Source organism: Limnochordia bacterium, from assembly GCA_023230925.1.
In the GTDB taxonomy this organism is placed as follows: domain Bacteria; phylum Bacillota; class Limnochordia; order DUMW01; family DUMW01; genus JALNWK01.
In genome coordinates this window covers 1-51,573 of sequence record JALNWK010000020.1, presented here as the reverse complement: position 1 = coordinate 51,573, position 51,573 = coordinate 1, and the positions used below count along the sequence as shown (strand labels likewise).

Below are 51,573 nucleotides of genomic sequence, written 5' to 3'. Positions count from 1 at the left end.
ACCTGTTCCCATCCCGAACACAGAAGTTAAGCCCTCCAGCACCGATGGTACTGCTGTGGTGACGCAGTGGGAGAGTAGGTCATTGCCGGGAACTTATTTTAGAGGCAGCCAATTTGGCTGCCTTTTTGCTTTCCATTGCTTCAGTGAGCCATGGGTTGAAACCATATGGTCCAGAGTTGAAGTTTGAAGAATAGCAAGGATTTTCCCAAGTAGCTAAGGAGGGACTAGGTGATAACTCCGCATTAAATGGAATGTGGCCCTCTGACGTAGACGTATTCAATGTAATGGCGGGTTGGTCCACAGAGACCGTCAAGCTTACTGCATAAACTCCAAGTGCCTTTAAGAGCGCGGGGATCACCTGAAAGAAAGACTCTTGTGAAATGCAATTTATGTGACCAGCTTTTATACCTGCATCCTTATTGGAAAACTAGTGAATATCCTGGGGTCTATGGACGTTCCATCGTAAATATCTGTTAATCTCGGGAAGGTTTCTGCCAACATCGTTTGGGGTGAATTCAATGAAGGTAAGGGTTCCTTGTTTGGGGAAGGACTATATGATAATCTATTAATGTGGTACTCTCTTTTCATTTTGTTAAGGGCAAACTTGTCGCAAGGCAAGGACGCAAAACCGTGGGTCACATCAGTAGATGTGACAGCCAGGCTGCCAAAAGAAGGAGGTACGTGTAATGGATATAGTTAGAAGAGGGCCTTAGGGGAGTTTTTCGGATTTGGTATTCTGATAATAGAAAGTATAATCAGTACTTTGCAATGTCTATGAATGTATTTACCAATACTGGAGGTGCAATGAATGCGACAGAAATTGATTGGATTTGTGATGGTCTTAGCTGTGCTTGTTGCGTTACCTGCCGCGGTAAGTGGGATGGAAGCACAGGCGGAGCAATACGTAGAGATAGATGCTTTACTGGAACTGGTACCATCGGCTATTGAAGGTGTGGAGACCGCTGAAGAGGTTGACATAGCAAGACTATGCGAGTTGATCGAAGCCAAGTGTATTGCAGTGGAAGCTAAATTAGAAACAGAGACGGTATTGTTTCCCGTGAATGCGAGTATTGGCGTAGTGAGACTGGGAATTGAAGCCCAAGTTGAACTAGACATAATCGCCGATGCCGTTGTGACAATAGCTGTGGCGGCGAATGGAGCAGAAGATGGTGAGAAGGAGTTTGTTGATGAACTGGAGGATCTGGTAAATCTTGCCCGGGAAGTAAGTGCTGAATACGTGGATAGCCTTGTGGCATTTATCCATACCTTTGCTCTTGAGCCAGATGAGATTGCTGAAAAGACTAAGGATGCTTGGAGAATGATTAAGGAAGAAAACTTGACTCCTGTGGTCCAGAAACTAAGAAAGCATGTCAGGGAGCAAATTAAGGCGATTGAACATGAGGAAAAGATTGAAGATAACCGGGAGAAGCTAGAAGAAAGACTGGTTGAGATAGAACAGAAAAGAGAGCAAAAACGGCAGGAGATTTTGGAGGGAGCTGAGGAAAAACGCGCCAACCTGGAGAGAAAACGCTCCGAGCTGGAAGAAAGACTGACGGAGTCAGATCCTGGGCAGGAGCAAGAGCGTGAGCAGCACCGGCAACGGATCCAGGAAAAGATAGAGGCGATACGGCAGAGGATTGAGGCGCAAAAGAAGAGATTAGAGGAGTTACGTGGCAATGCCGAGCAGAGTCGAAAACGGGCCGGGCAACAGGGCGATGAAGTCCTTGATGAGCTGATGGGACTGGCCGAAGATACCCTAGAGAGACTAATAGAGGAACTAGAAGAACTGAAGGATGCCGCCGAAGAAGTCAAGGAGAGTATTGAAGACAGCGCATCGGCCGAGGTTATCGAGGACCTGCAGGAACTTGATGAAGAGTTGGTTGAGTTGGAGGAAGAAACCCAAGAGGAATTGTCTGAGTTAGAGGAAGAGTACGCAGAAGAACTTGCGGAGATTCAACGGGAGCTTGCGGAACTGAGGTAAAGCTAACAGCCAGGAAACATGAAGACACTAGTTCGGTTCGAACAGAATTAAGCGTGACTATGGGTGAAGGCAGATAACATTGCTTTCACCCATAGTTGCTTGCGTACCACCATGACGACTTCGCGGACTAAAGCTCGAAGCTTTTCTCAAAAAGTATGTGGCAGGTTTCCGCCCACTTCCTCAATGTCATCCCAAATTGGAGTAATGTCTGGCCTTTTCCTAGATAGCTTGGGTACAAAGAGCCCACACATGCACCCGCCTTTCAGAAGGAATAGAGCAAGGGACAGCGAACTAAAGTGTAAGTATTGGGAATTAAGGGGGGAGTGAAAATCCAAGCCCTAACCGGAGTTGAACGGATCACAAACATTCTTCACCGCAAACCTGTTGATCGTATTGGCCTTTATGAGCACTTCTGGGGAGATACCTATAGTAAGTGGAAACAGTTAGGGTACATTGCAGATAATGAGTCTTTCAGTGATCACTTTGAATTTGATCTGGATCTTTGCTGGCCATTTAACATGGTGGCGGACTTAGATTACGAAGCTGAAGTTGTGGAAGAAACCGAGGACACAATTCTGGTCCGGGATGGCAACGGTGCATTGCTCCGCCGGCATAAGGCCCATGATGCAACTCCGGAGCATGTCGATTTTCTTGTACAGGATCGGCGCACCTGGGAGGAGCATATCAAGCCTTTGCTGAAACCTGATCGAAGACGGATCAATTTCGAGGCTTACCGTAGCGCAAAAAAACACGCGCAAAGGAAGCAACGTTTCTTCGCTTGGTGCGGAACGAATGTGTTTGAGCTTATACACCCTGTATGTGGGCATGAGCATATGCTAATAGGGATGGCCCTTGAACCTGAATGGATCCTGGATATGGTTGAGACCTATGCAAAACTGACTATTGAGCTTCAGGAAATGCTCTTTTTTGAAGAAGGACCACCTGACGGTATATGGTATTATGAAGATATGGGCTTCAAAGGAAGACCATTTATGTCACCGGCATTCTATAAAGAACTTATATTTCCCGGTCATGTGAAGACAATTGACTATGCCAAAAGCCGTGGGTTGCCGGTAATTATGCATTCATGTGGAATGGTAGAACTGCTCCTGCCAGGGATGATCGAAGCTGGAATTGATTGCTTGCAGGCGATCGAGGTGAAGGCGGGGATGGACTTATTGCGCCTTTATCGATATTATGGAGATCGTCTCTCATTTATGGGTGGCATGGATGTACGGACCCTGTTCTCTGGTAATCGCGCTGAGATTGACCGGGAACTGGAAGCTAAGATTCCGATCGTCAAGGGGAATTTCGGGTACGTCTTGCATAGTGATCATTCGATTCCCTGTACGGTTGAGTATGAGGATTATCGGTATTTCATCCAGAAAGGTCTAGAGCTGGGAACTTATTTTGCTAGATCTTGTTGAATGGGTATTCCAGGAGTGCTGCGAATACCCATAGTATAGGGGGCGTTTTAATGACTTTGGCAAATGCCATTACAGTATTGAGGATTATGACGGTGCCCCTCCTTGTTGTCTTTCTTTTTGCCGAAACCGAGGTTGCAAAGTATTGGGCTGCGGCATTATTCCTAATCGCAGGTGTATCGGATTTTCTTGATGGACATCTGGCTCGTAGTAGAGATGAGGTGTCCGTATTTGGGAAATTGGCTGACCCTCTAGCCGACAAACTTATTGTTCTGACTACGGTATTTGCTTTGGTAAAACGAAGCCTCGTAAATTCGTGGCTAGCGATCGTGCTACTGGTGAAGGAGGTTGTGTTGATCCTCGGGGGGGCCTGGCTATTTTGCATCAAACGCCGGGTTATTTCAGCAAGTATGCCGGGTAAGGTCGCTGCGGTGGTCCTGTATGCCGGTATCTTCCTTACCATATTGGAGCTACCGTTAGGGCAGGTTCTGATCGCGATCGGTATTGGTATTTCACTGATGGCTGGTGCGTATTATTTATTCCAGGCTCTTACCGGGGGTACAGAGAAGATTGGTTAGCAGTGGTATGACAAGCAAGGTCTACCGTGCTAAAGAACTGGCGGACGGGGAAGGCTGATCCGGAGGTGATCAGTGATGAACCCCTTTTGGATATTCGTGTTGTCGTTAGTCCCGGGGTTAGCCTGGGTATACTATTTCTACCGACAAGATCCAGTCTTAGAACCAGTCCAGTTGATTTTCAAAGTTTTCCTTTTCGGTATGTTAGCCGTGTTTCCCGCAGGAATCATAGAGGCTCCCTTTCATATGATGCTTTCAAATCCAACTAGTACCTTCGCTCTTTTTTTGGTTTCCTTTCTAGTAGTGGGCGTGGTGGAGGAGAGCTTGAAATTCGCAGCAGCGGTCTTAGCGGTCCGTCATAGCGGAGAGTTTGACCAAGTGGTTGATGGGGTTATTTATCTGGTTACTGCGGCTTTGGGTTTTGCCGCAGTAGAGAACTACTACTACACTACAGCCTTTGGGATCTCCATCGCTCCGGCCCGTGCTATTGTTGCTTCCTTGGCCCATGCCTCCTTTTCCGGGGTGTTAGGGTACTATTGGGGTCTTGGTCGTCACTCCCGTCCTTTTCTTACTGTGAAAGGCTGGGTTCTGGCTGTACTATTGCACGGGCTTTATGACTTCTTGTTACTTAGCAGGATTATTGGGACGGGTGGAGCAATTGTCGGTATTATTCTGCTGTTTTTGTTTCTCCGCAGTAAACTTAGAAGAGCGATTGAGCTAACCGAACACGGTAGTTAGATTCAAGTTCTGGCTACAGACTACCGCCTATCCGGGTCTTTGCTTGCATTGACCTATGCCCAATAGTATAATTGAGTTAGCACCCAAAAACTTGTTAAGCCTACCTGTAAGCAGCACGGGAAGGAGCGATTTCATGGCTGGTCATTCGAAATGGGCAAATATTAAACATAAAAAGCAAAAGGAAGATAAGATTAGGGGACGGGTTTTCGGTAAACTTACCCGGGAAATTATCGTGGCGGCAAAACATGGTGGTGGGGATATAGACTCGAATTTCCGGCTCAGGGTGGCGGTAGATCGGGCCAGGCAAGCGAATATGCCAATGGATAACATCGAAAGGGCGATCAAAAGAGGTACCGGTGAACTGGAAGGGGCTAACTACGAGGAGTTTAGTTATGAGGGCTATGGACCTGCGGGAGTCGCAATTTTAATGAGTATTGCTACAGATAACCGGAATCGTACTGCATCGGATCTACGCCACATTCTAGATAAGCACGGTGGTAATCTAGGGGAAACAGGGTGTGTTTCATGGATGTTCACCCAGAAGGGGGAACTGGCTTTGGATGTAGCGGGAATCGATGAAGATGAATTGATGCTCCAGGCAATTGAGGCGGGTGCAGAGGATGTTGAGGTCGACGAAGAAGAGGTTTGTATCTATACAGAACCAGGTGAGCTTCAAAAAGTACAAGAGATCCTAGAAGGTTTGGGGTACACCTTTTCCCGCGCTGAGAACACCATGGTTCCCAGCACTTACGTGCAGTTAAGCCGACAGGATGCGGAAAGAGTCCTTAAATTGATGGATGTCTTAGAGGATCATGATGATGTCCAGGAAGTATTTGCGAACTTTGATATCCCTGAGGAGATCATGGAGGAAATATCCCTGTCCTAAGCATAGGAGGAGCCTTCCTGTCTCATACTAGTGGTAGCTTGTGTATGAGCGGGGGATGTCCATGCGGCGGATTCTTGTAGTAGCGGTTGTTTCAATCACTATTTTGTTATACGTGTTATGCCAGATCGTGGTGCCAAGGGCCAGTAAAGAAAAGGAATTCACAAATGTGTTCATTGGCCCAGATTGGCATATTCAAATCATTTACCAGTCCGGTGGGCAATCCCAGCGCACAGAATCCATGGTTCCCAGTGTATTGGTGGGGTTAGAGGCCAGGAAGCTTGCTGAGCTATGTCCCTACTGGCAGCTGAAGACCGTGGGGTCTAATCGGATCACAGTAGAGGTAAATTTAGATCACGTTTTAGGCGAATACGCTGGGTGTCGTTTTATTGGTATTTGGGGAGACAATGTGGCGGTATTCGCTGGTATTCCCAATGTTCGACAAGTACCTTTGGAGTTTGCTCCTGTGCGGATCCAGGACTTACCGGACTATGAACTGGCTAATTTGGCCAGGGGCATTGGTTTTGATTCTACTGAAGAGAAATTGCAGTTTCTAGAAAGCCTACGGGAGTACCGGAGTGCCCGTTAGGTTTATTGTTTCTTTTGGTCTATGGAGGGCAATTATGTGACTACTATCTTAGGTATTGATCCGGGTACTGCAACCACAGGATATGGAATTATTTGCGCAAAGGGTAACAAACTTCAAGTCATACATTATGGTGCTATTTTAACCTCCCCCAAGCATGACATGCCCCATCGTCTTCAGCAGATCTACGCAGAGATCTCGGCATTGATTGCGCAGTACCGACCCAAGGCCATGGCTATCGAACAGTTGTTTTTTAACAAGAACATCACTACTGCACTAAGCGTGGGGCAAGCCAGAGGGGTCGGGATTTTGGCCGGCGCCCATGGGGGCCTGGCGATTGCTGAATACACTCCCCTGCAGGTTAAACAAACGGTGACAGGCGAAGGACGGGCTGATAAAAACCAAGTTGCTTTTATGGTCAAGCTCCTATTAGGACTCCAGGAAATACCAAAGCCCGATGATGTAACCGATGCATTAGCTATAGCCATATGTCATGCTCACACTAATCCGGTGTTAGCTCGTCTGGCAGGGGGGGACTAGGATGATTGATCGAGTGCGGGGTGAACTGATTCTGGAAGGTCCTGACTATGTAGTAGTAGATGTGGGAGGTATTGGCTACCGCTTGGTGGTACCTCAATCCACTAGGGACAACCTGCAGGAGTCAAGAGGAACTGTCTGTTTACTGACCCATTTACATGTTCGGGAAGATGCCTTGTTGCTATATGGTTTTAGTACCGAAGGGGAGAGGGAACTGTTTAGAGCACTAATAGGTGTTAGTGGCATCGGACCAAGGATCGCCTTAGCTGTGCTATCCACCCTCAGTCCAGGGCAAACCTACGGGGCCATTCGCCAGGGGGATATTAGTGTGCTTACCACTGTTCCTGGAATCGGCATGAAGACTGCTGAAAGATTGGTCTTAGAGCTAAGAAGCCAAGCGGAAAAGGCAGTAGTTGAGTCTATCGAGGTCTGTGCTGAACGGGGTGTTGAATCCGATGCCTTAGATGCTTTAGCTTCCTTAGGCTATACCAGAAGGCAGGCCCACGACGCCATTAGGCGTGCTTATCAGGAATTAGGTGAGCAGGTGAAGCTTGATGATTTGATCCGCCGAGCTTTAAGATATGTATCCTAAGGAGTTGAGAGTCATGGAGCGGCGGGAGGATGATCGCATTATTTCCGGTACCAGTCAGATTGAGGACGAGACCGAGATCAGTCTACGGCCCAACAAGCTGGAAACCTTTGTTGGACAAGATCGGGTTAAAGAGAATTTGGCAGTTTTTATTGAAGCTGCCCGGCAAAGGAAGGAGGCCCTAGATCATGTCCTACTCTATGGACCCCCGGGGCTTGGGAAAACTTCCTTAGCCCATATTATTGCAAACGAGCTTGGCGTTAGCATTCGAACCACGTCGGGACCGGCCATAGAGCGTCAAGGTGATCTAGTGGCAATCCTTACTAACTTAGATCCCGGTGATGTATTTTTCATCGATGAAATACACCGGCTAAGTCGAACCGTGGAGGAAGTGCTCTATCCAGCCATGGAGGATCGATCTGTGGATATTGTTATTGGTAAGGGCCCAGCGGCCCGTTCAGTGAGGTTGGATCTGTCTCCTTTTACGCTTGTTGGGGCCACCACCCGGGCCGGGATGCTAACATCACCGTTAAGGGACCGGTTTGGTGTGATCTGTCGACTCGAATTCTATGAAGACCAGGAGTTATACAATATTGTTAATAGAGCAGCAAGTATTTTGGGTGTCCAGATCGTGCCCGAAGCCGCGATGGAGATAGCCAAGCGTTCTCGGGGAACACCCCGGGTGTCTAATCGGTTATTGCGACGGGTTCGAGACTTTGCCCAGGTGAAGGCAAACGGTAAGATTACTCATAGCGTGGCTGCCGAAGCGTTAGATATGCTTGAAGTAGACCCCTTAGGACTAGATCGGATCGATCGCATGCTACTACTCACTATTCTCGAGAAATTTGATGGTGGTCCGGTGGGGGTGGAGACCTTAGCCGCTGCTATCGGAGAAGAAACCGAGACTATTGAGGATGTTTACGAACCATTTTTAATGCAGCTTGGCCTACTAAAAAGAACTCCGCGGGGGCGGACGGTAACAGCCCAGACATACCGATATTTCGATCTACCAGAGCAAAAGGACCTGGAGCAAACTGAACTTCTAGGTTAGGGAATGGGTAACTGTGAATGTAGGGAAGATCTTAATTCTACTGGGTGTTCTGCTTATTATGATCGGTAGTCTCTTGCACTTGGGACGAAGGGTTCCGTGGCCCGGTAGGCTACCGGGTGATCTTATCTTCCGCAAAGGAAACGTCACGGTCTATTTGCCTTTCGGTACATCAGTACTGCTTAGCTTGATCCTATCTGTTATTCTTTACTTGTTGCGGAAGGTCAAATGAAAGGAAACGTATAATTGGCACTCTATCGAACCGATGGAATTGTGTTGCGCACTTGGGATCTTGGGGAAGCCGATCGCGTCGCGGTGATCTTGACAGAGGAAGAAGGAAAGATCCCCGCAGTGGCTAAGGGTGCCCGCCGACCCCGATGTCGTTTGCGCAGTGTTTCCCAGAATTTTGTGCTAGCCCACTACCTCATGTATTCCGGCCGGAGTCTGGATACGATTAGTCAAGGGGAACTGAAAAGCTCCTTTGCTCCCCTGCGGGATGAATTGGTGAAAATGGCCTATGCCAGCTATATGGCGGAATTAGTAGACAAGTTTACTGTGGAGCGGGCCAAGGCCCCGGAGATCTTTTACCTTTTGCTGCAGGTGTTCGATGTTGCCTCCAAGCACGATTACCTGGAGGTGATCGCCCGTTGGTTTGAAATTCGTCTGATGACACTTCTAGGATACTCTCCTCACTTGGATACTTGTGTTCGATGCGGGCATACTGTAAACGAAGGAGTATTCCTACCTGAAGACGGTGGTATTGCTCATTCTAGCTGTGCTCCTCGGGCGGAATATCCGTTATCTCAAGCAGCTTTAGCCTGCATGAGAAGTCTTGCCAGTATGTCGGTTTTAGGTGTTATGAATCTGAGAATCTCGAAGCAAGTGGAACTGCAAATGCGCTTGGCTCTACGGGCCCACATAGCGCAGAATTTGACAAGTGAGCTTAAATCACTGGATTTTTTGCTTTCGGTTATCGGTTAGGAGGTGACCCTATGGGTGCACAGATGAGCGAACTGGAGAAGATTGACATTCTCCGGCAGCGTGGCAACATTGGCTATGCCGAGGCAAAAAGCCTCTTGATCTCGGCCAATGGGGATATTGTTGAGGCATTAATCAACTTGGAAGCCATGGAAAAGAGCAAAGGGTTAAACCCGGAAATGCTCGAGGAAAGAGGTCGGCAGACCCTAGAGAAGATTAAGGAATTGTTGCGCCGGGGAAACGCAGAGAAAATTAGAGTGAAGAAGGATAACGAAGTGATTATGGAATTACCAGTCACTGTAGGCGCGATTGGGGCTGTGCTTGCACCTATCGCTACTTTTGTGACCGGAGCAGCCTGTCTATTAGCCCGGTGTACCATTGAAATAGAACAAACAGGCGGCAAAACGATCACGGTCAATTCCAGCGAGGCGGAATCCACAGAGGGTGAGGATCCCCAAGCTGTTCCCGGAAGTTGACATGTTAGCCTAAGTTTGCTATATTCGTTCTACGGATGCGTAGAATGGGGTAATTGGGCTTAGCAGCGAGCCCATAGACGACCTTTCGTTTCCAAGGAAAGAGACGAAAGGTTTTTCTATATGAAAGAAGGGGACATTGATGAATCTGCAGGAGATGATTTTCCGGCTGCAGCGATTCTGGGCCAAGCAAGGATGTGTCATTGCTCAACCCTACGATATGGAGGTAGGGGCCGGAACAATGGCACCGGCTACATTTTTGCGCGTCCTTGGTCCAGAACCGTGGAAAGTGGCCTATGTTCAGCCTTGCCGGCGGCCCAAGGATGGACGCTATGGGGATAATCCAAATCGGATGCAGCACTACTATCAGTATCAAGTAATTATGAAACCAGTACCAACGAATATACAGGATCTCTACCTCCAGAGTCTGCAAGCTCTAGACATTGATCTCTTGGAGCATGATATTCGATTTGTCGAAGATGATTGGGAGTCACCAACACTAGGAGCATGGGGACTTGGTTGGGAAGTATGGTTGGATGGGATGGAGATAACTCAGTTTACCTATTTTCAACAGGTGGGTGGCTTGGATCTAGATCCCATTTCGGTTGAGGTTACCTACGGAATAGAACGGCTTGCTATGTACATCCAAGGGGTGGACGACTTTTTTTCCTTGGAATGGGTAGATGGCATCACCTATGGTGATGTCTTTAAGGACAATGAGATCCAGTTTTCAAAGTACAATTTTGATACAGCCGATGTCCAGCTTCTTTTTCAGTTATTTACAAGCTATGAAGCAGAAGCAAAAAGACTGCTTGAAGCGGCCCTAGTCTTACCTGCTTATGATTATATCCTGAAGTGTTCTCATACCTTTAACTTACTGGATGCTAGGGGAGCTGTCAGTGTTACTGAACGGACTGGTTTTATTTCCCGGGTGAGGGACTTGGCTCGCTCTGCGGCAGAGAAGTACTTGGAATATCGCAAAGAGCAAGGATTTCCCTTGTTAAAAGATGATGTTAAGGAGGTCGAAGCCCGGTGAATGATCTGTTACTTGAAATTGGATGTGAGGAGCTTCCCGCGAGATTCATCCCTGGGGTCCTGGAACAGTTGACGCTTAAGGTACAGCACTATCTGGGTGAGGCGAGGATCTCCTATAACAAAGTAAATACCTTTGGTACCCCTCGCCGTTTAGCCTTAATTATTGAGGGTGTGGCAGGTAAACAACAGGATCTGGAGGAGGAGATCAAGGGTCCGCCGCTTAAGGTCGCCTTTGACTCAGCAGGTAATCCCACCCAGGCTGCCTTGGGGTTCGCGCGTAACCAGGGGGTGGCCCCGGCGGATCTTGTACAAAAGAGTATTGCGGCAGGGGACTACGTTTATGCGGTGATCAGGCAGGTAGGCGAGGATACCGAGAATTTGCTACCGGCGATTTTGGAAAGGGTCATCGGAGAACTTAGCTTTCCAAAGTCAATGCGGTGGACGACTAAACAACGGTTTGCCAGACCCATCCGGTGGCTTCTCGCCCTTTATGGGAACAAGGTGCTAAGTATTGAGTATGCCGGTGTGCGTAGTGGTAATAATAGCTATGGGCATCGTTTTTTGCATCCGGGACCAGTAAAGATCGAAAAACCTGCCGATTACTGCCAGGCAATGGAAAAGGCGTGGGTGATTGTGGACCAGGAGGCAAGGAAGGCCGTGATTTCCCAGCAGATTGATGCGATTGCAAAGCAGGTAGAAGGAGAAGTAATGGCCCAAGATGAGCTTCTTTGGGAGATCGTCTATCTAGTAGAGTATCCCACGGCCCTTTGCGGTAGTTTCGATCCAGCATATCTGACGCTACCTCCGGAAGTATTGATTACACCGATGAAGGAACACCAACGGTACTTTCCACTTTTGGATGATGCTGGTCAATTACTTCCAAAGTTTATCGCGGTTCACAATGGTACCGATGAACACTTAGATCTCATCCGAATGGGAAATGAGCGGGTGTTAAAGGCCCGACTAGATGATGCGAGATTCTTCTACAACGAGGATCTCAAAAGGACCCTAAGGTCCCGGGTTGATGATCTGAAGGCAGTGGTGTTTCAAGAACAGTTAGGTACCATCTATGAGAAGGTGGAGCGTACCGGCAAGCTCGCTGCTTATTTAGCAGACCAACTTGGGTTAGAGCAGGAAAGACGGGACCATACGATCCAGGGTGCCTATCTTGCTAAGGCAGATCTGGTGACCAATATGGTGGGAGAATTCCCCGAGCTTCAAGGAGTGATGGGTCGGGAATATGCCTTGTATGATGGTGAACCGAAGGGTGTGGCCATGGCGATCTATGAGCATTATTTACCTCGCTTTGCCAATGATCAAGTGCCCCAGACGTTGCCTGGTGCGTTGGTAGGGATTGCCGATCGGATCGATACCATTGTAGGCTGTTTCGCGGTTGGCCTTACGCCAACAGGCTCCCAGGATCCCTACGCCCTACGCCGGCAAGCAGCAGCGGTATTGACCATTATTCTCGAGCATGATTTACCCTTGAATCTTACGGAACTGATCACTAAGTCCTATGAACTATATCTGGAGGGGCACAGTCTCCAAATTCCAGTTCAGGATATGGTAAGTGAGTTTTTCAAAGCGAGATTCCAGCGCATATTAGAAGAAGTCTACGGGCTTCGTTATGATATCGTTGAAGCCGTTTTAGCTGCGGGCATTGGTCCTGTGACCGACGTGCTAGTGCGGGGTGTGGTGCTCCAGGAAGCGTTGGAGCAAGGACATCTGGAGTCCTTACTCAAGGCATACGAGCGGGTGAGTAATCTAGCCGCTAAGGCTACCCAGGAGGAAATAGATCCTCAACTTCTCACAGAGGAGGCAGAGGGTCATCTCTTCTCAGTTTACAAACGGGTGGAGGAGGAAGTGGAGAGCCTTGTGGCAAACCGGTCCTACCGTAAGGTGGTAGATAGCCTGCAGGCCCTTGTCGATCCTGTGGATAATTTCTTTGACAAAGTATTAGTGATGGCAGAAGACTCCGCCATCAGAGCCAACCGTTTGGCCCTCTTGGCGGCCATATCCCGGGTGATGTCCAGTCTGGGGAATCTGAAATCAATCAGGGTTAGCTAATCTTTGTCAAGAAATGCACTTGACAAAGAAGGAGATTGGTATCTTTTAACGAATATACCCTGAGGTGTTTACTCTTTTAGATGGGCTTGTCCCTTTTATAGATCTGTACTGTGTCTGTTAATAAGGAGGAAAGATTTGATGAAAAAGTATGTTTACTTTTTTGGTGGTAAAGAGTCGGAAGGCAATGCCACCATGCGCAATCTACTAGGGGGAAAAGGTGCTAATTTGGCTGAAATGGCGAGTTTGGGCATTCCTGTACCGCCTGGTTTTACCATAAGCACTGAGGCTTGTACCGAGTTTTATGATAACAATCAAGAGTGGCCAAAGGGATTGAAGGAACAGGTAGCCGAGAATCTAAAGAAGGTTGAAGCTGCCATGAATGCTACCTTCGGTTCTAATGAAAATCCCCTGCTGTTTTCCGTTCGGTCCGGTGCTAGGGTTTCCATGCCTGGGATGATGGATACTGTCTTGAATTTGGGCCTTAATGACGAGACGATCCAAGGCTTGATTAGGCAGTCGAATAACGAACGTTTTGCCTATGATAGCTATCGGCGCTTCATCCAGATGTATGGTGATGTGGTGTTAGGCATGGAACATGCCGATTTCGAGCGAGTCCTTGAGGCGAAAAAGGCTGCTAAGGGTGCGAAGCTAGATACAGATTTGACCACTGAGGATCTGAAGGAGATCGTGGCGGAGTATAAAGCCCTCGTTAAGAAGGAAACGGGCAAGGACTTCCCCGAAGAGCCTATGGAACAGTTGCACGGGGCGATCAATGCGGTATTTGATTCCTGGAACAATCCCCGGGCCATTAAGTACCGAGAGATTAATGGTATTCCAGGACATTGGGGTACGGCAGTCAATATTCAAACCATGGTCTTTGGTAACATGGGCGAGAACTCAGGTACTGGTGTGGCCTTTACGAGGAACCCCTCGACTGGTGAGAATGTGTTCTACGGCGAGTACCTCATGAACGCTCAAGGTGAAGACGTGGTCGCTGGGATTAGGACCCCGCACCCGATTAGTGATTTAAAAGAGGAAATGCCAGAGATCTACAACCAGCTGGTGAATATTTACCTGACCCTGGAAAAGCACTACAAGGATATGCAGGATATTGAGTTTACCATTCAAGAAGGTAAGCTATACATGTTGCAGACAAGAAGTGGAAAACGGACTGCAACGGCGGCAGTGAAGATTGCTGTGGACTTGGTAAATGAAGGTCTCATTGACATAAACACCGCGCTACTGCGGGTTGAACCGACACAACTGGATCAGCTATTACATCCCCAGATTAGTCCTAAGACCAAGTATGATGCGGTTGCTAAGGGACTTCCTGCTTCTCCAGGAGCAGCTGTGGGTCGTGTAGTATTTGATGCAGAAGAGGCCGAGCAGTTGGTGCACGATGGGGAAAAGGTTATTCTTGTACGAACTGAGACATCACCGGAGGATATCGGCGGGATGCATGTGGCCGAGGGAATCTTGACCTCACGGGGTGGTATGACCTCCCACGCAGCTGTAGTAGCAAGGGGTATGGGGAAATGTTGCGTAGCTGGTTGTGGTGACGTTGCTGTAAACGAGGCAGCACAACAGTGCACCATTAAAGGACATACAGTCAAGAAAGGCGATTGGATTACCTTAAACGGTACCACGGGCGAAGTTATTCTAGGTCAGGTGGAACTGGTACAGCCCGAATTGAGCGGAGATCTGGGCGTACTCTTGGGCTGGGCCGATGAGCTGCGCACCTTAAAGGTTAGAACAAATGCGGATACTCCTGTGGATGCTGAGGTCGCAAGGGACTTTGGGGCCGAGGGTATTGGGCTATGCCGGACGGAGCATATGTTCTTTGGCGAAGACCGGATTATGGCCGTACGAGAGATGATCTTAGCCGATAACATCGAGGCGAGGAAAAAGGCCTTGGCCAAGATCCTTCCCTACCAGAAGGAGGACTTTCTTGGTATCTTTAAGGCCATGAAGGACTTGCCGGTAACCATTCGGTTATTGGATCCTCCCTTGCATGAGTTTTTACCCCATGATGAGGGTATCCGGAAGAAGGTAGCCGCAGAATTAGGTGTTTCCGATGAGGTCCTACAAGAGAAGGTTGAATCCTTGAAGGAGTTCAACCCCATGTTGGGTCATCGAGGCTGTCGACTTGGTGTCACCTATCCAGAGATCTACCGTATGCAGGTTCGGGCGATCTTTGAGGCGGCATGTGAGCTGACTAAGGAAGGGTATACCATTATTCCTGAGGTAATGATTCCCTTGGTCGGAAAGGTTACCGAGTTTGCGTATCTGAAGAAGGAATGTGTAGAGGTAGCCGAAGCGGTAATGGCTGAGTTTGGCGTAAAATTGGAGTACCATATTGGAACCATGATCGAAGTACCCCGGGCAACACTTACCGCGGACGAGATTGCTCTGCAAGCAGACTTCTTCTCCTTTGGTACCAATGACTTAACCCAAATGACCTTTGGGTTTAGCCGGGATGATGCAAAGTTCCTTGATGATTACAAGGAGAAGGGGATTTTGGAGAAGGATCCCTTCCAGACCCTGGATGTGGATGGCGTCGGACAACTAGTAAGGATTGCCGTCGAGAAGGGCCGTGGTGCGAAACCTGGTTTGAAACTCGGTATCTGCGGAGAGCACGGTGGAGATCCTGCTTCGATCGAGTTTTGCCACGAAGTAGGTCTTGACTACGTAAGTTGTTCGCCCTATCGTGTACCAATTGCGAAACTTGCGGCGGCACAGGCCAAGATTAAGCAAGGCCAGTAGGGTATGGGGTTTTAGGGCAGTGATCCAAAACCCGCACCCTTAAGGGTGCGGGTTTTTACATCCCCGTGTTGGAGAGAGCAGGAGCGCAGAGGGTCCTGCATTGGCTTCAAAGGTGGTGTGGGTTTTGGTCAATACGAGGCAGTACCAAGAGGAATTCGAGGAGAAATATTTATCTCCCCTAGCTAGCAAAAGCAGAAATTCGGTCGGCCGAGTGGTGCCAGAGGAGGAGTGTTCCCTGCGGACAGCCTTCCAGCGGGATCGGGACCGGATTATTCACTGTAATGCTTTTCGTCGATTGAAACACAAGACCCAGGTGTTTATCTCACCGGAGGGGGATCACTACCGGACACGACTTACCCACACCCTGGAGGTGGCTCAGATTAGTCGTACCGTTGCCCGGGCCCTTTGGCTAAATGAGGATCTTACAGAGGCCATCGCCTTAGGCCATGACCTTGGTCACACCCCCTTTGGCCATGGGGGGGAACGTACACTAGATCAGCTTTACCCCTCTGGGTTTAGACATAATGAACAGAGTTTGCGGGTGGTGGATGTCTTAGAAAGTAGTCTAGGAAGAACAGGGCTAAACCTCACTTGGGAGGTACGGGACGGCATTGCCTGCCATACAGGACCGAAAATGCCGGCCACCCTGGAGGGTGAGATCGTCCGGATTTGCGATCGGATTGCCTATGTTAATCATGATCTGGAAGATGCGGTTCGGGCTGGGCTGATTCAACCAAAGGATCTTCCATCGAATTGCAATATTCCCCGAGGACAGCGGATTAATGCCATGGTCAAGGATCTGGTGGAATACAGCTATGGTAAGCAGAGGATCAGCATGAGTCCCGAAGTGAGCCAGGCCACCGCGTCCCTCAGACAGTTTCTCTTTGAACGGGTGTACTTGGATGCGGTAGCGAAGGTCGAGGAAAGAAAGGTTGAAGGACTGCTGAGCCAACTCTATGAATACTATGTAATGAACCCCGAAACGGCAAAGGGACATATAGATATTGAAGAAGATGATCCCCAGCTTTTAGCTAAAGACTATATTGCTGGAATGACGGACCGCTATGCGCTCTGTGAATACCAACGCTTGTTTTTGCCCGGGCGTTGGGAGGGAAGATAACCCAATGAAAAGACGACTCGGTCTATGGGTCTAAGCCTATCTGACCCTGAGTTTTAGGGGAAGCACGGGAATGGAACCCCAGATGGCTTGGATAAGGATCAATGGAGAAAAACCTTTGTTCGGTAAGCAGGATATAGTCTAAGCATGGCGAATGTAGACATACTGTTAGGTATCATTAGGAAGGTAGGTGTTGTTTGTTGGTTCCCCTCCTCACAAAAGAGGTAATCGAGGAGGTCCGCGTCCGTAATGATATTGTCGATATAATTTCCGGTTATGTTGATTTAAAACAAAGCGGCAAGAATCACCTTGGACTTTGTCCCTTTCACTCAGAAAGAACGCCGTCTTTTACTGTATCGGCAGAGAAGCAGCTGTATTATTGTTTTGGCTGTGGAGCCGGTGGAAATGTCTTTAACTTTATCATGGACATTGAAAACCTAGAGTTTGTCGATGCTGTTAAGTTTTTAGCCACCCGTGTTGGTGTCACCATAGAGCAATGGTCCTCACCGGAAAGCCAAAAACAGCTGCGTAAAAGGGAAGTCGCCTATGCCGCAAATGAAGTGGCCTGTGAGTTCTATGTCCGCTGCCTTGGGGAGACCAAGCGTGCCCAGCCGGCTAGGGATTATCTAGCTAAAAGGGGACTCAGCCCGAAGGTTGTGGAGGACTTTCAGTTAGGGTATGCCCCGGCGGGCTTCGGGGTTTTGAAGGGAGCCTTGGGGCGTACGGGCATAGACGAGCAAACAGCTGTTGAAGCGGGTCTGCTTATTACCTCTAGTAAGCATGGTCGGACCTACGATCGATTTCGTCATCGGATCATGTTTCCGATCTGGAATCCCCAAGGCAGGATCATAGGATTTGGCGGTCGTATTCTTGATGGTGATGGTCCTAAGTATCTTAATTCTCCTGAGTCTCCGATTTTTAGTAAGAAGGAGAACCTTTATGGGTTACACTTAGCCCGGGCCAGTATTCGTAGGGAAAAACGGGTAGTAGTAGTGGAAGGCTACATGGACTGTATTAGCTTACATCAAGTTGGTATTACCAATGTGGTGGCATCACTAGGTACTGCTTTTACTAGAGAACACGCCCGACTCCTTGCCAAGGAGTCCAGGGAGGTTGTTATTGCCTATGATGCAGATACCGCCGGGATTGCAGCCACGTTACGGAGTCTGGATATCCTAGCAGAGCAAGGGCTTAGGGTCTTGGTTATGAGCCTGCCTTTAGGTGAGGATCCGGATAGTTTTATTCAGTCTAGAGGGGTTGAAGGTTGGAAGGAGCTTGAAGGAAATGCTCTTTCACTCCTAGATTTCAAGATTCATGCAGGACTACAGGGTGTAGACAAGGAGGATAGTAATTGGCAGATCCATGGCACCCAAGCGATACTACCGATTCTTCTTGATATAGAGAGCCCGGTGGTGCTGGAGACCTACCTCGGAAAGGTCAGTACCCTGCTTGACCTACCGACAGACGTACTTCGGGCTGAGGTGGACAGGCATAAACAAGGACAAAGACGAACTAGGCGGCGTCGGCATATAACTGGAAAAGCGGGATATAATAGTAAAGATCAGGAGCCGAACGTAGCAAACAATAGGTATCTTGCGGAACGAAGACTATTGCAGTGGGTATTGCTCCATCCTGACTACCTTGAAATTGTTCGGACGGAAATTACGGAAGAATATTTTGCATGTCCGGCTTTTCGCAGGATATATTGTGTGCTTCTCGAAAACAATTATGGTAGTAGTACTAGGATAGATCAGATTTACGATTTAGTCCAGGACGATGAAGTGCGCAAGACTTTAGGGTTCTTGCTGAACCTATCGGCGGATAATTTGCCGGATTTACAGGATTGTATCAATAGAACACGGGAGCTTTACTATCGACGTTGGTTAAGCAGCTTAGAGAAAAGGCTCAAGAATCTAGATCGCAATGCTGCTGACTATCTTGAAGAGTTGGCGGATTTGCTAATACAGTATAGAGAATGCAAGGAATCATTGGTGCAATGGAAAAAGTAACAGATAACCCCATTAAGCTTATTGAGAAAGGAGGGAGGCAAAAGTGAAAAAGGACTTGACAGATATCAAAGGTTTGAAGACCTTAATTGTTGAAGGTAAGTCGGCTGGAGAATTAAGCTATAAGCAAATTATGGATACATTGCAGGATGTGGACCTCGATCCGGATCAAATCGATGAAGTCTACCAAATGATGGAAAAAGAAGGTATTAATATCATTTCTGCCGATGGTGAAACAGCTGATGTATCTGAGAATGGCAAAGATGACGGTGACGAAGAGCTGGAACTGTCGGTGCCGGATACGGTAGATCTCGATGATCCGGTACGGATGTATCTAAAGGAGATCGGTCGGATTCCCTTATTAGTTGCCGAAGAGGAAGTGGTGTTGGCTAAGCGGATTGAGCAAGGGGATGAGAGTGCCAAAAGAGAATTGGCCGAGGCAAATCTGCGCTTGGTGGTGAGTATTGCCAAACGGTATGTGGGCCGTGGGATGCTTTTTCTCGACCTGATCCAAGAGGGAAACATGGGCTTAATGAAAGCCGTCGAAAAGTTTGACTATCGTAAGGGATACAAGTTTAGCACCTATGCCACATGGTGGATCCGCCAGGCAATTACTAGAGCAATAGCTGATCAGGCCCGTACCATTCGGATTCCGGTACACATGGTAGAGACGATAAATAAGCTGAATCGGGTACAGCGAGAGTTGCTACAAGAGTTAGGGCGGGATCCAACACCTGAGGAGATAGGTGATATTATGGGTCTTTCTGGAGAACGGGTCCGAGAGATTATGAAGATTGCGCAGGAACCAGTGTCTTTGGAAACGCCAATTGGCGAAGAGGAAGACAGTCACTTGGGTGACTTTATTGAAGACCAAGATGCGTTAGCGCCTGCAGAGGCCGCATCCTTCCAAATGCTACGAGAACAGCTAGAAGACGTTCTGGATGGCTTGACGGAAAGAGAGGAAAAAGTTCTCAGACTCCGGTTTGGAATTGATGACGGCAGAACGCGTACTCTAGAAGAAGTGGGGAAGAAATTTGGTGTCACCAGGGAACGGATCCGTCAGATTGAGGCGAAGGCGCTGCGTAAATTGCGGCATCCGAGTCGTAGCAAGAAGCTGAAAGACTTTCTTGAGTAAGGTTAATCTCTTAGGGGATTGACCTAGCAGCTCTTCTTTTGTATAATTAGAGTCGGATCGTTCCCCGGTAGCTCAACGGTAGAGCACCCGGCTGTTAACCGGGTGGTTGTAGGTTCGAATCCCACCCGGGGAGCCAAGGGCCCTTAGCTCAGCGGCAGAGCAGTGGACTCATAATCCATTGGTCGCTGGTTCGAACCCAGCAGGGCCCACCAAACTTCTTCTCTTACTATCTCACTCAGACATTTCCAGGGTAGCATATTTGTCAATGAACCCGTTCTTGATACTTCAAAGGCGACCTTTCTATAAAAAAAAGGAGGCGCTTACGCTACCTCCTTCATTACAGACGTTACTGATGAGTTCTAGGCTTCATCAGTGGCCGCTATTTGACTTGCATGGTGAGATTCCCCGCGTTCAATGATGATGTAGACCGCGGAGTCAATGGTGCGGTTAGGGATTGCATGTAACTTGCCCTCGTCATCCATTATCTTCGTTTTTCTGATGGTGATCTCCTCAATATACCCTTCGATGTTTCCTGACCTGATCCGATAGCCAACTTTGAAGTCTTTATCGGAAATGAGGAAGATGCCGGCCAATAGGTCTTGGGTTACATTGGAGAACCCCGTGGCCAGGGCCATGGCTACCAACGCGATAGACCCACCTAAGGCCAAGGAGATTTCTGTTAGTCCCATCACGTTGAAAACAGCCGCGAAAATAATGATCCAACTTACCGTACTGATAATGGACAATACCAGTGAGGTTAGAGTCGGATCAATCCGACTGAGGGACAATGCTTCGCCGATTACCTTCTTGATTAGCTGTGTAACCAGGTATAGGACAATTAAGGTAAGCGCAGCAGTAGGTATTCTGTGTAGATAAGGTAGGGCAGATTCCCATAGGGCTTGCATATATAGACTCCTTCCAGTTGAAGTAACAAGAATACTGAAGTGTTCTTCATCGACGCCCTGAATCCTTCTTGACAACATTCAAACATGCAGGAAAGATTCAGGAAAGATGAAATAGGGTGGAAGATTGGTCAGACAAATGAGATCTTTGGGCGCGGATGTCTCCAAGTGAACAGACGGTTTGAAGCAGAATGTGGGTGAAGACACTATCGCATTATTAACCTAACGTATTCCATCATGATCTTGTCGAATTGCTGAGATAACTTCTGAACCCTAGGATCTTGATGATTGCCCCCAGCTTGGCTTAATGCATTCTCCAACTGCTGACGAATTCTTTCAAGCTCGCGCCTTTTTTGTGCTTTTAGTGTCTCCATGGAGCACTCCTTTGAGAATATAGTCAGCGACCGAAAGTGTCAAATTTAGAAACGAGTCATAAGAGTGTCTATAGGGATAATTATAAGATTCGCTGCTTAGACTTAAGGCTCCTGCAGGGGTTATATGGAAAAAGTGGTAACGGATGTCTTCGGCTTTATCCATCAAGGTGTAAGATGGGAGATCTAATCATAGATGCGTTCGGTTACTCCATTATAGCATGAGAAAAACTCATTGCCCCATTTGAAGGCGGTAATGCCGTAGAGCATACTGCTCCAGTCAATCGCTGCCAAATGTCGGGGGTACCAAGCTCGTCCTGGACAGAAACGAGATAAACCGTACTTATATGCATGGTTAAACAGGGGATCACTGGTGTTGCCATGTGTTTGAATGTATTCATGCATACGAAAGAGGTCAAAAACGCCCTCCGGGTAGACGGGAAGGAACCCGGCAACGATATACGGGGACACTGTAAGGGTAGGATTATTGCCAATGGTATCTGCCTGGTAGTATTCCTGGTAGTTAACGCCGGCGCCGTGTCCCCATATATAGGGGGGCAGGTCATGGTTACGCCAATCTGCCTTGTCTGCCAAGGCAATATTGCGCAAGATTCCTTGGTAACAGGGACTAGTTGTGTAGTCGTTGATTAAGTAGAAGGGAAACTGATAAACAAAGGATGATGGGATTCCCTGGGGCATACCGAGAAGCTTCTTGCCGTATCGTCTATGTATAGGCATCCTGTTGAGTCGTACATCGCGGAAAAGGTTCTGCCATAGAAGACTGCCTTTAGGGTGAACGTGGGCTGTGATATAAGCCAGTATGGAGTACTCGTTAAAAGGACAAATGGGTTCAGCACCCTTTCCATCCTCCATAGACATATAGAAAACTCCTGAATCGCCATCGGCAATGGCTGCCCTCCAATCAATTGAATGGAAGATCTTCCGGGTAAGACGGATCATTGCTGGATCTTGGAAGTAGTTGCAGGCGAAAACGGCACCACAAATGAAAAGGGCTGTGTCAACCGTGGAGAATTCTGCGTTCATTCTGCATTCACCGGTAGCAACATCGAACCAGTGGCGGAAATACCCGGTATCCGGGTCCCTTTCGGGCCGACACGGCCCCTTCTCATGTGCCATAGTCTGCAATGTCGTCATGGCTTTCCCGGCGGCGTTTTTCTCCCAACCGGCATAGTCGGCAATGGCTAACCCGATTAATCCTACGCCATTGGCGGCAACAGAACAGGGGATTTGCTCTTGCTTACGGACTACATAGGCATCCCGATACATGCCCGTAGGCTCAAACCGCAAGTCATCGATCAACTTGTAGGCACTCCAATGCTGTTCATCCAAGAAGTCTTTGATCTGGAAAGGTAGTGTATTATAGTTTCTGTCGCCCAAAGCTCTAAGCATAGAGGCACCTCGGCTGTTGTCATTAGCATCATATTGAACATCTGCTGTTGTTTCTCCTGCTGATTTGCGTTAGCACAATCTGCCTATTGTGTCATTCATCTAGCGGTAGGTCTTAGACGGTGATGGCAGCTTTTTCTGTATAGGTAGTGCCGGCATTTGTGCAATAACGGATGACTGCTATCGAAAAAATTACTTGCCATAGAATCCTTGAAGTGGTATAATACTTATACAATTCAATATCATCCACGCATGCCGAATGTCAGTCACTGACAACGGGGGACCCGGTTAATTGGGGTGAGGCTTAGTTTTACTAAGCGGGGCTAACCTTTCAGCCCTAACCCGACAGCTAACCTCGTAGGCGCCGGAAAGGAGGCGTGTGGTACGTTTTCGGACCACGTAGCCTTTGTACGTGGTCTTTTTTTGTGTAGATTAAGTAAGAGGAGGATTCCATATGAAAGTAGAGAGAATTCTCAGTGAACTTGAAAAAGCAAGGGGACAATTGGAGAATGCACGGCGACAAGCGGAAGAGAAAACAATGAAAAGCGCAGTCAAGGAGTATGAACGGTTGTTCAATCAGTATTTGCGTATAGTTGGCATCACTGAGGACTAGTTTTGTTTTGTTGCCACGGTAAGCTGGTCGATGCTTGAAATAATGGCGGTTGTCCCGCTTCTGTTGATCTTAGGGTGCTTTCCGAGCACCCTAATCCTACGCCCCGTAGCTCACATAGGAGTTTTACATTATTTCGTCCCACTGGTCAATATACGCGAAAACCCCGCGACGCATATGCGAAAACAAACTGTGGTGAAAGATTTCCATCGGCTGAACTCCTAAGGGCACTATGGCCCAAATAGGTGATAGAGTATCCTGAGTTTCACCTCAAACGGCACAAATCTAATCTCTTATTGGCAGGATTATTCCGGAAGAAAATAGAAATAACAAACACAAATGCCAAAAAGCGGGGGATGATTTTGAAAAAGACCATACTGCTTGCTAGTCTCATCTCGTTAATGCTTGGTGCCTTTGCTTATGCCGAAACCTTAGAGGATTACGTCGGGACAGGTATGGAGGATTACCGCTGGAACTTGACTTCTCATACTAAGCTAGACAATGGTGTTGATGCTTATTTCCTTGATCTGTCCTCCGGTAGGTGGCAGAATATTGTCTGGAACCATCGGCTAAGGGTGCTTGTACCACCAGGAAAACCAACCGGCGCGATCGTCTTTGTTACCGGGAGTGGCTCGGGAACAGCTGAGCTGCAATGGTTATCGGAGGCGGCAGTGGTTACCCGACAGGTAGTCGTTATTCTACACGATGTTCCCAACCAGCCCCTTTTTGGTGGGATGAAAGAAGATGAACTACTGGCTTTCACATGGACTCAATTTCTAAAGACCAAGGATACCACTTGGCTATGTCATTTACCAATGACCCGGGCGGTGGTCAGAGCGATGGATGCTGTAGATGAGTTTGCCTTAGGGCAACTAGGGCGTAAACCGAAGGGATATATGGTCTGCGGTGGATCTAAACGGGGATGGACCACCTGGTTAACTGCAGCGGTGGATCAGCGGATCTTAGGTATTACCCCTGCTGTGTACGATAACCTCAATTTACCTGCCCAACTAGAGCATCAAATAGCAGCTTGGGGAGATTATAGCTTTAAGATAAGCGATTACACTTCTCTTAATCTGCACGAGATCGTAGACACCCCTGAAGGACAGATTCTGGTGAGTATTGTGGACCCCTATGCCTACAGAGAGAAAATCAGTGTACCGAAGCTAATAGTCAACGGTACAAACGACCCCTACTGGCCTGTGGACGCAATCCATTGTTACGTGGATGATCTTGTGGGTGACACCTATTTCCTCTATGTACCTAATGCAGGCCATGATCTCGGGGGAGATCCGAGGGTAATCATTCCCACACTAGCTGCCTTTACCCAAAGCGTGTTGGTAGGGGATCTCCAATTACCTAAGCTAGCATGGGAGATCCAAGAGGTGGGCAATCAGATCCAATTTCAGGTACATTCGGACCAGCGGGTGAAGGAAGGGAAGTTCTGGTTAAGTATTAGCAGTAATAGGGATTTTCGCAACACAAATTGGATGAGTGTCAACGCCCAGACAAATGATCGGGATGTGTATCATGAGTTTTACAAAGTGAAGGATCCCCTGGCTGTCTATGGGGAGCTTACCTATGAGACGCCCTGGGGTAGTTTCATCCTGTGTACACCTGTTTACGTATTTGAATGAATGTGAGGTAATACCGTGAGGATTAGTGATATAGCTACGAAACTGGAGTCGTTGGCGCCCATTTCCTATGCAGAGAAATGGGATAATGTGGGACTACTCATTGGTGATCCCAGAACGCCGGTCGAAAGACTCCTTGTGACCTTGGATGTAGATGCAGACTCGGTACAGTATGCAATCGAGCAGGGTTGTTCCTTGATCATAGCCCATCATCCTTTGATCTTTAAGCCGATACCCAGGATCAACCAAGCAACAGAGCTTGGTCGACTTATATCAGTACTGCTCAAACATGATATTGGAGTATATGTGGCCCATACTAACATGGACGCTGCGAGGGAAGGACTAGGACACTGGGTCGCCGAGCTGTACCATCTTCAGAACGTGAGGATTCTAAGTACCACTCAAAACCAGAATCTGTATAAGATTGTCGTTTATGTCCCCGTAGGCAGCGAAGATAAAGTAAGGGACGCCTTAATAAAGGGTGGCGCAGGACATATTGGAGACTACAGTCATTGTACCTTTCAAGTTCTTGGGACTGGCACCTTCCTCCCCTTGGAAGGTACCAGTCCCTACATTGGTTCTGTTGGGTCCTTAGAAAGGGTGGATGAACTACGCCTGGAAACCATTGTCCCTGGTCATCATCTTCACCGGGCTTTATCCTTAATGATGGCTGCTCATCCTTATGAGGAAGTAGCCTATGATGTATACAAATTGGAGAACCGTGCTGAAGTTGGCATAGGTCGTATTGGTCATCTACCAAAGGAGATGACTCTTAGGGAACTGGCTGAGTACACCGAGGAGATGTTGCACACAACGGTCCGGGTGAGCGGCCAACTAGAACGGCCCATTAACAAGGTAGCCATATGTCCAGGAAGCGGCGGGAACCTTGTGCATACCGCAGGATCCAAGGGTGCTGATGTTTTTGTTACCGGTGATATCAAATACCATGAGGCGTTAGAAGCACAAGCTAGGGGTCTAGCCTTAATCGATGCTGGGCATCGGGCCACGGAACTACCCTTTGTGGAGCGAGTAGCCTGCTATCTTCAAGATGAGGCAATCTCCGTTTACCACTACGTTCCAAAGGAGCGTAGTGTGCTTCAAACACTGACCATGGCTTCTGATCTAACTGATAATCAATAGTCAGATTAGGTGGTTCCTGCTGGAACTCGAGGACTGTCTATTGATGGTTCTATGATTTTTGACATAGGAATAGACTATATGCTACAATGCAGGTGATGATACAGGAATACGCCCTGAGTAAACTGGGTGATCGCGCGTTAAGCGAGGAAAGTCCGGGCTCCATAGGGCATGGTGCTGGGTAACGCCCAGTGAGGGTGACCTCAAGGATAGTGCCACAGAAAGCAGACCGCCCCTTGTAGGGGTAAGGGTGAAAAGGTGCGGTAAGAGCGCACCAGCGATTAGGTGACTAATCGGCTTGGTAAACCCCACCAGGAGAAAGACCAAATAGGAGGGAGCAAAGACGGTGGCCCGCCGATCCCTCGGGTTAGGTCGCTAGAGGAACCAGGTAACTGGTTCCCAAGATGGATGATCATCCTAGACAGAACCCGGCTTATAGGTTTACTCAAGGATTTGACCCCGGAGAGATCCGGGGTTTTCCTATTTCCCCGCCCTTAGGTTCATCATTGTTCTGTTTTGTGGAGTCTGTGAGTAGAATTAGGTGATGGACTCTTACAAAAAGGGTGATCCTAGTGTTGCGCAGACTAATCTCTAGATTCCTCCCAACGAAAGGTGCCCCATCGGGGCAGAGCTTCCTTGGCGGTTCATTGGTGCTTACCTTAAGTGGTTTCATTAACCGAGTCATTGGATTTGTCTATTCTGCCTGCATTATTCGCTGGGCAGGCGGTGAGGCGATGGGCTTATATCGAATGGCAGCTCCGGTTTATGTCACATTGTTTACCTTGGCCACGGCGGGAATTCCCTATGCACTATCGGTGCGGGTAGCGGAGGAGTTTGCCACAAATAATCCGGCAAAGGCCCATCGATTACTCAGTAAATGTCTAAGAATTACCTTAACTACCAGCCTTCTTTCTATCGTCGGTCTGTGGGTTGCCTTAGGTCCCTTCTCCAAGATAGCCTTTAGTGATCCCCGGGCCGGTAAGGTAGCTTGGACCCTGGCGCCTTGCTTGGTAATCGGACCCGTAGCGACTCTCCTTGAAGGATATTTTGAAGGACGCAAGCTGATGCTTAGTCTTGGGTTTGCCCAGGTAATGGAGCAGCTTACCTTTGCCGGAGTCACCTTGGGTTTAGTGTATTTCTCCAGAGGAGCCGATACTGTCTTTGCTGCTCAAGCCATCGCCATCGGCATGTTTGCTAGCTGGATTGTTCTTGCACTTATTCTGAGTATGATGTACTTGATCGATCGGAAAGCCACCTTGACCAAAGGAGTGATTCAATCTGTATCCTTGGACCGGGTCGTGAAGTTGGCGTGGCCGGTAGCCGTAGGGAAATTGGTGAGTTCAGCCAGTTTGACCTTTAACCTACTCCTAATCCCGGCAAGACTGCAGTTCTCCGGACTTTCCGTACCCCAAGCCACTGAGCAATTCGGCTTACTGATGGGTGTTGCCATTCCCCTTGTGTTTCTGCCAAATATCATTAGCTTCTCCCTATCTCGGAACTTGGTGCCAAGCATTTCTGCTGCCTGTGCGAAAGGGGACTGGGCCATGGTTCAGTACCGGATCAAGTCGTCACTTGAGACTAGCATTGTCACGGGCTTACCTTTTGTGGCGGCCTTGGTGAGTCTTGCGAGACCAATCTGTCAGCTAGTCTATGCTCAGCCCGAAGCGGCAATGATTGCCGCAATTGTTGCCTTAGGTGGTCCCTTCGCGTATTTAAGACAGACATCCCAAGGTATCCTCGAAGGTTTGGGCAAACCCGGGATTTCCTTGCGCAACTACATGTGTGGTCTAGGTGCCGATACCCTGGCTGTTTACTTTCTCGCGGCTTCCCCTCTGGGGATCCGGGGGGCGGCGATGGCTTCAGTGATCAACTTTACGGTGGGCGCTGTATTAAACTTGATTAGCATTAACCGAATTTGCTCCTTAGGGCTGAACTGGGTGGGGGCGGTGTTAGCCCCATCCCTTGCAGCTGCAGCCGCAGGGATTGCGGGTCTTCTGGTATTCTCCCTACTTAAAGAGAGCCTGCTTCCAGGTTTGATCGTGGCGGGTATTACGATTATTCTTACGTATCTGCTTTTGTTACTTGCTACGGCCTCCGGACAAAATATGTATCGACGTCTATTGGCCATCGGCCCCTTTAACCGTTAGAGCTTCCTGACAACCCGTACCACTAAAGGAGCGGCATAGTAATGTTCCCTAATCCAAACGCAAAGGAAACCGAAGATGACGAACAATATCGTAAGGAGGGTAGTCCTTTGTGTGAACAGGTAATGACCAAGGGAATAACCTACTAGACCGAGCACCATTGGGAAAAACAACACAAAGGCCAATCTCGGCAATACGGTAGTTCCCGGCAGTTCTATCAATACCCGATCTCCCGGTTTGGCACCGGTGGTATCAAGCACTGGAGTCAAGGTTACGGTGCTTGGACAACCACTGCATTCCTGACAGTTGTGTCCACAGGCTTCTAACCGTTCTCCCCGTACTAGCAACTGCCCTTCGGCAAGTTGTTTGACCACGACAGCTTTCTGCTTCACGATAAAACCCCTTCTTGATGTCCTCAAGATGATTCTAACACCGAGGGTGTCCTTTGGCAATGGAAGCTACAAACCTTTTGATCACGTAGGTATTTGTGTTATATTAAGAACGGCAAAACCCATATTTCATGTTCGGTTTGGAACAAATAGCCAGTACCATTGTCTCGGTTGTAATTTGCCCTTGTAGACCATGGGATGTAGTCCCGGGCGGCAGAGATCTGCAAAGACGGTGATTAAGGTGGAAGCTGCGATATTGTACGTGATCCTTGAAGGGCTCCAACTGTGGGTAGTTAACGGGCTGCTCGTTATGGTATACAGGAAGAGTGGCTTTGGTGAGAGTTGCAGTTTTTCCTTCCTCCAACGCGCTTCCCTATTTAACAGTTAATTAACATCTCTATGCTACAATGGAACGTGCTGTTAGTGATTCTGTTCTATCAACGGGACTTAGGTTTAGATAAACGTAGGGTTTGCGGTAACGGAGTAAAGGATTATGCTGCACACCTCTTCTTCCTCCAGCATATTAATGTAGTTAAGAAGGATAATGGGGGGATGAAGATGAATTTCCGTAATTTCACAGGCTTGCCCTCTTTATTAGTTGGAGCAGCAATCCTTACCGGCACCCTCGTTGCTCAGGGAATACTCGGTGCCTTTGGTGCATTGCTCTCCTTTGTGGTGAGCATCCTTTCTATGCTACGCTTCATCGGAATGGTGATCTTGGTTTTTGGTCTAATCCGAATGACATTTGCGGCACTCAGACGTAATAGCAGAAAGGGTTTCTGGTAATACTTGGTGAATACCAAGGTTTGAGCAGGAGTATTTTAGTTAAGACGGAATATTATCTTGATGGAAGGGATGCCATTAATGTGGACAGAGCGTTTTGAGGAAATTGGTAAACTAGATTACCATCAGTTTAGGACGCGCCTTGATCAGGTGATGGGCCGGGTGGCTGAGCGTGGTGTTTGCGTGACTGTTGCCGACGATGAATTGGACAAGCCTATGGCCATTATTCTTAACTTCGAGGACTTCCTAGAATTGATTGATGATCTCGAAGCAATAAGTGCGATGGTTGGCACAATGGATCTTGCTGATGGAGGGGTCTCACTGGATGAGGTCCTCGAAGAACTGGCTAAGGATGAAGAATAGATGGTCTTTATGGCTCATCTTCAGTGATCAGCTTCCGGTCCGTAGTTTGAAAAAAGAGGTGGGGAAGCTTGGAAGAGAAGATTATCGTATCACGTCCTAAGAAGCGACGTAAAAACTCACAACTCGGCCTATTACTATTCGTAGTAGCCTTTCTTGTTGCCATCGTTGTAGGCACCTATTACTTCTTCAAACCCAAGGAAGAGGATTTTCTTCTCGAATACTACTCCTACGCCGTAGTAGAAACCAGGGATTTCACTGAGACCTTTAGCGTAGTAGGAAGTCTCCAGCCCCGTAAGGTTAAGGAGATTCATACGTTGGCGGAAGGGGTCATTGGTCAGATATTGGTGCAAGAGGGCCAGGATGTTTTCGCGGGTGAGCCGATCTTGGTTATGGAGTCAGCAAGACTCCTGAAGCAGCGGGATGAAGGATTACGAAAGCTAAATCAGATGGAGTTCGAATTGGCCACAGCCCAATATGATGCGGAAGCGGACCTGCTTTTGGCTGAACAGGCCCTACGTGATGGGGAACAAAAAGTCATCGATGCTCAGGAAAAGATAGATCTGTTACAGCAACTCTTTCAGTACGGCACCATATCCGAAAAGGAAGTCCAAGATGCCCAAAAAGCTCTTGGAGAGGCCCAACGCAATCTAGAGCAGGCCACAAAGCAACTAGAGGTAAAGACGCGAAGGGCTGAAGCAAGCATTGACAATGCCGAGGTAAACGTGAAGATTGCCGAGACGGAGCTGGAGCAGATAGAACGAGCAATTGAGGGCCTAATGGTCTACGCACCGATAGACGGTCGGATCCTAGGCTTGGAAGTCAGTCTGAACCAAGAGGTGCCAGCCAACAAAATAATCGGTCGAATTGCGGATGTGACGGACCAGATTGTTGAAATTAAGGTTACCAGCACCCAAGCTGATCGTCTATCTGAAGGACAGACTTGTAGTATCGCTGTTGGCTCGGCGTTACTATCCGGTCATATTACCTACATCGCTCCCTCTGCTGATACCAAAGGGGAGAGCCCCACGGTGGTTGTACGGGTGGAGATTGACGGTTCAGCCGAGGAGTTGCGTCCCGGTAGTAGTGCCATTGTGGATATCCATGTCAGGAACCATCCCAACAGCCTATGCCTACCCCGGGGGCCCTATCTAGTGAGTGGTCAGAGAATGTTTGTCTACGTGCTCCAAGGGGATAAGGCGCTTAGAAAGGATGTACGCCTCGGGATTATGGAGGGCAACTATGTTCAGGTTTTGGAGGGTATCGAAGCAGGGGAGAAAGTAATTACCAGCTCCTATGATGAATATAGACAGTATGAGGAGATTTTGGTAAATCCCGAAGGAGGGCGCATGCAATGATCAGACTTGATTCGGTAAGCAAGTGCTACTATCGTGGTGAGGTGGAAGTGAGAGCTCTCTCGGAGGTAGATTTGTCGATCCAAAGGGGCGAATTCCTATCGGTAATGGGTCCTTCGGGATCGGGTAAATCCACCCTGTTGCATATACTTGGTGGCCTTGACCAACCAACAAGTGGTGCCTATTTGCTGGAGGATGTTGATATTACGGAGCTAAGTGACAAGGAGCTTTCCAGAATCCGCAATCGCCATTTCGGTTTCATTTTCCAAGGGTACAATCTTTTTCCCGAGTTAAGTGCCCTGGAAAATGTGGAAGTGCCGATGATGTATGCTGGAAAACCTAAAGGCGAATCGGCCAAGCGGGCACAGGAACTCCTGGATATGATGGGGCTTGCCCACAGGTTCCATCACTATCCAAATCAGTTGTCCGGTGGTGAACAACAGCGGGTGGCGATCGCTCGGGCTTTGGCCAATGATCCCACGCTAATTCTAGCCGATGAACCCACAGGTAATCTAGCAAGTGATCAGGGTGATGAGATTCTGCGGTTGTTGCAGAAACTCAATGACGGTGGTGCTACTATCGTGTTAGTGACCCATGATCCTTGGGCCGGATCCTTCGGTAAACGGTTGATCCGACTTAAGGATGGACAGATTGCCCAAGATGCACCAATTACCCGGCGGTTTGCTCCCGAATTCATTCTCCAGGATTTTGCTCAATAATAAATTGATCGGAGGTTTGTCCTATGCGACGTATGATCCTTCCATTACTATTTGTTTTTATTTGTGCTACTACAATAACCTTTGCTGAAACCTTAGAACTCAAGGTGGCTGACGCTATTGACATTGCCCTGGAGAACAATCTTGATTTACGAGTCCTCAGGCTTGACTGTGATTGGGCTCAAAGGGAAGTGGAGCGGGCGCGGATCGTGGACGATGAGCAGATGTATATTGCTGCTATAGAGAGTTTGCAGAAGGTTACAGAGCAATATACCCAACAGAGAGCATCTATCTCCCGGAAAGTTGTATCCGACTACTATAAGCTGTTGCAATCGGAACTGACGGTGACCAAGTCCTTAGATAGCGTTAATCAAGCAAAGATCAACTTAGAGAAAGAGCGGGTTCGGTATAATGCCGGTCTTATTCCCCAGATTGCCTTGCTCCGGGCAGAGAACCAGATTGCCCTAGCCCAAAGTGCCTACATAAACGCTGAACATAACCTGGAGACAGAGTATCTTCAGTTTAGGCAACTGCTTGGTTTGCCCTTTGACCAGAAAATCCTCTTGGCGGAATTCATTGAACCACATTTTGAGCCCATTAGTGTTTCCTTTGATGAAGCCTATGATTGTGCCCTTGCTGTCAGTAAGGAGTTAAAGGCCGCCCAAGAGGCAGTGGATACTGCAAGGGTCAATGTCTCAAACCTGGATAATGAGTATACGCCCCGGGTTAAGCTCGAGGAGGCCCAGCTTCAATTGGAGAAAGCCATACTGAACCTGGAGAAGGTGAACCAGTCACTCTATTTCCAGGTACGTTCTGCCTTCTGGTCCTTGAAGAATGGCGAGCAAGATATTGAGGCCAAGCAGCGGGAATTGGTACTGGCCGAAAAAGAGTTAGGTTCGGCGAAAGCAAAGTATCAAGCGGGTTTGTTAAGCGATGAGGAATTTGCTCAGGAAGAGCAAAGGTATAACGATGCCGAACGTGCCTTGAAGGAGGCAAAATGGGCTCACAGCCAGGGAAGCCACGATTTCCTCGAACTTATTGGGGTAACCAAGCCGGTTTGGAGTGAGGAACAGGATGCGTCGGATACTGTTGTTGCTAGTTAGTTTGGCACTTTTTGTGACAAGTTGGTCTGTCAGTGCGGTAGAGCCTGTAGCCTTGTCTGAAGCAGTCCAGTTAGCTTTGCAGCGGAACAAGGAGTTACAGTTATTCTATCGGCAGTGGGAACTGTCCCAACGAAAAATCGATGCCGAACGAATTTTGCCTGTGGTGCAGTTTCAGAGTACACCGATTGCCGTTGGTCCCTCGGGCCTAGGCATTCCAAAAGGACAGCTGTCTTTGCGATTACCATTGGGCGAGCACGGTAGTGTGCAAGGGCAGATTGCCTTTCAAGTAGAAGAAAGGATACAGTACCATCCTTCCGCTGAGCTCAGTGTAGACTACGCTTTGTTTCGTGCTGCCAAGAAGCCCGATGCGGCTACAGATGACGCATCGCTTACTAAGACGCGAAATGAGGTTATTCAGCAAGTTTACCGTGTTTTCGTAGAGTACGAGAGGGCGGACCGGGAATTGGTTTTTCGTAGAAAGATGCTCGAATACCACCAAGATGAAAAGACCGGTATGCTCTTAACCAGCGCTGAGTCAAGCAAGCTCTTTAGCATTTTGCAGGAGATTGAAAAAACTACAACTACGATTGCTACATTGGAACTCCAAAAGAAAAAGGCCCAGGAGGATTTGATGCAATTGCTGGATCTGGGGGATATTTACCCGGCTAGTCTAGATCCAGGGTTTGTTCCAGTCAGCCTTGATCAACAGCAAATGATGGAAAGGGCTATACAACATAGCTCCACCCGATCTGCTGCACAAGAAGCACTGGATGCTGCTATGAGCAAGCTACAAGAGCTACAAAGGACCAAAGGCTGGGATCTCAATCTATCCTTGGGCTGTTCTTGGGAACCCCAAAGCACCGACTATGGGCTGTACCTAACCGCGACTTCTGCGCTGTATCCCACAAGGGGCCTTGAAATCGAAGAGGCAGAACTAGCAGTGGAAAATGCACAGTTGAGTCTCCAAAGGGCCACGTTCAGTGTAGAGCAAGAGACTGTAAGTTTGTTTAGGCAGCTTTCTTTACTAGAGGATACCGTACAACGATTAGAAGAGCGGCTAGCCAACACACAGACAGAACTACACAAACTTCAGCGCCAATTTGAGGCGGGAATGATCACCGAATTAACATTGCGGGGGGTTCAGCTTAACCTAGAGGAGCTTGCGTTGCAGATTCGGTCTACACAGCATGATCATCAGCTTTTGCAGCTGGAGCTTCTTCACAAATGTGGGTTTTCTCTGGAAGAGGAAGTTAAAGGACGGTGAGTATCTTGCAGCTAAAGAACCAGCTATGGTGGGCTTGGCGCCAGTCCCGACGCCGCTTTTTTGAGTCACTACTGATTGTCCTCGCCATTGGTCTAGGGGTTGGTGTGATTATCGCTGTGTTGTCAATGTTTTCTTTGATAGCCCTTCAGGAACAGTCTATGTGGGAGAGGGGCTATTTCCGCACGTTTCAGGTCTCTCAACAACGGGAAATCCGGGACTACGAAGCACCATTGTCCCCGGTAGTTCCGGTGGAATATAAAGAGCCCGTCAACATAAAATTGGAGGATTTGACTCAGTTCAAACAGCTCCTGCCCGAAGGGTACCTAGCTTTCATGGAGATGAGAACAGCCCTCCCGTGTCCGCTACTGCCGGAGTCAGAGGAGGCTCTACCGGAGGAGATGAGGTTTAGAGGGCCAGAGAATTCGATTGAGATCCTGGAGATGACTGTGGATGTACCGGCCTTCTATGGCTATGAGTTGATTGCCGGCCAGTGGTTTTTGGAGGAAGATGTGGAAGCACGGAACAACGTAGCAGTGATTGGAGATAAGCTTGCTCGGCGCGTGTTTGGGGAACAGGATCCCGTAGGACAGCTTCTTCCCCTATTGAGGTATGATGACAAAGAGATGTCGTTTACTATTATCGGGGTGGTAAAAGGCCATGAGGAGGACTACGGAGAGGATCATTGGCGGTACTGGGAAGACCCCGGGCAATGGCTCATGGTCCCCTTAGAGTCCATTTATCCAGAGGGCGTATCCTTTGGCAGGGACTGGTTTACTGTGGGGGTACAACCAGGCATAGACATAGGCCAAGCATACTATAACATTCGCAGAGCAGCCCAGCTTTATTTCGGTGACCAAATGGTCGTGGAAGGGGCCTACCTAAGCTGGGAAGAAGGAAAGAAACATACTAGGTTTATTGCGCGAGTAATTGGCCTGTTTGCCTCAATGGGACTTCTGATCGCGGTGATCAATATTCTAAACCTACTCTTGGCCCGGGTACTACGGCGTACGCGACAGATCGGTATTTCCAAGGCGCTAGGTGCTAATGCTGCCTCGATTTTTACACAGTTTCTTTTGGAAGCTATGGTGTTAGGTGTGTTTGGAGCGGTGGCCGGTATTGGCTTTTCCCATGGGATGGTCCTACTATTACAAAGACTAGTCGGAAATGAGTTGGCAGTGGGCATAGGTGCCATGGGGATCGGCATTGCCATCGCGTTTGCTACGAGCCTTTTATTCGGAGCCTACCCAGCTTATCAGGCGTCCAAGACTGATCCTGTCGATGCATTACGGACCGAGTAAAGGAGGATGGGTATGCTGGAAGCTATTAGGTTTACCGGCAGGCTAATCAAACGCCGGCCCCTCAGGACCCTACTGACTATATTGGAGATTGCCTTAGGAACATGGATTATGATTATCGTGCTGAGTCTGAACTTCCAGGCCAAGGATCATCTTGCCCAGTCCAGGGATCAGTATGGTGAACACATGGCCTCGTTGAGAATGGTTTCGACAGAGCCAAGTGATTCAAGGACGCGGGAGGTCTCAGGTGGTATCGAATTCATCTCGATGCAAGCAGTGGATATGTCCGTTAACGAATTCAGACAAAGTGATCTGGAGTTACTGCGTCAAAGTAGCCCGCTCATTCAAGAGGTCTACGTTGAGAGATCGACATGGCACAGCATCGTGCAGCTTAATGAACAGGAGTATTACATCAAGACCATTGTTGGGACCACCCCTGATTATGCGAGGGCAGTCAACTTGCGGATTACCCAGGGACAGTTCTTTTTGGATGAGGACGTAAAGGCCCAGAACCGGGTAATACTCATTTCGGAGACGATAGCCAAGGGCCTTTTTGGTGATGTCTCTCCCATTGGCAAGAAGCTTAAGATGAGAAATTCCTACGATACTGAAGTCTTCGAATATGACATCATCGGGGTCTATGCCCCCTTTACCACCGTTCAGTCCCTTGTATTCTACATGGAACCTCATGGCATTGTTCCTTTGGGAACAGAGTACTTTACGCCAACACCTGCTAGGTCCCACCGAGAGGAGACCTTCTGGGAGGTTGTCATCCGAACCGATGGAAATATCCATGCGGCGGTGGATGATGCTCGTTTAATTATGAAGCAGCAGTATGGGGAAGACGTAGAGATAGAGGCAGACTATTTCAAAACACGCACAGAATACCTAAGCTCAACGATCAAAGACATGACCTTGTTCTTTGGCGGCTTTGCTTTTGTTGCCGTGATCGTCAGTGCCATTGGAATCTTGAGTATTATGCTAGTAAGTGTGGTAGAAAGGACAAAAGAGATTGGTTTGCGTCGCTGTCTTGGTGCTTCTAAGGGCTCGATAGCTTTGTGGGTGCTAACCGAGTCCTGCATGCTTACCCTATGGGGCAGCCTCTTGGGGCTATTGGTTGCAGCATTTTCCAGCCGCTATGTCCTTGAAGATCTTATTATGCGAGCTCTTTATGGTGGCCTGCCTATTGAGGGCGGGATGTATCCTCTAGCCGCGTTTGTGGCAGTAGTAATCATGCTTCTATCAGGAATTGTCTTTGGTCTATACCCCGCCTTGCAGGCAGCAAGGCTTACACCGGTGGAAGCTTTAAAGGAACAGGGTTAGGTTATCCTGCAATGCTTCTGGGAAATCAGCAGGAGCTGGAAGGTTGTCTTCTGCGTTTTCCCTGAAGTCAGTTGGCATTCCTGACTATCGGTTATTTGGGAGCATCTGATAGATACAGTATGACCATCTTTCTGTGGCAAACAGCGGCAAAACAGGGTAGATAACTGAATAATCGCAGGAACAGAATAATAGTATCTGACGTTCTTGATGAACCTCTATTTCGGCAATGGTCATCATTACCAAAGACCTCTTTTAATCATTCCTATTCCTATGAGACTAGAGTTCTGCGGGTATGGAATACGCGCTCCGGGCAAGAACGGAAGTGGCAAGAAAAAGCAGGAACTACACATAATCATGTCGAAAATCTCTTTACAAAGCGCAAGTATATCGGAACGATTACTAATCAACTGAATATCGTCTTGTATAACAAAGGCTGATGGGTTCGTCTTAGAAGCAAGGAGGCTGTAAGATGGAGTATCTAGCCCATTCGCATAGTCGCTCAGGCCGGAAGGATTCTGTGAACTCTCATTTGCAGGACGTAGCCAAGCGTGCAGCGGAATATGCCCGCTCCTTTGGAGCGGGGAAGGAAGCTGAAGCCGCTGGTTTACTACATGATATTGGAAAATATGGTGAGTTGTTTGCAAAACGCCTTGAGGGTGAAGCACATGGTGTTGACCATTGGACGGCGGGTGCTTGGATACTACTGCAGAAATATAAACACCTAGGTATTGCTTCTGCTCTTGCTGTTCAAGGCCACCATATTGGCTTACAGCAAGGTACTAAGGATGCTTTGGTTCAGCTTGATCCGGGCCGGGGTATGGCTGGAAGCACGATTGGCATGGATGATATGGAGCTACGGAGCCTAGTCGATCGTTTTGAGGGCGATGGCTTGGTTCTGCCCGAGGATATTGGAGACTCTGTTTATCTGTGGTCCGATGTACGCGACGCAGCAGACATGTTGGATGTTCGAATGCTCTTCTCTACACTTGTTGATGCGGATTTTATGGAGACCGAAGCTCACTTTGCAGCAGAAACCCCTCGTGACAAGAAGTACAGACCTGAAGGACCTTCGTTGAATCCAGACAAAGCACTGAAGATGGTTCTTGACTACATTAAGCAACTGGCCGCAACCTCGGATGCATCGGAGCATATCAACCAAATAAGGGCCGATCTGTTGGACTGTTGTCTAGATTCGGCCGAGATGGATCCGGGGTTATTCACGCTAACAGCTCCTACAGGTTCCGGGAAAACCCTTTCAATGTTGGCTTTTGCCCTTAAGCACGCTCATTTGTTTTATATGCGTAGGATTGTGGTCGTCATACCATATCTTACGATTATCGAACAGACTGTAGGTTCATACCGGAAAGCTTTGGCTGCGCTGGGCGATGAGGAATTCTTACGAACATTTGTGTTAGAAAATCATTCACTAGCCGGTACTAAGAGTAACGATGAAGGTAAGATAGACAATGAGGAACGATTATTAGCCGAAAACTGGGATGCCCCGATCGTGGTCACAACCAGTGTTCAGTTTCTCGAGTCGTTGTTTTCCAACCGTCCATCTGCATGTCGAAAACTACATCGTCTTGCTAGTAGTGTGATTCTGTTCGATGAGGTACAGACACTTCCCGTTAGGCTACTAATTCCTACATTAGCGACTTTGTCGCACCTAAGCGAACGATATGGAGCAACTGTGGTGTTTTCGACAGCGACACAACCCGCCTTCGGACACCTACATCAGAGTGTCTTGGAGCAGTGTAATAGAGGCTGGCAGCCACGGGAGATTGTACCAAAGGAACTAGAATTGGCGAAACGGGCATCTCGTACCCGAGTTGTTTGGCCCCGAGAAGAGGAAAGACTGTCCTTTGACGAGTTGGCGACAGCTATCTCAAAACATCGGCAGGTCTTAGCTATAGTGAATGTAAAACGTCATGCAATTGAGCTTTTAGATCGCATGGCAAATACGAATGGATTAATGCACTTATCAACGAGTATGTGCCCCGCACACCGAACGGTTGTGTTAGAAGAAGTGCGAAAAAGGCTAGATAAGGGAATGCCTTGTAGACTAATATCTACACAATGTGTAGAGGCGGGAGTTGATCTGGATTTTCCTGTTGTCTATCGGGCTTGGGGTCCGTTAGAATCTATAACCCAAGCGGCTGGAAGATGTAACCGTCATGGGAATATGGAAAAGGGTGTGGTATACGTTTTCCGGTCGACTGATGGCGGAGCTTATCCCGACGCGGCATATCAGCAGGCGGCAAATGTTGCGGAGTTGGTTTTGCGCCAGAACGGAGCAAATATGGATCTTAGCGATGAAACGGTGTTTCAAGAGTACTATCGACTACTCTATAGTATCGCGCGTCCCGAGATTCAGTATCCCGATCTGGCTACTGCGATCAAGATTCAAGACTTTCAGAGAGTCGCGGAATTGTACCGCGTTATCCCTCAGGATTTCATTAATGTACTAGTTCCGTATGACCCTGATGTCTACACTGTCCTCGCAGACGAGGTACGAGACACTGGGCTTAATCGCGCCTGGATACAACAGGCCCGCCCCTATACGGTTGGTGAGTTCAGGCCAAGAAAGGATAATCCGCTTCTCGACTGGATTGAGCCAGTGCCGATAGGTCACAGCGGCGATAATGCCCATGATTGGTATATTTACTTAGGACCGCATTACGATCAGCTTAAAGGATTACAACCACAGGATAGCCCGGGGTTTTTCCACAGATGAGATGAAAGGATGGATTGATATGGAAGCTAAAGAACATGTTTTGGAGGTGTGGGGGGAATTAGCATGTTTTACACGGCCTGAGTTAAAGGTTGAGCGTTTTAGCTACCCGATTATCACACCCTCAGCAGCCCGTGGCATTTACGACGCTATATTTTGCAAACCTAGCAAGGATGTGTCTCAGGCTGAATTCAGGTGGCAGATAACCAGAATTGAGGCATTATCCTTTCCAAGTTATATTGGCCTACTGAGAAATGAAGTACAAGACGTTGTATCGGTCAGCAATGTGAACAGTTGGATCAAAGGCAAGCAACCTAAACCACTAGTAGCAGATGATACGAGTGGGCAACGAACGCAAAGACAGACAATGGCATTGAAGAATGTAAGGTACAGATTACATGCCCGGATAGTACCGTGGCCTGCATTCCGTTCTCGGCTGCCTGCATTTGATGCTCAGTTCCGTCGCCGCGCCGGACAAGGAAAGTGTTTTTACCAGCCTTATCTTGGCTGCCGTGAGTTTCCTGCCTATTTCCGGCTCGTGGATCAGAATGAGGAATTACAGCGATCGGTTCCTTGGAATGCCGACCTTGGATTTGTGCTCTATGACGTATTTGATCTGTCTCAACCCGGCACTGGCCAAAGCCAACCATCAATAAGTCTATTTAAGGCTGTGGTTAAGGACGGGGTACTAGAAGTTCCAGATTATGATGACCCCGCTGTACTAAAGGGGGAGAAGGAGGAGGGATAAGTGCTAAAGCGGCTTTATGATTATGCCAACAGTCACAATCTTGATTTTGAACCGGGCTTTAAGCCTAAGACAGTAAGATGGGCGATTGCTTGCAGTACCCGGGGAGGGCACCCACAGGTAATCCGGCTTGGCGATGCTGGTGGCAAAGGACTTGAGTTTGCCAAGTGCCCAGACTTGACTCAAGGAGAACTGAAACAAGGAGGCGAGACCAAGAGCCATTTTCTGATCGAGAAGGTTAGCGTTGTTACCCTATTAGGGGTGACTGGCGATACCAAGGCCGATCAGAAGTCTATTGAAAAACATGAATACTTTGTTGATCTTTTGAGACAAGCGAGCGTTGTGATGCCTGATCTTGCACACATTGCTAATTTACTCAGTGACTCAGTGTTACTTGAGCAAATACGTCAACAGCTTGCCGAACAGAAAGCTAAACCCACCGACGACATCACCGTCTTGGTTGATGGAGATTTCCCTGTTGAGTCTACTGCCTGGCACGACTGGTGGCGTGCATTCCGAGCAGGATTGCTGCCAGAAAAGAAAAAACAGGGTGTTCCTCGCATGCGGTGTATGATCACTGGTAAACTCATCGAACCGGCAGCGACCCATCCTAAGATTGAAGGCCTGGCTGATGTGGGAGGGGTATCTGTAGGGAGTCCTTTGGTGGGGTTTAATAAGTCTGCGTACTGTTCGTTTAATCTCGAACAATCCGCCAATGCTGCTATGTCTATTGAAGTGGCTTCGGGATACCGTGCTGCGCTGAATACGTTAATCCGGGAAAATGGTATGAGGTTAGGCGGTGCGAAAGTTGTATACTGGTTTTCGGAAAAGATCAATACAGATGATGACCCCATACCCTGGTTGATTGAAGGAAAGACCACCCAAGAGGAAGATGCTCACAAACAAGCGAGGGAACTTCTAACAGCTATTTGTAGTGGAGAAAAAGCGTCACTAGGAACAAACCGTTACTACGCTTTAAATCTATCGGGAGCTAGTGGAAGGGTAATGGTACGGGACTGGATGGAAGGCCAGTTTGAGGAGTTGGTCGGCAATGTTAATAGCTGGTTTGAGGACCTTTCCATAGTTCGCAATGATGGTCAAGGCCTGATACGTACCCCCAAATTCCTAGCTATATTGGGTGCCACTGTGCGAAGCTTGGATGACTTGTCTGCTCCGTTCATAGCACGCATGTGGAGATGCGCTATTCGTAATGAACCTTTCCCACGCTCCGCCTTAACTAATGCACTTATCCGTTGGCGGTCGTGCCTATTGTCCGGCGAAACGCCTAGTCAGTACAGTGCTGCTCTAATGAAAGCCTATCATGTTCGTGATAGCCGAAGGGGAGGAGAACCAAACATGATTACACCATATCTCAATGAGAGTCATCCTGAGGGTGCTTACCATTGTGGCCGTCTCATGGCCGTCTTGGCTGCTTTACAGCGATCTGCCTTGGGTGACGTGGGCGCAGGGGTGGTGCAAAGATATTATGCGTCTGCGAGCAGTACCCCGGCGTTGGTTCTAGGAAGGCTAACCCGCACAAGCCAATACCATTTGGACAAGCTCGACGCAGGACTGGCATACTGGTACGAAGCGAAATTGGCTAATATTTGGACTTGCCTTAAGGATAATATCCCGTCTACATTAACCCTTGAGGAGCAGAGCCTATTTGCCCTAGGATATTATCAGCAAGTTGCCGATTTGCGTACTAAACAAAAACCCAATGATGGGAAAGGAGATATTATCAATGAGTAAAGTGATAACTAACCGCTATGAGTTCCTATATTTAGTTGATTGCGAGAATGGAAATCCTAATGGGGATCCGGACGCTGGAAATGCGCCAAGGGTAGATCCTGAGGATATGCATGGTCTCATTTCTGATGTTGCGGTCAAGAGAAGGGTCCGCAACTACGTGCAAGCTGCCTATGGTAACCAAGCACCAAATGCAATTTTTGTTGCGCACAGTACGAATCTAAACCGGTCCATCGCGTTGGCCCACGAAAAGGCAAATGGGGGCTATACAAGTAAGGAAGCACCGAAAGATCGAGTTGAGAAAGCCAGAAAATGGATGTGCGATGTATTTTACGATGTGCGTACATTTGGAGCGGTTATGAGCACAGGCCCTAATGCCGGTCAGGTTCGGGGACCGGTCCAGATGACCTTTGCCCGTTCTGTGGATCCTGTATTGCCTCTCGACATATCTATTACCCGCGTTGCTGTCGCTGAACCGAAGAGTATACTTCCGTCGAGTGAGGCGTATGCGGAGTGGGAGTCTGAACAACAAGAGTCCAAGTTGCGGACGATGGGAAGGAAATCTCTAATACCCTATGGATTATACATCGGGAAGGGATTCATAAGTGCAAATTTAGCTCAGGATACGGGGTTTAGCGAAGAGGACCTCTCAATATTGTGGGAAGCGTTAGTGAGAATGTACGAACATGATCGTTCAGCAAGTAAAGGACTAATGTCTGTTCAGCAGCTGATAGTATTTCGACACGTCGGAACCGACAGTGATCTACAGCAACGAGCGCAGCAAGCCAAGTTAGGTTGCGCACCTGCACATACCCTATTTGATCTAATTGAAGTACGCAAGAATTCGGATGAACCGGCTCGCACTTTTGCCGATTACGAAGTAGTCTTTCACAAGAGTAAGCTGCCTAATGGGGTGGAGGTTGGTTTTGCAGGCGATACGAATGGTACTGTAGATATCCTTTGGAACGAAACTACAGACGGGGTTGTTGTTGCTTGATTGCTGATTCATTGCTTCAGGAACATGAGCCCGGGCTATACAGTGAGGACGATCTGCTACCCTTGTCTGCGATTCAACACATGGCGTTCTGTCCAAGACAGTGTGCCTTGATCCACCTAGAGTGTATTTGGGAGGAAAATGTGCTTACAGCAGAGGGGCGTTTGCTGCATGAGCGTACCCACCAATCGCAAAGAGAACTCCGTGGTGATTTGCTGATTGTACGGGGTCTTAGATTACGCTCAATGAAACTTGGGCTTACAGGACAGGCTGATGTGGTAGAGTTTCATCGGGTTGGGGCGGATCCAACGAATGGGGACATGAACACCGTGGCAATTGATAACCTAAGTGGCCTATGGAGACCCTTCCCAGTCGAATACAAACGTGGGCGGGCAAAGAAAGACAACTGTGACTTAGTCCAGCTTTGTGCGCAAGCCATTTGCTTGGAGGAGCTCTTATCTGTATCTATAGAAAGAGGTGCTTTGTTTTATGGTCAATCCCGACATCGTCTAGATGTGGAGTTTAGCAAGACGTTGCGGGCTGAGACCAAAAGGTTAGCCAATGAGCTACACATGCTATCAACGAAAGGTAAGACTCCTCCCGCAGAGTATAGCAACCGATGTAAAGCTTGTTCATTGGTGGATGCCTGTATGCCACTACTAGTCAAAAAAAGGAGTGTCAGATCATATATGAAATCTGCAGTGGAGGAAACACTGTCTAAGGAATCGGGGAAATGAGGGAGTTATTAGCGTGAAACGTTTGCTTAACACGCTATACGTGACTACGGAAGGAGCTTATCTAGCTCGGGAACGCGAGACGGTTGTAGTGAAGATGAAGGATCAGCCGTCCTTTAGAATACCTATACATACATTATCGGGAATTGTGTGTATCGGTAGAGTAGCTTGTAGCCCGCCACTAATGGGTCTATGCGCGGACCGTAATGTTGCCATATCGTTCTTGACCGAACATGGCCGATTCATAGCGCGCGTTACCGGGCCGGTAAGCGGCAATGTGTTGTTGAGAAGGACACAGTACCGGTGGGCGGATGATTCTATAAAAACAGCTGATGTGGCAAGGAATATAGTAATCGCAAAAGTTGTTAATTCTCGTGCAGTCTTAAGTAGAAGCTTGCGGGACTATCGAGACAGGATAGATCAAGTAGCAATAGAAAGGGTAATTAACAGATATGACCAAATCCTGGAGCAACTCTTGACTTGTTCCGATGTTGATCAGATTCGGGGATTCGAAGGCGAGGCAGCGCGACTTTACTTTGGAGTGTTTGATTGGCTCATTGTTGCGCAAAAGGAAGCGTTCTACTTAAAAGGGCGGAATAGACGTCCACCGCTAGACAATATGAATGCGTTGCTATCGTTTCTGTATACCCTACTCATGCATGATGTCGGGTCGGCGCTTGAGACAGTTGGTCTAGATCCTGCTGTTGGATTTTTGCACCGTGATAGACCGGGTCGGCCAAGCCTGGCCCTTGATCTAATGGAGGAGTTTCGTTCGTTTATTGCTGATCGGTTAGCGTTAACATGTGTGAACCGCAAGCAAATACAGTCGGATGGTTTCGAACGGTCTGAGGCCGGTGCTGTTGTTATGAAGGACGAGACGCGGAAAACCATAATCAGTGCTTACCAGAAGCGCAAAATGGACGAAATAGAACATCCTTATCTTGGTGAGAAAGTACCAATAGGTCTTCTTATGCACGTTCAGGCCATGTTAATGGCGCGCTACCTGAGGGGAGACATTGACGAGTACCCGCCTTATATGTGGAGGTGATGGGCTTAGATGATGGTCTTGGTCAGCTACGATGTCCGTACAGATGTGCCAGAAGGAGCAACGCGTTTGCGAAGGCTTGCGAAGATATGCGAGGACTACGGTCAAAGGGTTCAATATTCGGTCTTCGAATGCGTGGTTGATCCTGCACAATGGACCATGATGCGGTCGAAACTAGAAGCTACTATTGATCCAGACTACGATAGTCTTCGATATTACTATCTAGGGAGAAACTGGAGAAACAGGGTCGAGCACGTAGGAGCGAAGGCAACTTATGACCCGGAAGGACCGTTGATAGTATGAGTTGCGAACCTCAAGCTATCATGGAATCCCCGGAGGGTTCGCAGGAACGTTCACCAAAGGGTTTGACGGCTTATCGAGTTGATTTCAAGCTAGGAAATGAACCCGCTTTCGATAGGTTCGCTAAATCGGCTGCACAAACATAGGTGCAGGGCACAATAGCAGCCTATACAGTCGCCTCCCACGCGGAGGCGTGGATTGAAACAGAGTGCCGCGGAAGAATCTAAACTCTATCGTGTGTCGCCTCCCACGCGGAGGCGTGGATTGAAACCTTGATGCGGGCGATCAGCTCGCCCGCGGCCGCAAGTCGCCTCCCACGCGGAGGCGTGGATTGAAACCGTATTACTCTCGCGCCCTCCGGCAGTTGCCCGGTGTCGCCTCCCACGCGGAGGCGTGGATTGAAACCTTGCCTGCTCTTCCAGTTGCCTGACGATCAGGTCGTCGCCTCCCACGCGGAGGCGTGGATTGAAACCCGGGGTGTGTCTTCGTCGTCGAACACACAGGAATCCGTCGCCTCCCACGCGGAGGCGTGGATTGAAACCTGTAATAACTGTGATGGCGGTCATCTGCCCACCGTCGCCTCCCACGCGGAGGCGTGGATTGAAACATGACCTCCAACCATCCACCGGAAATATTCCCCTCGGTCGCCTCCCACGCGGAGGCGTGGATTGAAACACTTGTCTCCGATTATCAGCTACAATTACAAAGCGTCGCCTCCCACGCGGAGGCGTGGATTGAAACGCAGTATTAGCCCAGTTCGGGCTGGTGGGGAAATTGTCGCCTCCCACGCGGAGGCGTGGATTGAAACCGTAATACCGTTAGGAGGATGACAAATATGATTCGTCGCCTCCCACGCGGAGGCGTGGATTGAAACATGGCAACAGGGCTGACGAAATTTACGCCATACAGGTCGCCTCCCACGCGGAGGCGTGGATTGAAACACCCAGGTCCTCCCTAACTATCTCTGGGTCATCGTCGCCTCCCACGCGGAGGCGTGGATTGAAACGCTAAAATAGAAGAGGGAGTAAAAAAGGTCACCTCGTCGCCTCCCACGCGGAGGCGTGGATTGAAACGACAAGCCGCAAGCACCGCTTGGGCGTGGACGGCCGTCGCCTCCCACGCGGAGGCGTGGATTGAAACTCTGGTTCCTGTGCATCAAATTGCGCAGTCAAAAGTCGCCTCCCACGCGGAGGCGTGGATTGAAACCCGGGTTAGGTTGGCGATGTCCAAATTGGGATAGCTGTCGCCTCCCACGCGGAGGCGTGGATTGAAACGTTTTTTGCTGTTGGGCATCCGATGACCATGCGTGTCGCCTCCCACGCGGAGGCGTGGATTGAAACAGACGACATCCGGGAGGCAATCGACGCCCTCACCGTCGCCTCCCACGCGGAGGCGTGGATTGAAACTTGGACCGCTATCGGGTACATGGCGATCAGTTGTGTCGCCTCCCACGCGGAGGCGTGGATTGAAACACAAGCCGCAAGCACCGCTTGGGCGTGGACGGCCGTCGCCTCCCACGCGGAGGCGTGGATTGAAACTGGTTGGGTTTGACTTGTTACCCGGTCAAAACCAGTCGCCTCCCACGCGGAGGCGTGGATTGAAACATCAGCCAGTTTCTGGTGGTTGCGCTCGCCGCACGGTCGCCTCCCACGCGGAGGCGTGGATTGAAACCACCGGTGCAGGGAAAACGTTTGCGCCGATCTACGTCGCCTCCCACGCGGAGGCGTGGATTGAAACGGTTATGACGGTAGCAAATACGCCGATTGGGGGGGTCGCCTCCCACGCGGAGGCGTGGATTGAAACAGATAATTCTGAAAACAATAATAGCCCCCCCTAGTCGCCTCCCACGCGGAGGCGTGGATTGAAACGCCGTTTCCTATGTCGTGCATAGCTTCGTAATCTGTCGCCTCCCACGCGGAGGCGTGGATTGAAACAACCTTGCGGGCGTGACTAAGATTTATCTTTCGCGTCGCCTCCCACGCGGAGGCGTGGATTGAAACTTCGCCATGCTATCGAAGTCAGTATTCCATGGGCGTCGCCTCCCACGCGGAGGCGTGGATTGAAACGTTGTTATGAGTCGGGAACAGATCGAACAGCATCGTCGCCTCCCACGCGGAGGCGTGGATTGAAACAGCTGGTTGCGGGGTAATGGTTATCTGATCAAGCGTCGCCTCCCACGCGGAGGCGTGGATTGAAACTCCGGTACATGGGGGGGAGGGACCTAGGAACGTAAGTCGCCTCCCACGCGGAGGCGTGGATTGAAACTCGTTTACTGTTGCCGTCGTCGATCTCCACTTCTGTCGCCTCCCACGCGGAGGCGTGGATTGAAACGAAGAACTCGTGGAGCGCGACGCATGAGTGTGAGTCGCCTCCCACGCGGAGGCGTGGATTGAAACATCAGGATGGTGGAGTATTTGAGACTGATAACATTGTCGCCTCCCACGCGGAGGCGTGGATTGAAACTTGTGCTGTTCTATTACTACTTCTTGTACTACTCGTCGCCTCCCACGCGGAGGCGTGGATTGAAACGGTGTGTATATATAGCCTTCGCCATGGCAGTATGGTCGCCTCCCACGCGGAGGCGTGGATTGAAACACATTGCCCGAACCCTGAAAGATCATGGGTTCCGTCGCCTCCCACGCGGAGGCGTGGATTGAAACCTCTAAGCCAGTAGCGGAAGTTTCGGCCAAAATCGTCGCCTCCCACGCGGAGGCGTGGATTGAAACACCGGTACGCCGTCTACAAAGTAGTCGGTAGTATGGTCGCCTCCCACGCGGAGGCGTGGATTGAAACTTCCAATCCTAAATATATCGATTGGATGCATGTCAGTCGCCTCCCACGCGGAGGCGTGGATTGAAACAAACGAACCAGCTTGGCGGGACGGATACCTTGAGTTTGTCGCCTCCCACGCGGAGGCGTGGATTGAAACAAACTGTTTGACCCAGTCCTCTGCCAGGACCAGGTCGTCGCCTCCCACGCGGAGGCGTGGATTGAAACGACATCACATGTTTGATCTGGATATGGGGCCGAAAGGTCGCCTCCCACGCGGAGGCGTGGATTGAAACTATCATGCACCTTACGGCTGCCATCCCAACTTATGTCGCCTCCCACGCGGAGGCGTGGATTGAAACCGGAAGCCCATTATCGCACACGCAGTCCTCGATGGTCGCCTCCCACGCGGAGGCGTGGATTGAAACGCACATAACTATAAGGTGACAAATCCGTTCTGAAGTCGCCTCCCACGCGGAGGCGTGGATTGAAACCCACACTTGACGCATACGCATCTTGGCTCAAATAGTCGCCTCCCACGCGGAGGCGTGGATTGAAACAAGAACAAGGATTACAATTAAAGCTTGCAATCAAGTCGCCTCCCACGCGGAGGCGTGGATTGAAACATTTGGAGAAAGACGGCGAGGTCTGGACAGGAGAGGGTCGCCTCCCACGCGGAGGCGTGGATTGAAACTTATGTTACTGAGAGACCCATTAGGTATCCCCTTGGTCGCCTCCCACGCGGAGGCGTGGATTGAAACCTCACATATGGCTTCACCCTTTGACGGGGCTCAACAGGGCGTCGCCTCCCACGCGGAGGCGTGGATTGAAACCTCACTGTCCTCGCCCGCCACTCCTCGCCAAGCTTGCGTCGCCTCCCACGCGGAGGCGTGGATTGAAACTCATTTCACCAAGTTGAGCGGAGGTCATGAGCCGTCGCCTCCCACGCGGAGGCGTGGATTGAAACATTTTGACTTACAAGCATAGTATAAATGATACGAGTCGCCTCCCACGCGGAGGCGTGGATTGAAACTCGGTATATATGGAAGCTATTTTTTTCGCGTCGCCTCCCACGCGGAGGCGTGGATTGAAACTATGTGGGGGAAATCATCAAGGATGGGAACGGTGGTCGCCTCCCACGCGGAGGCGTGGATTGAAACTACTGCTTGTTCTACTGCTTGTTCTACTGGTTCTGTCGCCTCCCACGCGGAGGCGTGGATTGAAACAACGGCCTCTTTCCGGGGTTCCCGGACAGAACTTTGTCGCCTCCCACGCGGAGGCGTGGATTGAAACATACTGGTGGCCGGATCACGGCCATCACGGTAATGTCGCCTCCCACGCGGAGGCGTGGATTGAAACACTTGGAGTGTCGGAATGGATGGTATACGAGATGTGTCGCCTCCCACGCGGAGGCGTGGATTGAAACACTTCCGCGACAATACGATCTGCATTATGCTTGTGTCGCCTCCCACGCGGAGGCGTGGATTGAAACAAGCGAGACAGATCTAAACGACCTGTTCTGGTTCGGTCGCCTCCCACGCGGAGGCGTGGATTGAAACGCATCCTACCGATCTCGTCGGAGCCGCCATTGTGGTCGCCTCCCACGCGGAGGCGTGGATTGAAACAAACGCTGGGAGCGCATCCGCTGGTCGGCAGATAGCGGTCGCCTCCCACGCGGAGGCGTGGATTGAAACCACAAGGTGAACCGACATTTTACTATGCAGTCTAGTCGCCTCCCACGCGGAGGCGTGGATTGAAACCCACATAAGACCTTGGTCTGGTATGAGCCCGAGGTCGCCTCCCACGCGGAGGCGTGGATTGAAACCGATGGTTCAGTATCAAGCACTGAAGTCCTCAAAGTCGCCTCCCACGCGGAGGCGTGGATTGAAACCCCTGTTGCCCGGCAATACATGCTGAACGCCTCCTGTCGCCTCCCACGCGGAGGCGTGGATTGAAACCATTATATAGAGCCCAAATTAGAGGAAGAACGGTGCCGTCGCCTCCCACGCGGAGGCGTGGATTGAAACCGTCCCACATAGGTTTTTCTGCTGTTCCGGGATGTCGCCTCCCACGCGGAGGCGTGGATTGAAACTGGTTAATCCTCCTGGCCCGCTGTGTCGGCAGCGTGTCGCCTCCCACGCGGAGGCGTGGATTGAAACTCCGTATCTTCGCCACACATTGGACAAAACGCAGGTCGCCTCCCACGCGGAGGCGTGGATTGAAACCGTTATGTGCTCGTCTACTACCTCTCGCGGGATATGTCGCCTCCCACGCGGAGGCGTGGATTGAAACGATTGGACAAGGCTGTATGAACGAGAGGAGGCATCAGTCGCCTCCCACGCGGAGGCGTGGATTGAAACATGACTGCGAATGTGGACAGGCTGGTTGTTGGGGTCGCCTCCCACGCGGAGGCGTGGATTGAAACCCCAAGCACCGCCCATAGCCGTATCGACAAAGACGTCGCCTCCCACGCGGAGGCGTGGATTGAAACCCATCATCTACCACTCCACAATTATTCTCGATTCGTCGCCTCCCACGCGGAGGCGTGGATTGAAACAGAGGTGGAGAAGAGCCGAAGACGCACACACTTGCCGTCGCCTCCCACGCGGAGGCGTGGATTGAAACGTGATACACTTTGTTTCAAGTTCAAATATCTTGTGTCGCCTCCCACGCGGAGGCGTGGATTGAAACGGCGAACCATATGGTGTTTGTTCGTAATTTCCTAGTCGCCTCCCACGCGGAGGCGTGGATTGAAACACCGATTGGGTTGCAGAGGTCGTCCTGCCCACCATCCGTCGCCTCCCACGCGGAGGCGTGGATTGAAACCCGCATGACGGTTTCGATTCGCCCGACACTTACGTCGCCTCCCACGCGGAGGCGTGGATTGAAACTTTAAATTATTCTATTCTCTATCCAGGAGTGCCTGTCGCCTCCCACGCGGAGGCGTGGATTGAAACTTTGTCGAAACCGAGATAAAACAGATCGAGAAGCGTCGCCTCCCACGCGGAGGCGTGGATTGAAACACGTTTAACACGACATGCTGTATTCCATCTGCATGTCGCCTCCCACGCGGAGGCGTGGATTGAAACCATACGGTGCCGAAAACATCGATGGAACATATGAGTCGCCTCCCACGCGGAGGCGTGGATTGAAACGAGTACGAATATGGTCTGAATGAGAAGCTAGAACACAGTCGCCTCCCACGCGGAGGCGTGGATTGAAACACCGTCGGCCAAGGGGCGCCATAGCCCATGGAATGTGTCGCCTCCCACGCGGAGGCGTGGATTGAAACGATCTGAATCCCATCCGGCAGGGTGGTAGCCCCCGTCGCCTCCCACGCGGAGGCGTGGATTGAAACTGCACATCCGGCATAATGGCTCTCGCCGTAGTATCGTCGCCTCCCACGCGGAGGCGTGGATTGAAACGACAATATCACCGAGCGTCCGGACCTCTTTCGGTCGCCTCCCACGCGGAGGCGTGGATTGAAACGTCAAGGTCTGCCACCGGTCGGAGCACCTCGAGTGTCGCCTCCCACGCGGAGGCGTGGATTGAAACACCAATTCCCGTACAAACTCAGCCCCGGTTCGTGGTCGCCTCCCACGCGGAGGCGTGGATTGAAACAGTGGATGGTGATATGGATGTATACACGTGTCGAAGTCGCCTCCCACGCGGAGGCGTGGATTGAAACCTGTCCCCTTCGCAACCGTTCGTATCAGCGACCAGTCGCCTCCCACGCGGAGGCGTGGATTGAAACGATCTGAATCCCATCCGGCAGGGT

General features: G+C 49.5%; 40 protein-coding genes, 2 tRNA genes, 1 rRNA gene, 1 other RNA gene, 1 CRISPR repeat array and 2 riboswitches. Of the genes, 41 read left to right on the top strand and 3 right to left on the bottom strand.

The annotated features are described in order from the left end of the window. The 21 genes from rrf to M0Q40_06265 all read left to right on the top strand — a co-directional run. A 5S ribosomal RNA gene (gene rrf, locus M0Q40_06365) occupies positions 1–91 on the top strand; the annotation flags it as partial. Between the two features lie 496 nt (positions 92–587). After that, positions 588–669, top strand: a riboswitch (cyclic di-GMP riboswitch). A 139-nt stretch (positions 670–808) separates the two neighbouring features. Further along, the gene (locus M0Q40_06360; protein MCK9222231.1) at positions 809–1,981 is read left to right on the top strand and encodes a hypothetical protein; all 1,173 of its coding nucleotides are present in this window, start codon (positions 809–811) and stop codon (positions 1,979–1,981) included. Positions 1,982–2,304: 323 nt separating this feature from the next. After that, positions 2,305–3,408: a hypothetical protein gene (locus M0Q40_06355; GenBank protein MCK9222230.1), complete on the top strand. Its 1,104-nt coding sequence runs from the start codon at positions 2,305–2,307 to the stop codon at positions 3,406–3,408. Between the two features lie 50 nt (positions 3,409–3,458). After that, entirely contained in the window at positions 3,459–3,983 is a 525-nt protein-coding gene (locus M0Q40_06350; GenBank protein MCK9222229.1) for a CDP-alcohol phosphatidyltransferase family protein, read from the top strand. 75 nt (positions 3,984–4,058) lie between these two features. Further along, positions 4,059–4,718, top strand: a complete 660-nt coding sequence (locus M0Q40_06345; GenBank protein MCK9222228.1) for a PrsW family glutamic-type intramembrane protease — start codon at positions 4,059–4,061, stop codon at positions 4,716–4,718. Between the two features lie 133 nt (positions 4,719–4,851). Further along, positions 4,852–5,604, top strand: a complete 753-nt coding sequence (locus tag M0Q40_06340) for a YebC/PmpR family DNA-binding transcriptional regulator (protein MCK9222227.1) — start codon at positions 4,852–4,854, stop codon at positions 5,602–5,604. A 61-nt stretch (positions 5,605–5,665) separates the two neighbouring features. Then, the gene (locus tag M0Q40_06335; protein MCK9222226.1) at positions 5,666–6,190 is read left to right on the top strand and encodes a hypothetical protein; all 525 of its coding nucleotides are present in this window, start codon (positions 5,666–5,668) and stop codon (positions 6,188–6,190) included. 36 nt (positions 6,191–6,226) lie between these two features. Beyond that, positions 6,227–6,727 (top strand): crossover junction endodeoxyribonuclease RuvC, encoded by a 501-nt coding sequence (ruvC, locus tag M0Q40_06330; protein MCK9222225.1) that lies wholly within the window; start codon positions 6,227–6,229, stop codon positions 6,725–6,727. A 1-nt stretch (position 6,728) separates the two neighbouring features. Continuing rightward, the gene (gene ruvA / locus M0Q40_06325) at positions 6,729–7,316 is read left to right on the top strand and encodes a Holliday junction branch migration protein RuvA (GenBank protein ID MCK9222224.1); all 588 of its coding nucleotides are present in this window, start codon (positions 6,729–6,731) and stop codon (positions 7,314–7,316) included. A 13-nt stretch (positions 7,317–7,329) separates the two neighbouring features. Then, positions 7,330–8,364, top strand: coding sequence for a Holliday junction branch migration DNA helicase RuvB (gene ruvB / locus M0Q40_06320; GenBank protein ID MCK9222223.1), 1,035 nt, complete (start codon positions 7,330–7,332; stop codon positions 8,362–8,364). Between the two features lie 58 nt (positions 8,365–8,422). After that, entirely contained in the window at positions 8,423–8,593 is a 171-nt protein-coding gene (locus M0Q40_06315; GenBank protein MCK9222222.1) for a DUF2905 domain-containing protein, read from the top strand. Between the two features lie 14 nt (positions 8,594–8,607). After that, positions 8,608–9,342 (top strand): DNA repair protein RecO, encoded by a 735-nt coding sequence (gene recO, locus M0Q40_06310; protein MCK9222221.1) that lies wholly within the window; start codon positions 8,608–8,610, stop codon positions 9,340–9,342. A gap of 11 nt (positions 9,343–9,353) precedes the next feature. Then, positions 9,354–9,815: a DUF4342 domain-containing protein gene (locus M0Q40_06305; GenBank protein ID MCK9222220.1), complete on the top strand. Its 462-nt coding sequence runs from the start codon at positions 9,354–9,356 to the stop codon at positions 9,813–9,815. A 139-nt stretch (positions 9,816–9,954) separates the two neighbouring features. Further along, entirely contained in the window at positions 9,955–10,848 is an 894-nt protein-coding gene (gene glyQ / locus M0Q40_06300; protein ID MCK9222219.1) for a glycine--tRNA ligase subunit alpha, read from the top strand. Next, positions 10,845–12,914 (top strand): glycine--tRNA ligase subunit beta, encoded by a 2,070-nt coding sequence (gene glyS, locus M0Q40_06295; GenBank protein ID MCK9222218.1) that lies wholly within the window; start codon positions 10,845–10,847, stop codon positions 12,912–12,914. Before glyQ ends, glyS begins: the two co-directional genes overlap by 4 nt. Before the next feature lie 135 nt (positions 12,915–13,049). Continuing rightward, positions 13,050–15,677: a pyruvate, phosphate dikinase gene (gene ppdK / locus M0Q40_06290; protein MCK9222217.1), complete on the top strand. Its 2,628-nt coding sequence runs from the start codon at positions 13,050–13,052 to the stop codon at positions 15,675–15,677. A 124-nt stretch (positions 15,678–15,801) separates the two neighbouring features. After that, on the top strand, positions 15,802–16,797 hold the full coding sequence (locus M0Q40_06285; protein ID MCK9222216.1) for a deoxyguanosinetriphosphate triphosphohydrolase: 996 nt from the start codon (positions 15,802–15,804) through the stop codon (positions 16,795–16,797). Positions 16,798–16,991: 194 nt separating this feature from the next. Further along, entirely contained in the window at positions 16,992–18,803 is a 1,812-nt protein-coding gene (gene dnaG, locus M0Q40_06280) for a DNA primase (protein ID MCK9222215.1), read from the top strand. Between the two features lie 43 nt (positions 18,804–18,846). Then, complete coding sequence (gene rpoD / locus M0Q40_06275) at positions 18,847–19,935, top strand: RNA polymerase sigma factor RpoD (protein ID MCK9222214.1); 1,089 nt, start codon at positions 18,847–18,849, stop codon at positions 19,933–19,935. Positions 19,936–19,996: 61 nt separating this feature from the next. After that, positions 19,997–20,071: transfer RNA gene (locus tag M0Q40_06270), tRNA-Asn, on the top strand. A gap of 1 nt (position 20,072) precedes the next feature. Next, a tRNA-Ile gene (locus M0Q40_06265) sits at positions 20,073–20,147 on the top strand. 147 nt (positions 20,148–20,294) lie between these two features. Here the strand turns inward: M0Q40_06265 and M0Q40_06260 are convergent. Next, on the bottom strand, positions 20,295–20,840 hold the full coding sequence (locus M0Q40_06260) for a mechanosensitive ion channel family protein (protein ID MCK9222213.1): 546 nt from the start codon (positions 20,838–20,840) through the stop codon (positions 20,295–20,297). Positions 20,841–21,394: 554 nt separating this feature from the next. Continuing rightward, entirely contained in the window at positions 21,395–22,618 is a 1,224-nt protein-coding gene (locus tag M0Q40_06255; GenBank protein ID MCK9222212.1) for a hypothetical protein, read from the bottom strand. A gap of 240 nt (positions 22,619–22,858) precedes the next feature. Further along, positions 22,859–22,994, top strand: a riboswitch (cyclic di-AMP (ydaO/yuaA leader). A 75-nt stretch (positions 22,995–23,069) separates the two neighbouring features. Between M0Q40_06255 and M0Q40_06250 the strand changes: the two genes are divergently transcribed. From M0Q40_06250 to M0Q40_06230, 5 genes are all read left to right on the top strand, one after another. Further along, positions 23,070–23,228, top strand: a complete 159-nt coding sequence (locus M0Q40_06250) for a hypothetical protein (protein MCK9222211.1) — start codon at positions 23,070–23,072, stop codon at positions 23,226–23,228. Between the two features lie 359 nt (positions 23,229–23,587). Beyond that, a complete protein-coding gene (locus M0Q40_06245; protein ID MCK9222210.1) occupies positions 23,588–24,862 on the top strand; it encodes a PhoPQ-activated pathogenicity-related family protein in 1,275 nt (424 codons plus the stop codon). Positions 24,863–24,877: 15 nt separating this feature from the next. Further along, positions 24,878–25,999 (top strand): Nif3-like dinuclear metal center hexameric protein, encoded by a 1,122-nt coding sequence (locus M0Q40_06240; protein ID MCK9222209.1) that lies wholly within the window; start codon positions 24,878–24,880, stop codon positions 25,997–25,999. A 114-nt stretch (positions 26,000–26,113) separates the two neighbouring features. Then, an RNA gene (rnpB, locus tag M0Q40_06235) (RNase P RNA component class A) lies at positions 26,114–26,448 on the top strand. A 123-nt stretch (positions 26,449–26,571) separates the two neighbouring features. Further along, positions 26,572–28,143, top strand: coding sequence for a polysaccharide biosynthesis protein (locus M0Q40_06230; GenBank protein MCK9222208.1), 1,572 nt, complete (start codon positions 26,572–26,574; stop codon positions 28,141–28,143). Here the strand turns inward: M0Q40_06230 and M0Q40_06225 are convergent. After that, positions 28,140–28,532, bottom strand: a complete 393-nt coding sequence (locus M0Q40_06225; GenBank protein MCK9222207.1) for a SoxR reducing system RseC family protein — start codon at positions 28,530–28,532, stop codon at positions 28,140–28,142. The genes M0Q40_06230 and M0Q40_06225 overlap by 4 nt on opposite strands. A 420-nt stretch (positions 28,533–28,952) precedes the next feature. Here M0Q40_06225 and M0Q40_06220 point away from each other — a divergent pair, with 420 nt between their 5' ends. From M0Q40_06220 to cas2, 15 genes are all read left to right on the top strand, one after another. Next, on the top strand, positions 28,953–29,315 hold the full coding sequence (locus tag M0Q40_06220) for a hypothetical protein (protein MCK9222206.1): 363 nt from the start codon (positions 28,953–28,955) through the stop codon (positions 29,313–29,315). 78 nt (positions 29,316–29,393) lie between these two features. Further along, positions 29,394–29,675 (top strand): hypothetical protein, encoded by a 282-nt coding sequence (locus M0Q40_06215; GenBank protein ID MCK9222205.1) that lies wholly within the window; start codon positions 29,394–29,396, stop codon positions 29,673–29,675. Positions 29,676–29,743: 68 nt separating this feature from the next. Beyond that, the gene (locus M0Q40_06210; GenBank protein ID MCK9222204.1) at positions 29,744–31,030 is read left to right on the top strand and encodes an efflux RND transporter periplasmic adaptor subunit; all 1,287 of its coding nucleotides are present in this window, start codon (positions 29,744–29,746) and stop codon (positions 31,028–31,030) included. Further along, positions 31,027–31,746 (top strand): ABC transporter ATP-binding protein, encoded by a 720-nt coding sequence (locus tag M0Q40_06205; protein MCK9222203.1) that lies wholly within the window; start codon positions 31,027–31,029, stop codon positions 31,744–31,746. Before M0Q40_06210 ends, M0Q40_06205 begins: the two co-directional genes overlap by 4 nt. Positions 31,747–31,769: 23 nt before the next feature. Continuing rightward, positions 31,770–32,846, top strand: a complete 1,077-nt coding sequence (locus M0Q40_06200; GenBank protein ID MCK9222202.1) for a TolC family protein — start codon at positions 31,770–31,772, stop codon at positions 32,844–32,846. Beyond that, complete coding sequence (locus tag M0Q40_06195; GenBank protein ID MCK9222201.1) at positions 32,818–34,110, top strand: TolC family protein; 1,293 nt, start codon at positions 32,818–32,820, stop codon at positions 34,108–34,110. The genes M0Q40_06200 and M0Q40_06195 overlap by 29 nt, the downstream gene beginning before the upstream one ends. After that, a complete protein-coding gene (locus M0Q40_06190; GenBank protein ID MCK9222200.1) occupies positions 34,107–35,408 on the top strand; it encodes an ABC transporter permease in 1,302 nt (433 codons plus the stop codon). Before M0Q40_06195 ends, M0Q40_06190 begins: the two co-directional genes overlap by 4 nt. Before the next feature lie 12 nt (positions 35,409–35,420). Next, positions 35,421–36,728 carry an ABC transporter permease gene (locus tag M0Q40_06185; protein ID MCK9222199.1) on the top strand — a complete coding sequence of 436 codons (1,308 nt, stop codon included), beginning with the start codon at positions 35,421–35,423 and terminating at the stop codon, positions 36,726–36,728. A 469-nt stretch (positions 36,729–37,197) separates the two neighbouring features. Beyond that, positions 37,198–39,462, top strand: a complete 2,265-nt coding sequence (cas3, locus tag M0Q40_06180; GenBank protein ID MCK9222198.1) for a CRISPR-associated helicase Cas3' — start codon at positions 37,198–37,200, stop codon at positions 39,460–39,462. A gap of 19 nt (positions 39,463–39,481) precedes the next feature. Further along, positions 39,482–40,207 (top strand): type I-C CRISPR-associated protein Cas5c, encoded by a 726-nt coding sequence (gene cas5c, locus M0Q40_06175; protein ID MCK9222197.1) that lies wholly within the window; start codon positions 39,482–39,484, stop codon positions 40,205–40,207. Further along, positions 40,208–41,956, top strand: a complete 1,749-nt coding sequence (gene cas8c, locus M0Q40_06170; GenBank protein MCK9222196.1) for a type I-C CRISPR-associated protein Cas8c/Csd1 — start codon at positions 40,208–40,210, stop codon at positions 41,954–41,956. Next, on the top strand, positions 41,949–42,950 hold the full coding sequence (gene cas7c, locus M0Q40_06165) for a type I-C CRISPR-associated protein Cas7/Csd2 (GenBank protein MCK9222195.1): 1,002 nt from the start codon (positions 41,949–41,951) through the stop codon (positions 42,948–42,950). Before cas8c ends, cas7c begins: the two co-directional genes overlap by 8 nt. After that, on the top strand, positions 42,947–43,684 hold the full coding sequence (cas4, locus tag M0Q40_06160) for a CRISPR-associated protein Cas4 (protein MCK9222194.1): 738 nt from the start codon (positions 42,947–42,949) through the stop codon (positions 43,682–43,684). Before cas7c ends, cas4 begins: the two co-directional genes overlap by 4 nt. A gap of 13 nt (positions 43,685–43,697) precedes the next feature. After that, positions 43,698–44,729, top strand: a complete 1,032-nt coding sequence (gene cas1c / locus M0Q40_06155; GenBank protein MCK9222193.1) for a type I-C CRISPR-associated endonuclease Cas1c — start codon at positions 43,698–43,700, stop codon at positions 44,727–44,729. A gap of 9 nt (positions 44,730–44,738) precedes the next feature. After that, positions 44,739–45,029, top strand: coding sequence for a CRISPR-associated endonuclease Cas2 (gene cas2, locus M0Q40_06150; GenBank protein MCK9222192.1), 291 nt, complete (start codon positions 44,739–44,741; stop codon positions 45,027–45,029). Positions 45,030–45,199: 170 nt separating this feature from the next. Further along, a CRISPR array of direct repeats spans positions 45,200–51,549; the repeat unit is 32 nt; unit sequence GTCGCCTCCCACGCGGAGGCGTGGATTGAAAC. Between the last annotated feature and the right edge of the window lie 24 nt (positions 51,550–51,573).

Bases quoted from the DNA above. Each gene is read 5' to 3' on its own strand.
- M0Q40_06340 (MCK9222227.1), top strand. From the start codon at position 4,852: ATGGCTGGTCATTCGAAATGGGCAAATATTAAACATAAAAAGCAAAAG.
- ruvB (MCK9222223.1), top strand. From the start codon at position 7,330: ATGGAGCGGCGGGAGGATGATCGCATTATTTCCGGTACCAGTCAGATT.
- M0Q40_06335 (MCK9222226.1), top strand. From the start codon at position 5,666: ATGCGGCGGATTCTTGTAGTAGCGGTTGTTTCAATCACTATTTTGTTA.
- M0Q40_06205 (MCK9222203.1), top strand. From the start codon at position 31,027: ATGATCAGACTTGATTCGGTAAGCAAGTGCTACTATCGTGGTGAGGTG.
- M0Q40_06305 (MCK9222220.1), top strand. From the start codon at position 9,354: ATGGGTGCACAGATGAGCGAACTGGAGAAGATTGACATTCTCCGGCAG.
- M0Q40_06215 (MCK9222205.1), top strand. From the start codon at position 29,394: ATGTGGACAGAGCGTTTTGAGGAAATTGGTAAACTAGATTACCATCAG.
- M0Q40_06350 (MCK9222229.1), top strand. From the start codon at position 3,459: ATGACTTTGGCAAATGCCATTACAGTATTGAGGATTATGACGGTGCCC.
- M0Q40_06260 (MCK9222213.1), bottom strand. From the start codon at position 20,840: ATGCAAGCCCTATGGGAATCTGCCCTACCTTATCTACACAGAATACCT.
- cas3 (MCK9222198.1), top strand. From the start codon at position 37,198: ATGGAGTATCTAGCCCATTCGCATAGTCGCTCAGGCCGGAAGGATTCT.
- M0Q40_06250 (MCK9222211.1), top strand. From the start codon at position 23,070: ATGAAAGTAGAGAGAATTCTCAGTGAACTTGAAAAAGCAAGGGGACAA.
- M0Q40_06185 (MCK9222199.1), top strand. From the start codon at position 35,421: ATGCTGGAAGCTATTAGGTTTACCGGCAGGCTAATCAAACGCCGGCCC.
- cas5c (MCK9222197.1), top strand. From the start codon at position 39,482: ATGGAAGCTAAAGAACATGTTTTGGAGGTGTGGGGGGAATTAGCATGT.
- M0Q40_06315 (MCK9222222.1), top strand. From the start codon at position 8,423: ATGATCGGTAGTCTCTTGCACTTGGGACGAAGGGTTCCGTGGCCCGGT.
- M0Q40_06200 (MCK9222202.1), top strand. From the start codon at position 31,770: ATGCGACGTATGATCCTTCCATTACTATTTGTTTTTATTTGTGCTACT.
- cas2 (MCK9222192.1), top strand. From the start codon at position 44,739: ATGATGGTCTTGGTCAGCTACGATGTCCGTACAGATGTGCCAGAAGGA.
- M0Q40_06255 (MCK9222212.1), bottom strand. From the start codon at position 22,618: ATGCTTAGAGCTTTGGGCGACAGAAACTATAATACACTACCTTTCCAG.
- ruvA (MCK9222224.1), top strand. From the start codon at position 6,729: ATGATTGATCGAGTGCGGGGTGAACTGATTCTGGAAGGTCCTGACTAT.
- M0Q40_06195 (MCK9222201.1), top strand. From the start codon at position 32,818: ATGCGTCGGATACTGTTGTTGCTAGTTAGTTTGGCACTTTTTGTGACA.
- cas7c (MCK9222195.1), top strand. From the start codon at position 41,949: ATGAGTAAAGTGATAACTAACCGCTATGAGTTCCTATATTTAGTTGAT.
- M0Q40_06345 (MCK9222228.1), top strand. From the start codon at position 4,059: ATGAACCCCTTTTGGATATTCGTGTTGTCGTTAGTCCCGGGGTTAGCC.
- glyQ (MCK9222219.1), top strand. From the start codon at position 9,955: ATGAATCTGCAGGAGATGATTTTCCGGCTGCAGCGATTCTGGGCCAAG.
- M0Q40_06360 (MCK9222231.1), top strand. From the start codon at position 809: ATGCGACAGAAATTGATTGGATTTGTGATGGTCTTAGCTGTGCTTGTT.